General features: G+C 65.8%; 39 protein-coding genes (2 of these 39 only partly in view). 13 read left to right on the top strand and 26 right to left on the bottom strand.

Going from position 1 to position 57,671, the window contains the following annotated elements; all coding sequences use genetic code 11:
• The 7 genes from ESB00_RS10000 to ESB00_RS09970 all read left to right on the top strand — a co-directional run.
• Nucleotides 1-270: the 3' portion of a P-II family nitrogen regulator gene (locus ESB00_RS10000; protein WP_129047547.1), read on the top strand. Its footprint begins 69 nt before the window's first position; only the last 270 of its 339 coding nucleotides appear in the window; its start codon lies off the left edge, out of view; its stop codon occupies nt 268-270.
• Between the two features lie 119 nt (nt 271-389).
• The gene (locus tag ESB00_RS09995; RefSeq protein ID WP_246026459.1) at nt 390-1,823 is read left to right on the top strand and encodes an ammonium transporter; all 1,434 of its coding nucleotides are present in this window, start codon (nt 390-392) and stop codon (nt 1,821-1,823) included.
• 18 nt (nt 1,824-1,841) lie between these two features.
• On the top strand, nt 1,842-2,180 hold the full coding sequence (locus ESB00_RS09990) for a P-II family nitrogen regulator (RefSeq protein ID WP_129047546.1): 339 nt from the start codon (nt 1,842-1,844) through the stop codon (nt 2,178-2,180).
• 95 nt (nt 2,181-2,275) lie between these two features.
• Nucleotides 2,276-3,205 (top strand): proline racemase family protein, encoded by a 930-nt coding sequence (locus tag ESB00_RS09985; RefSeq protein ID WP_129047545.1) that lies wholly within the window; start codon nt 2,276-2,278, stop codon nt 3,203-3,205.
• 3 nt (nt 3,206-3,208) lie between these two features.
• The gene (locus ESB00_RS09980) at nt 3,209-4,474 is read left to right on the top strand and encodes an FAD-dependent oxidoreductase (RefSeq protein ID WP_129047544.1); all 1,266 of its coding nucleotides are present in this window, start codon (nt 3,209-3,211) and stop codon (nt 4,472-4,474) included.
• 18 nt (nt 4,475-4,492) lie between these two features.
• Entirely contained in the window at nt 4,493-6,082 is a 1,590-nt protein-coding gene (locus tag ESB00_RS09975; protein ID WP_129047543.1) for an aldehyde dehydrogenase (NADP(+)), read from the top strand.
• Nucleotides 6,083-6,166: 84 nt separating this feature from the next.
• Nucleotides 6,167-6,349, top strand: a complete 183-nt coding sequence (locus ESB00_RS09970) for a hypothetical protein (protein ID WP_129047542.1) — start codon at nt 6,167-6,169, stop codon at nt 6,347-6,349.
• Nucleotides 6,350-6,464: 115 nt separating this feature from the next.
• Here ESB00_RS09970 and ESB00_RS09965 read toward each other — a convergent pair whose 3' ends face one another.
• From ESB00_RS09965 to ESB00_RS09940, 6 genes are all read right to left on the bottom strand, one after another.
• Nucleotides 6,465-8,375: a tetratricopeptide repeat protein gene (locus ESB00_RS09965; protein WP_164976127.1), complete on the bottom strand. Its 1,911-nt coding sequence runs from the start codon at nt 8,373-8,375 to the stop codon at nt 6,465-6,467.
• Nucleotides 8,376-8,486: 111 nt separating this feature from the next.
• A complete protein-coding gene (locus ESB00_RS09960; RefSeq protein WP_129047540.1) occupies nt 8,487-12,086 on the bottom strand; it encodes a TonB-dependent receptor in 3,600 nt (1,199 codons plus the stop codon).
• A 214-nt stretch (nt 12,087-12,300) separates the two neighbouring features.
• Nucleotides 12,301-13,332: a LacI family DNA-binding transcriptional regulator gene (locus tag ESB00_RS09955; RefSeq protein ID WP_129047539.1), complete on the bottom strand. Its 1,032-nt coding sequence runs from the start codon at nt 13,330-13,332 to the stop codon at nt 12,301-12,303.
• Between the two features lie 153 nt (nt 13,333-13,485).
• On the bottom strand, nt 13,486-14,988 hold the full coding sequence (locus tag ESB00_RS09950) for a glycoside hydrolase family 28 protein (protein WP_129047538.1): 1,503 nt from the start codon (nt 14,986-14,988) through the stop codon (nt 13,486-13,488).
• A gap of 4 nt (nt 14,989-14,992) precedes the next feature.
• Nucleotides 14,993-16,558: a glycoside hydrolase family 43 protein gene (locus ESB00_RS09945; RefSeq protein ID WP_129047537.1), complete on the bottom strand. Its 1,566-nt coding sequence runs from the start codon at nt 16,556-16,558 to the stop codon at nt 14,993-14,995.
• Between the two features lie 40 nt (nt 16,559-16,598).
• Nucleotides 16,599-17,981 (bottom strand): MFS transporter, encoded by a 1,383-nt coding sequence (locus tag ESB00_RS09940; protein ID WP_129047536.1) that lies wholly within the window; start codon nt 17,979-17,981, stop codon nt 16,599-16,601.
• 254 nt (nt 17,982-18,235) lie between these two features.
• Between ESB00_RS09940 and ESB00_RS09935 the strand changes: the two genes are divergently transcribed.
• Nucleotides 18,236-20,170: a Gfo/Idh/MocA family oxidoreductase gene (locus tag ESB00_RS09935; protein ID WP_129047535.1), complete on the top strand. Its 1,935-nt coding sequence runs from the start codon at nt 18,236-18,238 to the stop codon at nt 20,168-20,170.
• 100 nt (nt 20,171-20,270) lie between these two features.
• Here the strand turns inward: ESB00_RS09935 and ESB00_RS09930 are convergent, their stop codons facing one another.
• From ESB00_RS09930 to thrS, 4 genes are all read right to left on the bottom strand, one after another.
• A complete protein-coding gene (locus tag ESB00_RS09930; RefSeq protein WP_246026458.1) occupies nt 20,271-20,768 on the bottom strand; it encodes a tetratricopeptide repeat protein in 498 nt (165 codons plus the stop codon).
• 100 nt (nt 20,769-20,868) lie between these two features.
• The gene (locus ESB00_RS09925; RefSeq protein WP_129047534.1) at nt 20,869-21,402 is read right to left on the bottom strand and encodes a GNAT family N-acetyltransferase; all 534 of its coding nucleotides are present in this window, start codon (nt 21,400-21,402) and stop codon (nt 20,869-20,871) included.
• 6 nt (nt 21,403-21,408) lie between these two features.
• A complete protein-coding gene (locus ESB00_RS09920) occupies nt 21,409-22,599 on the bottom strand; it encodes a tetratricopeptide repeat protein (protein ID WP_129047533.1) in 1,191 nt (396 codons plus the stop codon).
• 331 nt (nt 22,600-22,930) lie between these two features.
• The gene (gene thrS / locus ESB00_RS09915; protein WP_129047532.1) at nt 22,931-24,871 is read right to left on the bottom strand and encodes a threonine--tRNA ligase; all 1,941 of its coding nucleotides are present in this window, start codon (nt 24,869-24,871) and stop codon (nt 22,931-22,933) included.
• A gap of 187 nt (nt 24,872-25,058) precedes the next feature.
• Here thrS and ESB00_RS09910 point away from each other — a divergent pair, with 187 nt between their 5' ends.
• Nucleotides 25,059-25,619: a hypothetical protein gene (locus ESB00_RS09910; protein ID WP_129047531.1), complete on the top strand. Its 561-nt coding sequence runs from the start codon at nt 25,059-25,061 to the stop codon at nt 25,617-25,619.
• Nucleotides 25,620-25,693: 74 nt separating this feature from the next.
• On the opposite strand, the gene cysS is transcribed toward ESB00_RS09910, so the two are convergent.
• Both cysS and ESB00_RS09900 read right to left on the bottom strand, forming a co-directional pair.
• Nucleotides 25,694-27,064 (bottom strand): cysteine--tRNA ligase, encoded by a 1,371-nt coding sequence (gene cysS / locus ESB00_RS09905; RefSeq protein ID WP_129047530.1) that lies wholly within the window; start codon nt 27,062-27,064, stop codon nt 25,694-25,696.
• A gap of 215 nt (nt 27,065-27,279) precedes the next feature.
• On the bottom strand, nt 27,280-28,038 hold the full coding sequence (locus ESB00_RS09900; protein WP_164976126.1) for a DUF4097 family beta strand repeat-containing protein: 759 nt from the start codon (nt 28,036-28,038) through the stop codon (nt 27,280-27,282).
• Between the two features lie 229 nt (nt 28,039-28,267).
• On the opposite strand from ESB00_RS09900, the gene ESB00_RS09895 reads away from it, so the two are divergent.
• From ESB00_RS09895 to ESB00_RS09885, 3 genes are all read left to right on the top strand, one after another.
• Nucleotides 28,268-29,491, top strand: coding sequence for an MdtA/MuxA family multidrug efflux RND transporter periplasmic adaptor subunit (locus tag ESB00_RS09895; protein ID WP_129047528.1), 1,224 nt, complete (start codon nt 28,268-28,270; stop codon nt 29,489-29,491).
• A 66-nt stretch (nt 29,492-29,557) separates the two neighbouring features.
• Complete coding sequence (locus tag ESB00_RS09890; RefSeq protein ID WP_129047527.1) at nt 29,558-32,659, top strand: multidrug efflux RND transporter permease subunit; 3,102 nt, start codon at nt 29,558-29,560, stop codon at nt 32,657-32,659.
• A gap of 109 nt (nt 32,660-32,768) precedes the next feature.
• Entirely contained in the window at nt 32,769-35,876 is a 3,108-nt protein-coding gene (locus ESB00_RS09885) for an efflux RND transporter permease subunit (protein ID WP_129047526.1), read from the top strand.
• 39 nt (nt 35,877-35,915) lie between these two features.
• Here the strand turns inward: ESB00_RS09885 and ESB00_RS09880 are convergent, their stop codons facing one another.
• From ESB00_RS09880 to ESB00_RS09845, 8 genes are all read right to left on the bottom strand, one after another.
• Nucleotides 35,916-36,416, bottom strand: a complete 501-nt coding sequence (locus tag ESB00_RS09880) for an RDD family protein (RefSeq protein WP_129047525.1) — start codon at nt 36,414-36,416, stop codon at nt 35,916-35,918.
• Between the two features lie 188 nt (nt 36,417-36,604).
• Complete coding sequence (locus tag ESB00_RS09875) at nt 36,605-39,145, bottom strand: ABC transporter permease (RefSeq protein WP_129047524.1); 2,541 nt, start codon at nt 39,143-39,145, stop codon at nt 36,605-36,607.
• 197 nt (nt 39,146-39,342) lie between these two features.
• Nucleotides 39,343-40,608: a tetratricopeptide repeat protein gene (locus tag ESB00_RS09870; RefSeq protein ID WP_129047523.1), complete on the bottom strand. Its 1,266-nt coding sequence runs from the start codon at nt 40,606-40,608 to the stop codon at nt 39,343-39,345.
• A gap of 104 nt (nt 40,609-40,712) precedes the next feature.
• Entirely contained in the window at nt 40,713-43,121 is a 2,409-nt protein-coding gene (locus tag ESB00_RS09865; protein WP_129047522.1) for an ABC transporter permease, read from the bottom strand.
• 99 nt (nt 43,122-43,220) lie between these two features.
• A complete protein-coding gene (locus ESB00_RS09860; protein WP_129047521.1) occupies nt 43,221-43,934 on the bottom strand; it encodes an ABC transporter ATP-binding protein in 714 nt (237 codons plus the stop codon).
• Between the two features lie 247 nt (nt 43,935-44,181).
• Nucleotides 44,182-45,432: an efflux RND transporter periplasmic adaptor subunit gene (locus ESB00_RS09855; RefSeq protein ID WP_129047520.1), complete on the bottom strand. Its 1,251-nt coding sequence runs from the start codon at nt 45,430-45,432 to the stop codon at nt 44,182-44,184.
• Nucleotides 45,433-45,594: 162 nt separating this feature from the next.
• Nucleotides 45,595-46,920, bottom strand: a complete 1,326-nt coding sequence (locus ESB00_RS09850; protein WP_129047519.1) for an RsmB/NOP family class I SAM-dependent RNA methyltransferase — start codon at nt 46,918-46,920, stop codon at nt 45,595-45,597.
• 106 nt (nt 46,921-47,026) lie between these two features.
• Nucleotides 47,027-49,120: an LPS-assembly protein LptD gene (locus tag ESB00_RS09845; RefSeq protein WP_129047518.1), complete on the bottom strand. Its 2,094-nt coding sequence runs from the start codon at nt 49,118-49,120 to the stop codon at nt 47,027-47,029.
• A 272-nt stretch (nt 49,121-49,392) separates the two neighbouring features.
• Here ESB00_RS09845 and glgB point away from each other — a divergent pair, with 272 nt between their 5' ends.
• Nucleotides 49,393-51,615, top strand: coding sequence for a 1,4-alpha-glucan branching protein GlgB (glgB, locus tag ESB00_RS09840; RefSeq protein WP_218938724.1), 2,223 nt, complete (start codon nt 49,393-49,395; stop codon nt 51,613-51,615).
• A 306-nt stretch (nt 51,616-51,921) separates the two neighbouring features.
• Here glgB and ESB00_RS09835 read toward each other — a convergent pair whose 3' ends face one another.
• The 6 genes from ESB00_RS09835 to ESB00_RS09810 all read right to left on the bottom strand — a co-directional run.
• Nucleotides 51,922-52,374, bottom strand: a complete 453-nt coding sequence (locus ESB00_RS09835) for a hypothetical protein (RefSeq protein ID WP_129047517.1) — start codon at nt 52,372-52,374, stop codon at nt 51,922-51,924.
• Nucleotides 52,375-52,679: 305 nt separating this feature from the next.
• The gene (locus ESB00_RS09830) at nt 52,680-54,167 is read right to left on the bottom strand and encodes a TolC family protein (protein WP_129047516.1); all 1,488 of its coding nucleotides are present in this window, start codon (nt 54,165-54,167) and stop codon (nt 52,680-52,682) included.
• A gap of 249 nt (nt 54,168-54,416) precedes the next feature.
• Complete coding sequence (locus ESB00_RS09825) at nt 54,417-54,827, bottom strand: YciI family protein (RefSeq protein WP_129047515.1); 411 nt, start codon at nt 54,825-54,827, stop codon at nt 54,417-54,419.
• A gap of 192 nt (nt 54,828-55,019) precedes the next feature.
• On the bottom strand, nt 55,020-55,820 hold the full coding sequence (locus ESB00_RS09820) for a nuclear transport factor 2 family protein (RefSeq protein ID WP_129047514.1): 801 nt from the start codon (nt 55,818-55,820) through the stop codon (nt 55,020-55,022).
• Nucleotides 55,821-55,857: 37 nt separating this feature from the next.
• Nucleotides 55,858-56,520, bottom strand: coding sequence for an ABC transporter ATP-binding protein (locus ESB00_RS09815; RefSeq protein WP_129047513.1), 663 nt, complete (start codon nt 56,518-56,520; stop codon nt 55,858-55,860).
• Between the two features lie 233 nt (nt 56,521-56,753).
• Nucleotides 56,754-57,671 carry the 3' portion of a small ribosomal subunit Rsm22 family protein gene (locus ESB00_RS09810; protein WP_246026456.1) on the bottom strand. It continues 180 nt past the right edge of the window, so the window shows 918 of its 1,098 coding nt (coding positions 181-1,098); its start codon lies beyond the right edge, outside the window; the stop codon is at nt 56,754-56,756.

Here is a 57,671-nt window from a genome sequence, read left to right as displayed (position 1 = left end):
GGCGTCGAAGGCATGACTGTTACCGAGGTGAAGGGCTTCGGCCGCCAGAAAGGCCACACCGAGGTCTATCGCGGCAGCGAATATACCGTGGATTTCCTCCCGAAGATCAAAATCGAGGTCGTGGTGTCTGACGACATCAAGGACAAGGTCGTCACGGCCATCGTGAATGGCGCAAAGACGGGGAAAATCGGCGACGGCAAGGTGTTCATCTCGCCGGTGGACGACGTGATCCGCATTCGTACAGACGAACACGGCGACGCGGCGATTTAAGTAAGCATTTAGTATTCAGCATTTTTCTCCTGAAGGCGGGTCGCATGACCAGCCTTCATGCGTTTGTAGGACATAAATACGCGAATTCATGGCATGGGAGCTGCACATGCGATTCGTCCATGAATCCACTACACACCCTCAAACTCCCACGCTTCCTTGCCCTGGCCGGCGCGATGCTCGTCTCGGCCTGGGGCTTTTCCCTCCGCGCTGAAGAGGCGGCGGCTCCAGCTGAGCCGACCGTCGAGCAGCGCCTCGCCGATCTGGAGGCCTACGTTAACAACACGGCGCGCACGCCGGACGTGGCCTCGAAGATTGCCGGTCCCGGTCCCGGTCACAACGCCTGGCAGATGACGAGCACCGCGCTGGTGCTGTTCATGACGCTGCCCGGTCTGGCGCTCTTCTACGGCGGCCTCGTCCGCAAGAAGAACGTGCTCTCCGTGCTCGCCCAGTGCCTTGGCATCGCCGGCCTGGTGACGATCCTCTGGTGGGCCGTCGGCTACAGTCTCTCGTTCGGAGCGGGCAACGCCTTCATTGGTGACCTGGCCTACAAGTTCTTCGAGGGTGTGAACCCCGGCGCCGTCGGCGCGGGCTACTACTGGATCTCCGACTCGATGTGGGCGATGTTCCAGCTGACCTTCGCCATCATCACCCCCGCGCTGATCGTCGGCGCCATCGCCGAGCGAATGAAGTTCTCGGCCGTGATGCTCTTCGTGGGCGTGTGGATGTTCGTGGTCTATTTCCCCTTTGCCCACATGGTCTGGTCCACGACCGGTTTCATGTGCGGTCCGCTTAATCCCGAGGCCGGCATCAAGGCCATCGACTTTGCCGGCGGCACCGTGGTCCACATGACCTCGGGCTGGTCCGCCCTGGTGCTCTGCATCATCCTCGGCAAGCGCCACGGCTTCGGCAAGGAGCCGATGCCCCCGCACTCCATGGTGCTCTGTATGGTCGGCACCGGCATGCTCTGGGTGGGCTGGTATGGCTTCAACGCCGGCTCCGCGCTCGGCGCCGACGCCATCGCCTCCAACGCCTTCACCACCACGACCCTCGCCGCGGCCATCGCCGGCTTCGTGTGGGGTTGCATCGAGTGGGTGCTCCGCGGCAAGCCCTCCGTCCTCGGCTTCTGCTCCGGCATCGTGGCCGGCCTGGTTGTCATCACTCCTGCCGCCGGTTTCGTCACTGCGACCTCCGCAGTCATCATGGGCGTGCTCGCCGGTGCGGTTCCGTTCTTCGCCGTGGCCTACCTCAAGAAGTGGCTCGGCTATGATGACGCCCTCGACACCTTCGGCGTTCACGGCGTGGGCGGCACGATGGGTGCCATCCTCACCGGCGTCTTCGCCGACGAGAAGGTCAACTCCGTGGTCGGCCCCCTCAAGGAGGGCCTCCTGGCCAGCCAGCTCAAGGCCGTCGTCCTCACCATCGTCTGGAGCGTGGTGGCCACCGCGGTCATCGCCTTCATCGTCAAGGCCGTCATCGGTCTGCGCCCCAGCGCCGAAACCGAGTCCAACGGTCTGGATGTCGCCGAACACGGCGAAGAAGGCTACATCGGCTAACCCTCAATACTCACCCACATGAAACTCATCATCGCCATCATCAAGCCGTTCAAACTGGACGAGGTCAAAGAGGCCCTGTCCAAGGCCGGGGTCGAGGGCCTCACCGTCACCGAGGTCAAGGGCTTCGGCCGCCAGAAGGGCCACACCGAGATCTACCGGGGCAGCGAATACACCGTGGACTTCCTGCCCAAGGTGAAGATTGAGGTCGCCGTGACCGACGAGCTGCTCGCGCCCGCCATCGCGGCCATCACCGGCGCCGCGAAAACCGGCAAGATCGGCGACGGCAAGATCTTCGTCGTGCCGCTCGAGGATGTCATCCGCATCCGCACCGAGGAGCACGGCTCCGCCGCCGTCTAACCCGGGGTGATTCGGGATTCTTCAAGCCGGCCGTCTCCCGACGGCCGGCTTTTTGCTTTCATGGGACCGGCGAAGGTCTCATTTTCGATTCGCGCATGGCCGCCTTCACCCAAATCAAGGTCCTCGACACCCACACGGGCGGGGAACCGACGCGCCTCGTCCTCGACGGCGGCCCCGATCTCGGCTCTGGTCCGCTCGCGGAGCGGGCCAGGCGGTTGCAGGAGAAGCACCGGGCCTTCTGCCAGGCGGTCATCGGCGAACCGCGCGGTTCCGATGTCTTCGTGGGGGCGCTGCTCGTGGAGCCGCACGACCAGACCTGCCACTTCGGCGTGGTTTTCTTCAACGTCTCCGGTCCCCTCAGCATGTGCGGGCATGGCGTGATCGGCACCGTGGTGGCCCTGGCGCACGCCGGACTGGTCGAGCCGGGCCTCGTGCGCCTCGACACGCCCGCCGGTTACATCGCGGCGATTCTCGGCCCGAATGGCGAAGTGACCTTCGACAACGTGCCGGCCTACCGGAAGGAAAAGGACTTCACGCTCTACCTGCCCGGCGTCGGCGACGTGCAGGCTGATCTCGCGTGGGGCGGAAACTGGTTCTGCCTGATCGAAAAGCACGACCAGCGCCTCGAGACCGACAACCTGACGCAGCTGACCTCCTACTGCGCGCGCATCCGGCAGGCGGTGCGGGATACGGGATTCCCCGAGATCGACCACGTCGCACTTTTTGGCCCGGCGGTCCGGGCCGGGGCCAGCAGCCGGAATTTTGTGCTTTGCCCTAGCCAAGCCTACGATCGTTCGCCCTGCGGCACGGGCACCAGCGCCAAACTCGCCTGCCTCGCCGCCGACAACAAACTGGCGCCCGGCACCGAATGGGTGCAGGAAAGCATCGTGGGCAGCACGTTCCGGGCGAAATACCGCCGGCAGGGTGACAAGGTGGTGCCGACCATCACCGGCACGGCGCACGTGACGGCCGACGCCACACTGTTGCTCGATCCGGCCGATCCGTTTGCGTGGGGACTGCGCTGAGCGATGCGCACCGCAAAATCGGCCATCATCTGCGGCGGCGGCATCGTGGGCCTTTGCACCGCCTATTACTTGGCGCGGGAGGGGCTCGCCGTCACGGTGGTGGAACGGCAGTCCGGTCCGGGGCATGATCACTGCGCGCTGGGCAGCGCGGGTTACGTCTCGCCGAGCCACGTTATCCCGCTGGCCGCGCCGGGCATGGTCTGGAAGGGGCTGAAGTGGATGATGGATTCGCGCAGCCCGTTCTACATCCAGCCGCGACTCGACACGGAGCTGATGCGCTGGGGCTGGCTGTTCTGGCGCGCCAGCAACCGCCGGCATGTGGCCCGCGCCGCACCCCTCCTGCGCGACCTTTGCCTGCAAAGCCGCGCGCTCTACGAGGAACTCGACGACCTCACCGGCGACCGCTCGGGGTTCCGCAAGGACGGGCTGCTCAATCTCTGCCGCACCCAGGAGAGCCTCGACGACGAGGCGAACGGCCTCGCGCGCGTCGCCAATGAACTGGGCGTCGAGGCCCAGGTGCTGAACTCAACGCAGACCGCCGCACTCGGCCTCGGCGTGAAGCTCGACATCGCGGGCTCGGTCTATTTTCCGATCGACGCCCATCTCACACCGGCGAAGTTCTGCGCGGCACTCTCCGGTTTGCTCGCGGAGATGGGCGTGCGGTTCCGTTGGAACACGACGATCTTCGGCTGGCGCGTGGTGGGGCAGCGTGTCTCCGCCGCCCAGACCACCTCAGGCGACTTGATTGCCGACGAGTTTGTGCTGACGGGGGGTTCATGGTCCGGCGGCATGGCGGCCGGACTCGGTCTGCGCCTGCCGATGCAGGCAGGCAAGGGCTACAGCCTCACGCTGCCCGCTCCGCGTTTCCGTGTCACGAAGCCCTTCATCCTGAAGGAGCGGCGCGTGGCCGTCACGCCGATGGGCAACACGCTGCGCTTCGGCGGCACGATGGAAATCGCCGGACACAACGACCGCGTGCGCCCCGAGCGCGTGGAGCAGATCATTGCCGCGGTGAACGCCTACCTGCCGGAGTTCAGCGCCGCCGACTTTGCCGGTGTGCGGCCATGGTTCGGCTACCGCCCGGTATCGCCTGACGGGTTGCCTTATATCGGCAGGTTCGGACAATACCGCAACCTAGCCACCGCCTGCGGGCACGCCATGCTGGGCGTCACGCTCGCTCCCGGGGCAGGGCGCCTGCTCGCGGAGGTCATCTGTGAACGCAAACCGTCCGTGGATCTGACTTTGCTTAATCCGGATCGTTACGCATAACTCTGCGACTCTTACCCTATGAAACCAGACGGCGGCTCCCTCATCGGCTTCGGTTCCAGCGGCGCAGGCGGCGCCACCTTCAAGGCCTTCGATCCGGCGAAAAACACGCCGCTCGAACCCTCGTTCCTCTCGGCCACCGTGACTGACGTGAACCGGGCCGCCGAGCTGGCGGCCAGTGCGGCCCCGGGCCTGGCCCGCCTTTCCGGAGCGGATCGCGGCAAGTTTCTTCGTGCCATCGCGGCCAACCTTGAGGCCAAGGCCGACGATCTCGTGGCCCGCGCCATGTTGGAAACCGCCCTGCCCGAGATGCGCCTCAAGGGCGAAGTCGCCCGCACGGTTGGGCAACTCCGGCTTTACGCCCAGGCGGCCGAGACCGGCAGCTGGCTCGACGCGCGCATCGAGACGGCCCAGCCGGAGCGCAAGCCGCTGCCCAAGCCCGACCATCGCTCGCTGCTCCGCCCGCTCGGTCCGGTGGTGGTATTCGGTTCCAGCAATTTCCCCTTCGCCTACTCGGTCGCGGGCGGGGACACCGCCTCGGCCTTCGCCGCGGGTTGCCCCGTCATCGTCAAAGCGCATCCCGCGCACCCGGGCACCAGCGAACTCACCGGCCGGCTGATTCTTCACGCCGTGCGCGACTGCGGGCTGCCCGAGGGCACGTTCTCACTGCTGTTCGATGCGGGTTTCGAGGTTGGCCAGGCGCTGGTGAAACACCCGCTGGTCAAGGCGGTGGGCTTCACCGGTTCAGTCAAGGGCGGCCGGGCGCTCGCCGATCTGGGCGCGGCGCGGCCGGAGCCGATCCCGGTCTATGCGGAGATGGGCAGTGTTAACCCCGTGTTCATCTTGCCCGGTGCGATCGCGGAACGGGCCTCGGCGCTGGTGGACGGTCTGCACGCCTCGAGCACGCTCGGCGTCGGCCAGTTCTGCACCAACCCCGGCCTCATCGTGCTCCAGCGTTCGCCGCAGGCGGAGCAGTTCGTGAAGGATCTGGCCACAAAACTGTCCGGCACGCCCGGAGGCGTGATGCTGACCGCCGGCATCGCCAAAACTTATGCGACCAACACCGCGGCGCGGGCGAAGCAGCCCGGCGTGAAGGTCGTCGCGCAGGGCAAGGCCGTCGGCGGCTGCGGAGCCGCGCCCGTGTGGTTTGAAGCGGATGCGATGAGCTTCCTCGGCAACCACGCACTCGGGGAGGAAATCTTCGGGCCGAGCTCGCTAGTCGTCTGGTGCAAGGACGCCGCCGAGATGCGACGCGTGGCCGCCAGCGTCGAAGGCTCGCTCACGGCGACGGTCCACGCGGGTGCCGGCGAGGCGAAGGCCAATGGCGAGTTGATCGAGATTCTTGCCACCAAGGCCGGCCGCCTCGTGCTCAACGGCTACCCCACGGGCGTCGAGGTCAGCCACGCCATCGTGCACGGCGGTCCGTATCCCTCGACGAGCGACGGCGGCCGCACGACCTCGGTCGGCACCCGGGCCATCGGACGCTGGGCCCGTCCGGTCTGCTACCAGGGCTTCTCTGACGATCTGCTGCCCGTGGAGCTGCAAAACGCCAACCCCCTCGGCGTCTGGCGCCTTGTGAACGGCGAATTGACCAAAACGCCAGTAGCGTAAGCGAATTGCGCCCAGCGGCCGGTTCACGCGGATTTCATCGTGAGTTCATCAAGGTTTCATGCCTTGGGCTCACACTGGGTTCCTATGAACAAGAATCTGGTCGTTGCCTCGGGAATCGTGGTGTTGGGCGTGGCGCTGGCGGCCGCGGGGATTTACATCGGGGACACCGACGATGCGCCAGGCGCCGCGTTGCTCGGCATCGGGCTGATGCTCGGGTTGGTGGCGCTCGCTGTGAAGGTTGCACGGCGGAAGCGACCTGCGGCGTAGGCAGGACGCTTCAGGGCAGATGAACCGTAGGGGCACGGCTTGTCCGCGCCCGACGGGTGCCCAATTGCATTCGCCGGCGAACGAGGCGTGCCCTGCAAGGCGTGAGAAATTCGGCTCAGCGCGACTGCAGACGATAGAGCTGCTCGAGTCCGGCGCGGGCGCCGGGGTGGGCGGGATTCAGCTCCAGCGCGGTTTCAAATTGCTCGGCAGCTTCAGCCGGGCGACGGAGATCGAGCAGAATGACGCCGAGGATGTGGCGCATATCGGCGTTGTCCGGCTGTAGCTCCACGGCCCGGCGTACATGCGGGAGGGCTTCGGCCAGGCGCCGGGTCAGGACGTATGTCAGACCGGTCTTCAGCTCGGCATCGGCGAAATCAGGCTGCTGGCGCCGCGCGATTGCGAACTGCTCAAGCGCGGCATCGGTGCGACCGTTGTTGGCCAGGGCCCAGCCGAGATTCACGCGGGCGGGTGTCAGCCCCGGGTTGTTCGCCAGCGCCTGCTCGAAGGCGGCAATTCCGGCGTCGCTCTGCCCGAGGGCCATGAGCGTGACGCCAAGGGCGTTGTGCGCGGTGGCGAAGCGCGGCTGGAGTTGCAGGGCTTTCTCCAGCAGCGGACGCGCTTCGGCGGGCCGGCCGAGTTGGTTGAGCACGTTGCCGAGGCTGTTGAGCGTTTCTGGGAAGTTCGGCTTCAGCTCCAGCGCGCGTTGCAGGTGGGGCAGGGCTTCTTCGGGCCGGCCGGCATCGTCCAAGGCGGTGCCGAGGTTGAGGTGCGCCACCCAGCTGTCAGGGTTGCGCGCGAGCGTGGCTTCGTAGAGCGCGAACACGTCGCGGTAGTGGGCGCTTTGCCGCCAGGTGAGGCCGCCGAGCAGCAGCAACAGGCCAACGGCGACGACCGGGCCGCTCCAGCTTGGAACGCGCAGCAGCGCGAAGCCGCGGACCGAGACGGCGGTGAGAAACGCGATCATCCCCAGGCTCGCCAGATACTGGAAGTGGTCCGCCACAAAGGAGAAAACGAAGGGATAGACGTTCACGAATCCGAGGACGGGGAACAGAGTGCCGCCGTAGAGGAGCGCGGCGGCCAGCGGTCCGCGGTCGCGCCGGCTCCACCACACGGCGGCGGCCAGCGCACCGAGGGCGGAGAGCGGGAACAGCCATTGCCACCAGGCTCCGGTATCGATGGTCCAGCGCGGGTAGAAGAAGGCGAGCCCGGCCGGCCAGACCAGTTTTCCAAGGTAGAACCAGACGACACGGCCGGCGAGCAGTCCGCGTTCGACGCCACTCAGGGCAAAGTCATCTCCCTGAGCGCCGATATGGTTCGCCTCGAACCATACGGTTCCAAGTCCTGCGGCCACCCCGAGCGCGAGCCACGGCAGGAGCGGCAACACGTCGCCGCGCCAGGAGAGGCGTCCGCGACGCCACCAAGCGAGCACGAGGAGGGCGGCGGGCAGGGTGGCGGTGACCGTTTTTGTCAGCAGCGCGGCCGAAAACCAGAGCGTGGTGACGGCGTAGCGTGCCGGTTTTCGGTCGTCCTCAAAGCGCAGCCAGGCCAGAGCCGCCGCGAGGTAGAAAACGGTGGAGAGCGTGTTCTTCTGCTCGGAAATCCAGGCGACGGACTCGACGCAGACCGGGTGTAATGCGAAGACCAGCCCGGCCAGCGTCGCGCCGGGCACTGAAACCCGCCGAAGGAGCACGATCAACAGGCAAGCGGACAGCGAATGCCAGAGCACGTTGACCAGATGATAGCCGGCCGGGGCTTCGCCCCAAATCTGGTATTCCAGCCAGAATGCCGAATGCAGCAGCGGATAATACTGCTGCGTGGCCCCGGGCTCGAACCAGATGCGGAACAGGCCGCCCAGCGAACTCAGCTCCGGGTGGGTGACATGGCCGGTGTCGTCCCAGAGGAAATCACCGCGCAGCGCCGGTCCGTAGGCGACAAGGACGGCGAGCAGGATCACCCCGAACCAAACCGCGACCGGTAATCCGACCGAGGCAGCAGGGGATGATGGCGGCTGAACGGGGCGGGGCATGGTTTCAGGCATTACGGGATGACCTGGCCCGGACGGCAAGAACGGGAAGTCCGGGCATAAAAAAGTCCCGGCCGCACAGAGCTCGGCCGGGACTCTTGTGTTACCCCTGACTTAGAAATCAAACGTCGCGCTCAGGATGAACTGACGCGGATCGACGATGCGGTAGGTTTGGGTCTTGCCGTCGAAGAACGCGCCGGTCGGCTGGAGGTTGCCACCACTTTCCTGCAGGTTCTTCACGTTGAGCTGGAACTTGGCGCGCACCTTGTCGTTGAAGAGCTTCGTGTTGTAAGTCACGAAGAGGTCAACGTAGTACTCCTCGGGCGAGTAGATCGGGCGGTTGGTATCGAGCTCGAGGATGCGGTTCGCAGCCTGCGTGAGGTCCATGCCGTCGGTGTAGCCCTTACCATAGAAACCGATGGATCCCTCGCTGGCGTAGCGGACGGAACCGCCCACGCTCATGGCCTTGAGGACCTTGTTCTCGCTAATGCCAGCCAGATTATACTTCGTGCTGAACTTGGCCGAGTATTCGCGAATCTGGGGCCGGGGGCGGCCGATCAGCGCGCGGAAGACGGCCATCGGGGCGTTGACGTTGCCCGCGAAGTTCGTGGCCGCGGAGTTGGTGTTGTTGTAGCCAGCCCCCGCGGGCCCGGTGCCGAACTGCGCGCCCAGGATGTTCCACCAGAGCAGATGACCGGTGGCGCCGGTGGGAATCGTGTGCGCGGCCAGCGGAACGGTCACGCCATTGATGGTCGCGGTGGTCGCGGTGTAACGCGGATCCTCCAGGGAGGTCCAAACCGGCATGCGCGCGGCGATATAATCGTCCACGGCGGCGCCCGCCGCGGTATTGATCGACTGGGTCTTGGTAACCGAGGCGCTGACCGTCCAGTGCCGGGTGGGGTTGTAGTTGATCTCCAGTTCATGGCCCTTGGACTGTGCGTCGTTGACCGCGGCATAAGTGCCGTTGGCGCCGATCTTGACCAGCCCTTCGTATTGCTCGAGGGGCATCTTGATGGCCGCGGCGATTTCGGCGTTCGTGGCGACGCCGTTGGCGTTGACGCCGCGCAACCAGTTGGCGGCCTGGGTCCGCAGGTTCCAGGCATCGTTCGCGACAAAGCCCTCATAGCGCAGGATACGCTGGGCCATGGTGGAGATGTCGCCGTTGCGCAGGTTGAGCTGCTTGGTGTCGAACTTGGTGTAGCGGACGGAGAGCTTGCCATCCAGCAGGGTCAGCCAGAAACCGATGTCCTTGCTCGTGCCGGTCTGGTTGGGCAGCTGGTTGAGGAAGAGATCGTAGGCCGGCCCCTGGGCGATGAAGTTGTCCGACTTGTTGTAGGTGAGGCTGAGACCGCTGACCGCCTCGGCGAGGAACCGGCTGAGGCCGCTGCCGCCGTCAACCTCGGACTTGAGGAAGCGGAGGTCCCGGAAGGGGCGGGCCACGACTGACATGCTCTTCGTCTTGCCTTCGGCCATGCGCCAGGTCGGATTCCAGGCGGCTGAAGCGGCGAAGTCGTATTCCCGCAGGTCGGAGGTCAGCGTCGCAAACGGGGCGTTGCGGTCGAGCACCTGGTCATTGCGGAGGCCGAAGGTGCCCACCAGCTTGCCATCAAACAGAGTGCTCTGGAGCAGGCCACCCGTGGTCTTGACGCGGGTGTTGGTGTTGTGAAGGCCGCCACCGGGGGCCGGGCTCCAGCCGACCACCGACACGTCCTTGATCATCGAGGTGGCGTTGGGGCCCCACACGTAGGGAAGACTGATGCCCTCCGGGAAGTAGCTCGGGGCGTATTCGATGCCGCCGCCGGGCGTGCTGCCGACGTAATATTGCTCGTTGAGGCGGGCGTAGTTGCCGGGGATGCCAGTGCCGTTGATCAGATAGATCGGGTTGATGTTCGACGAGGTTTGAGTGCCCAGCAGCGTGGTGGCGTATTTTTGCTGCCATGCCTTGTCCGTGCCCCGCGCGGTGTGCCGATACTGATACTGCCGGTTTTCCCGATTCTTGTATTCATAGTAGCCGACGATCTGCTGGGTGCCGAGCCATTTGCTCAGACCCTCGTTCCGGCTGAAATCGAGACGATAAACCGCCTGCCCGCGGGTGGTGTCCCAAAGCTGGGGCCGGTCGCGCAGGTAGGGCTCGCTGCTGCGCAGATAAGGCCGGCCGAAATAGGGATTCACCGTGCCGTCCAGATAATGGGTGTTCACGTCAACCTGGAGCTGGCCGACGTTGCTGTTCACACTGGCGGGGCCCATGGGCTGGTTTTCCAACCGCTTCACATCCTCGCGCATCCAGGTGACTTGAGCCGCCAAGGTCTGCCGCTCGTTGCTGATGAAAACCTGGTCGAGTTGGACGAGGTAGGTGTTAACGTCGTCCCATGCCTTGCTGTTGCCGGCGAGGTTGATTTCCTCCCAGTCGTAGAGCGACTTGTCGGCGATGGGCCGGGCCACGGAGTTGTAGAGAGGCTGTTGCGTGGCCGAGTAGGTGTCCGAAGAATTGGTGGCGAGCAGGCCGATGCCCGTCGCGGTGGCGCCAAACGGGTCGGACGTGGCCAGGGTTCCGCTGGTATAGCGGGCCATGGTCCAATAGGGAGCATCCCCCGCGCCGCCGATCTGGAAGGGCGAACGCGATTCCGTGCCCCAGCTGGGCAGGAACAGGTTGGCGTTGGGTGCGGGTGTGCCCGAATAGGGCGTGGTGGAGCCGAGGACGTTGCCGTTGCCGTAAACATTTCCGTTGGCGAGGGTGATCAGGCGGGTCACGGGATTCCAGCCGGGGCGCCCGGCGTCGACCCAATCCGTGTAGTGGTCGCGCGGAGTGGTGAAGTTCGGCCGCACGGACGAGTTCCTGTAGCCATACCACGAAGCCGCGAGGGTGGTGTTCTTGAAGGGCTGGTACTTGAGCTGGAGGCTCAGGCGGCGGGCGTTCTCGCCGGAGGGTTTGCGCACGAAGGCGGTATGCTGGTAGGCATAGCTCGCGCGCACGGCCAGCTTGTCCTCGATGACCTGGCGGTTCACGTCCACGGAGCCGCGCCAGCCGCCGTAACTGTCAGCTCGAAGCTCGGCCTTGGTGAAATCGCGGGTCACATTCGCCGTGGCGGGCACCTGGTTGACGGTGCCGGAAGCGTTGCCGAGGCCGAAGATGTTGGCGTTCGGTCCGCGGCTCAGTTCGAGGGAGTCCATCCAGAGCGGATCAACCGGCACGCGGCCTGTCATCTCGATGTTGTTGAAGGCGATGTTCGCGTTGCCGATGCCGCGCACGCGGTTGGCGGTGTTCGGGCTGAGGCTCACATTGTCCACCACGGCGCCGGTGCGGTCGGTGACGAACTCGGAATAGGAGCCCGTACCCTCGGTGCTCGCCATGTGGTCGAACACGTCGTTGATGTCGAGCATCGCAAAGTCGAGCATCTGCTCCTTCGTCATCACGGTGATCGACTGGCCGAGGTCCTCGATCTTCGAGTTGAGGCGCGTGCCGGACATCGTGTTGCCCTGATAGTAACCGTTGTTCTCAGCGGTGACTTGGAAAGGGGAGAGCTCCAAAACCTTGTCCTCGGCCGGGGGCGTGGCGGGTTTGGCCTCGACGGGGACGGGTTTCGCGTCGGCGGCCTTGTCAGGGCCCGCGGGCTGCGTGGTCTGCGCGATGGCGAGGGAGGTGCCGAGCAGCAGGCAGAGCGGGGCCAGCAAGCGGTGGCGCCGCGACATATCAGGGGTGGTGGGTCGTTTCATGGATTGCTAGCGGTTGGTGTTTGCGGAAAGACAGGGCTCAGCCCGGCAAATCAGGAGATGTGTGCGCACTCCGGCGGACAAATCATGGGGTGGGGTGGGTGTGGGGTGCATGGCGCGGGGAAGCGCCATGTTGCCAATCTGGATGCTCCGCGCCGGGTCGCCAGCCGGGCTATGCGCTCATCGTTGACTAAAAAGCCCGCCTGGGCGTCACCATTCAGCGCCGCTGGGGCAGCGTGCGGCCCTCGCACCACTCGCCGGTGAGCAGCACCTCGTGCTGGTTGGCGCTCGGCACTCCGGTCTCGTTGCGGTGCAGCAAACCAATCAGCATTTCGACCGCCAACGCCCCGATCTGCGCGGGATCGTAGCGCACGCCGGAGCAGTCGCCCTCGGGCAGGCCTTCCAGGTGGATCAAGCCCACGTCGCTGGGCACCCTCACCCCCATGTTTTTCAGCCAACCCAATACCGGCCGGGCATGGGTGGCGAAAATGGCGTCGGGACGGTGACGCTCAAACCATCGGGCAAAGTCCGCCTCCCCGGCGGGGATGGCAGGGCAGATCGGCAGTCGGTCCTTCACCGGAAAGGCGAGCTGCTGACGGAGGAACGCCCCCAGCCAGCGGTCGCCCACGCGTGGACTGTCATTGGCTTCCGAAAACACAAAGCCGACCCGGCGGTAGCCGCGGTCCAGGCAACGCTGCATCGCCTGCCAGACCGTTTCATAATGGTTTTCGGTCACATGGTGCAGCACGGGCGAGCGCAGCGTCATGCCGAGCGCCACGCACGAAAAGCGCGGCCAGTCCAGCTGCAGCGAGTGCTGGCCGGGCGGCAGGCGGCCGATGATGAGGCCGTGGATGTTGCGCGCGGCGAGAATGTCGCAGAAGCGCGCCGGGGTCATGCCCGGCTCGGCGAGCCAGAAGTCCTCAAGATTGTAGCCGAGCTCGCGCGCCCGGGCCACGGCTCCGGGGAAGAAGTCCGGGCGGTCGTGATGCAGCGGCTTCCAGCCGTAACGCGTCGGGTAGTTGGTCACATACGCGAGCGTCATGTGCTTCACCGGTTTTCCGAGTCGGCGCGACTGCATCAGGGCCGCGACGAGGGGATTGATTTGGTAGCCGAGGCGGGCGGCGACGGCCTTCACCTTGGCCCGCGTTGCCTGCGGGATGCGCGGATGGTCCCGCAACGCCAGCGAGACCGTCGTGCGATGCACGCCCGACTCGTTGGCGACATCCTGCAGGGTGGCTTTCGGGGGCATGGTCTCACCTTCGTCAACGCCACCCACCAGTCAAGGACGCGGAATGGGCATCGTTCTCTGTGGTGGAACCGGCACCCCGCGCCGGCTTGTTTTGGTTGTGCCTGCGCCAGCCCGCGCGGAGCGCGGGCTCCGCCGCGAAACAGTCGAGGCTGTTCAGGGGACGAGGTCGAGGCGGGAGCCGGTCATGGCCGTCGCCCGGACCGGCGGGCCCTGCTGCGGGCGAATGCTCACGCGCTCGAAGACGATGTGTTCGCCGTAGCCGAGATCGGCGCCGGTAGTGGCGGAGAGCGCGACGTCGCGGAAGGTGATGTCGCGGAGCGGCATCTCGGGCAGGCCCCGCAGGGTGAAGGCGGCTTTCGATCCGCGCGAGACAATGTCCTCGAAGAGGATGTTGCGGAAGACCGGGGTCTCTTCCGTGACCGGCGGAACCGGCGCGCCGGCCTGGCCTTCGCTGAAATAGAAGAAATTGAAGTCGATCGCACTGCCCTCGATGCCTGTCATCCGGATGCCCTGGACGTGAATGTTCTCCACGACGCCGCCGCGGCCGCGGGCGGTCTTGAAGCGCAGGCCGAGTGCGGTGCCGATGAAGGTGCAGTTGCGCACGAGCACATTGCGCACGCCGCCGGACATCTCGCTGCCGATGGTGAAACCGCCGTGGCCCTCGTAAACGGTGCAGTCCTCGATGAGCACGTCCTCGGTAGGCACGCCGATGCGTCGGCCGACGCCATCCTTGCCGGACTTGAGGCAGAGACCGTCGTCGCCCGTGTCCACGATGCAGCCGGTCACATGCACGCGGCGGCAGGACTCGAGGTCGAGGGCATCGCTGTTCTGCGCCCAGCGGTCGTTGAAGATCTTCACGTCGCGCAGGGTGACATCCTCGCAGAGCCAGGGATGGAGGGTCCAGTTGGGTGCATTGCGGAAGGTGACGCCCTCGATCAGCACGCGCCGGCATTCGAGCAGGCGGAGCAGGCGCGGACGCAGGAAAACGCGGTAAGGCTCGTAATCGGCCGGGTTGAGTGAACCAACGGCTTCCAGTTTCTGCACGGCCGCGGCGCCGTCGAGCGCAGCCCGGTTTGGCCACCATTCGTCGCCGCGGGCGTTGAGCACACCGCCGGAGGCCACGAGCGCTTTCCAAAAAGGCTCGGTGGTTTTGGCGCGTTTCACGAGCCGCCAAGCGTCGCCCCCGCCGTCAATCACCCCGGCGCCCGTGATGGCGATGTCTTCCAGCTGGTCGCCCGAGAGCGGCGAGGTGGTATCGACCTGCTTTTCGCCGCGAGGGTCGAAGACGCGCATCGGGTAGAGGCCGTGGTCGCGCGAGAACTGGATGATGGCGCCGGCCTCGAGGTGCAGGTTGACGCGACTGCGCAACCGGATCGGTCCGGTGTGCCAGACTCCGGACGGGACCACGAGCGTGCCGCCGCCGCGCTCGGCGAGAGCGGCCAACGCGCGTTCGAAGGCCGCGGTATTGAGCGTCTCCCCGTCAGCCACCGCACTAAAATCGGCCAGGCTTACCTTGGTTGCGGGAATAACCGGCCGGGCGGGCGGAGTTGGCACGACCGGCTGCGTGAGCGCGGCCTCTGATCGGGAAACGAAGGCGAGCAGCAGGGCGCAGCCCATGAGCAGCGCGAACAGACCGGGGTGACGTGTCGGGCTCATGCGCTTAGGCTTGCAGAGGCTGCACGCGGAACCAGTCAAAATCGGCGTGCCCGGTGGCGGCGGCAGCGGCCGGGGCGGCGGCAAACAGCCCGATCTTGGCACCCACCCAATGGCCTTCCGTGGCGGTGAACTCCCGGCCGGTGTCGGTGAACGTCGTGCCGTCGGTGCTGAAGGCGAACTGGCAGCGCGCACCCGGATGGACGAGCACGCTGAGCCACACCGGGCTCTGCAGACGCTCGATCAGCAGATGCTCCTCCTGCGGTGCTCCCTTGGCGGCTTCCGGGCGAGTGGCCCAGACCAGGGCAAGGCCGTTGTCCCGGGCGCGCAGGCCTATCCAGCTGTAGGCGTAACCGAAAACGATCAGGCCGGTGGATTCGCCCACGGTTTGCGGGGCGAACTCGACGCGCGCCGTCACGCGGAAAGAAAGGGCGGGAAACTTTTGCAGTAGCAACGCCGGGGACTGGTAAAGGTTGCCTGGTTGCGGCTCGGGCTGGGCCGCGAGCCGGAGCCAGCCCGGCCGGGCGCTCAGCGAATGCCAGTTCTCGCCCGGATTCGCCTGCCATTGCCACTGCCGTCCGAGCGACGGTGAATCGAATTCGTCGCCCGAGGCCGGCACGGCCAAGGGCGCGGCCGGCACCCGCGGCTTCGGGTGCACCAGCACCGGATCGCCGGTGCCGTCACCGTCTTCGTCATTGCCCATCACGGGCCAGTCGTCGCGCCAGACGACAGGCTGAAGATGCACGATGCGGCCGTAGGCCTTCAGGTCCTGGAAATGCAGGAACCACGACTCGCCCGCGGGCGTGTCCACCAAGGCACCTTGGTGCGGGCCGTTGATGGCGGTCTTGCCCTGGGCGAGCACGATACGGTGTTCGTAGGGCCCCCGGATGTCGCGGGCCCGGAACACCGACTGCCAGCCCGTGGCGACGCCGCCCGCCGGACCGAACACATAGTACCAGCCGTTGCGCTTGTAGAGTTTCGGACCCTCAAGCGTGTCGAAGCCCGGCACCGGTACTTTGGCCCCATCAATGATCACGCCCAAATCTTCGGCCACCCCGAGGCCGTCGGCGCTGAGACGAAGCAGCGTGATGCGGTTCTTGATCCCGGCGCGGCTTCGGGCCCAGGCGTGCACGAGCCACACCCGGCCGTCCTCGTCCCACAGCGGGCAGGGGTCGATCAGTCCCTTGCCCCCCTTGACCAGCACGGGGTCGCTCCAGCGCCCGGCCGGATCCTCGGCGGTGATCACATAGATGCCAAAATCCGGGTCGGGATAATAGATCCAAAATTTTCCGGCATGATGCCGGATCGAGGGTGCCCACACGCCCTGTCCATGCCGGGGCACGGAAAAATGATCCGCCGGCACCAGCCGCGGCAGCGCATGGTTGATGATCCGCCAGTTGACCAGGTCGCGGGAGTGCAGCACCGGCAGCGCGGGAGCGGAGTTGAAGCTCGAGGAAACGAGATAGAAATCATCGCCCACACGCACGGCGTCCGGGTCGGAGTAATCCGCGTGGAGAATGGGATTGCGGTAGTTACCGTCGCCGCAATCGGGTTGCCAGGCTGGGGAGGACATGGGGGAGGAATACAAGGGCGGTGAAATTAGGCGGCGGCGGTCACGCCGGTTGGGCGGCTGGGCGTCCGATTCTGGGGACGAGCACCTGGATCAGCAGCAGCGAGAGCAGATACATGCCGGAAAAATAGAGAAACACGGGGACGTAGCTGCCGGTTTTTTGGAGAATCTGGCCAGTGATGCCGTTGACGAAGCCGCCGGTGAAGTAGGCCATGAAGCCGCCGAGGCCGACGACGGAACTGATGGCGTGGCGCGGCATGGTGTCGGACACGACGCTGAAGAGATTGGCGGACCAGCCCTGGTGGGCGGAGCCCGCCAGGCCGACGATGATCACCGCGAGCAGCGGGCTGCCGGCAAAGGGCGCGAGACACACCGGCACGACGGCGAGCGCGCAGGCCAGCAGAGCGGTTTTGCGGGCAGAGTTCACGCTCCAGCCGCGCGCAAGCAATTTGCCGGCGAACCAGCCGCCGGTCACGCCGCCGGCCGCGGCGAGAAAGAAAAACACGCTGGTCCAGACCGCGGTACCGCTAAGATTCAGCTGGAAGGCCTTCTTCAGGAAATCCGGGAGAAAGAACTGGTAGAAACCCCAGGCGGGGCCGGCAAAAATGCTGGCGAGCACGTAGGCCCACACGGCGCGATGGCGCAACAGCGTCAGCCAGGGCACGCTGACCTTGGGTTCCTCCTGCGCGGGCTGATCCTCGCGGATGGCCGCAAGTTCCGCCGGCGAGAGGCGCGGGTGGCGGGCGGGACTTTCGTAGAGCCACAGCCACACGGCCACCCAGACGAAGCCGAGCAGGCCCGTGACGTAGAAGGTCGTCTGCCAGCCCCAGCGGCCATACATCCATTGGACAACCAGCGGGCAGATCACCGCGCCGACGTTGGAGCCGGTGTTGAACCAGCCCGTGGCGAGTGCGCGTTCGCGAACCGGAAACCACTCCGCCACCGTCTTGATCGCGCCCGGGAAATTTCCGCCCTGCGTGAGCCCGAGCGCGATGCGCGCCCCGATGAAGCCCAGCACCGTGAGCGGCGCGGCAAAGGTGCCCCAGACCAGCCCACCCTGGGTCAGGGAAAACCAGGGATAGCGGAATTCGATCTGCTGCGCGGGATCGAGCAGACCGCACAGGCCGTGGGCCGTGGCGGCGAGGCTCCAGAGAAAGACGAAGATCGGCAGTCCGCGCTTCACGCCCCAGCGGTCGAGCATCCGCCCGCCGAGCAGATAGCCAAAAGCATAGGCGAAGGAAAAGGCGGCCGCGATGTTGCCGTAGTCGGACTCGCTCCAGCCGAGACTCTGGCTCAACGGGTCCTTGAGGATGCCGATGGTCAGCCGATGGATATAGTTTACGGCGACGGAGAAGAAAAGCAGGCCGCAAATGCTCCAGCGCAAATGACCGGCAGCGGAGGGAGCGTTGGCAGGGGAGGAAGACATGCGGGACGGAGGCGGGCCGCTTGCGGATGGGGTGGGGTGAAGCCCGGCGGTTTCACGTCGGGCTTTCGCATGCTGCCGCGCCACTCCCTGCTGGCAAAGGGCCCATTGGGCTCATCGTTGACTTAAACCGGCCTCCGCGGATCGAGCGCAGCCGATGGGCAGCATGAACCGCACTCTGGTCGGGGCTGCAAATCCGGTGGAAACTCGCTGGCGTCCGGCGCGCCGTCCACCCAGCATGGTCACGCACCCACCCCATGTTACCCGCCCCTTCTTTCGTCACCGCCAACTTTGTCGCGCGTCCGCTGGGCTATCGCATGGCCAAGGGTTGGGCGCAGGGCGATCAGGCCACCAACGACTGGTTTGCACCGCTGGAAACCTTCGAGGCGCGCTTCGACGCGCTTCTGGCCGAGATCAAGGCGCTGGGCTTCGCTTCGATCGATCTTTGGTGCGCCCACCTGCACTGGCGCTGGGCCACGGTCCATCACCTGGAAACGGCAAAGCAGCTGCTCGCCAAGCACGGCCTGGTCGTCCGCAGCTATCCCGCGTGGGTGATGGGCGGAGCCGCCGACCTGCGGGCGGCGTGCCGGCTCTGCGCGGAGTTGGACATCCCGTATTTCGTCGGCCACTGCCAGCTGTTCGCTGAAAACCGCGCCGCCGCGATCGCGATTCTGCGGGAGTTCGGGGTCGGCTACGCGATCGAGAACCATCCGGAAAAATCCTCGGCCGAAATGCTGGCCCGCTTGGGCGACGGCGACGAGGAAGTCGTCGGCCTCGCCCTCGACACCGGCTGGTGCGGGACCGCGCAATGGGACGCCTTCGCCGCCGTGCGGGAACTGGCGCCGCGGATGTTTGCCATCCATCTCAAGGATGTGAAACCGCGCCGGGTCTCACGCACCGGCCTGGAATTTGTGGACATGGGTCACGAGACCTGCCGCCTCGGCGACGGCATCGTGCCGATCCGCGCGATTGTCGGTTATCTGAAGACCTTCGGCTTTCGCGGCTCGATCGGCATCGAGCACGAGCCAGAAACCTACAATCCAAGCAACGAGATCCTGGAAAGCCGGGAGCGGGTGGAGCAGTGGTGGTCCGACATGCAGATCCGGGAAACGGTCCCGCCGCTGCGCGTGGCGGTGGTCGGCTGCGGCAACATCGCGGGCCAGTATGGCGAGGCGTTGAAGCGCTCGCCGGAGATCAAGATTCTCGGGGCGCAGGACCTCGACCCGGCCCGGGCGCAGGGTTGGACGGACAAGTTCGGCGGCCATGCCTACACGTCGATCGACGAAGTGCTGGCTGATCCGCAGGTCGAGGCCGTCATCAATCTCACGATTCAGCAGGCCCACGTCGAGGTCGTCACACGCTGCCTCGAGGCGGGCAAACACGTGCATTCCGAAAAGCCGCTGGCCCCGACCTACGCCGACGCGAAGAAGCTCGTGGACCTGGCCACCGCGCGTGGACTGCGCCTGAGCTGCGCGCCGGTCACCTGGCTGGGCGAAGCGCAGCAGACGGCGTGGAAACTGATCCGGGATTACCGGATCGGCACGCCGCGTGTGGCCTATGTTGCGGTGGACTGGGGGCGCATCGAGAACTGGCATCCCAATCCCAAACCCTTCTACGCCGTGGGTCCGGTGTTCGATGTGGCCGTTTACCCCATCTCGCTCCTCACCGCCTGGTTTGGACCGGTGCGCAAAGTCACGGCCGGCGGCGCGCTGCTGCTCCCGGAACGCTGGGGCATGGACGGACGGCCATTTTCCATCACCACCGAGGACTGGACCGCCGCAATCCTGCAGTTTGCCAACGGCCTCCAGGTGCGGCTGACCGCCAATTTCTACGTGCTGAATGCCACGCAATGGCAGGCCACGCTGGATCTGCACGGCGACGACGGGTCGCTCAGCACCGAATGGTTTACGGCCACGGCTCCGGTGCGGCTTTGCCGCAACGGCGGCGCCTACCGGCGCATGCCGCTTCTGCGCCAACCGGCCGGCACGGGACGCTGGTTTGTGGACTGGGCCGCGGGGGTGGTCGGGCTGTGGGAGGGACTGCGCAGCAAGACGCCGCATCCGACCACCGGTGCGCACGCGGCGCATGTCGTCGAAGTCATGGAGTCCGTGCACCGCTCACTCCGCGAAGGGCGGACCATCCACCTCACCAGCGATTTTCATCCGCCCAGCCCGCTGCCGTGGGCGAAGTGACCCCGGGCAACTGCGGTTCGTCTCGGTGGGGGGTGGGCGGCGCGCTTGCGCGTGCCGGGAAAAAGCGCCCGCGAACGGGCTACCCGCCGGAGCCCCAGACTCAGAGCCGGGATGCGGCGTGCCGCAGAGCGCGCTGGTAGGCGCGGATGCCGGGGTCCTCGCTCGTGTCGCAAAGAGCTTCGAGCGCCAGACGGAGGGCTTCGCCGGATTTGCCCTCGGCGTGGAGCGTGAGCGCGAGAAAGACATCAAACTCCCGGTTCTCCGGAAATTGGAGCTGAGCCGACCGCAACACGGAGGCGGAGCGCTCGAATTGGGCAAGGTGACGCAGCGTCGAGCCCAGACCCAGCAGTGCGCCGGCAAGTACGTTCCTGGGCAAACCGAGGGCAACGGCCTTTTCATAGTAGGGCAGGGCGGCGGCCTCGCGCCCGAGCACGTCACAGGTCCACGCAAGCTGGTAGTTGATCTCGGCGACGTTGGGATGGCGGGCGTCGAGCTGCTGCAGGCGCGGCAGAATCGCCGCGGCCTGCCCGTGCGCACGGGCGCCGACAATGGCGTCGAGTTCTTCCTTCCAAGGCGGCAGTTCGGTCGGTGCATCCATGCCGTGACGCTTTGCCGCGTCCGTCCATACCGCAACGGCGAAAGCCGACCAGTCGGGAGGATCGGAGTGGAGCCGGGGTGCCTCGCCCCGGGGGATGAACTCAGCGCGTGCCGAGATCCTTGTAGTAATACGTGGTCGGGCAGTAACCGCCGGCCGGATAAAGCGCGTAGCGGGGGATCTCGCCCACGCGCACCCAGCCACCACGCTCGTAGAGGCGCGCGCCATCGGCCCCTGAAACGGCGTCGAGCACCAGCAGGGTGCGATTGGCGGCGCGGGCGGCCTCCTCGGCAGCGGCGAGCAGGGCGGCGCCGAGGCCCTGTTTCCGTGCCCGTTGATGCACCAGCATTTTGCAGAGATCGGCGCGATGCGGCTGGTTTTCCGGCAGGTCGAGCACCAGCTGCACGGTGCCACAGATGCCGGCGGAGTCCTCCGCCACGATCAGGATGCGCGCGCCCCGGGCGACATCGTCGGCCACGCGCTGCCAGAAGGCGGCGACCCGTTCACGGGAGAGCGGCAGCATGAAGCTGACCGAGGCGCCGCCCTCGACGCAACGGGTGAGGACCTCGGCCAACTGGTTCAACTCGGAAGGGCTGACCGCGGTCAGCCGGCGGATCGCCCAGGGTGCGGCTTTCATCGGCGATCAGTCGGATTTCGCCGCGGGCGCTTCAGTCGCCTCGGCCTTTGCCTTCCGGGCCTCGGCCCAGGCCTTGTATTCGTCGGTCTGGCGAAAATCTGCGAAGGCCTCGTCGCCATGCACGATCTGCGCGTCCACGTCCACCGTGGGGAAGCGTTCGCCGAACTCGTCGAGCACGGCGAGCGTTTCCTTCGGGTTCTTGCTCCGCAGTCCGATGGACATGAGCGTGTCGTAGGCGCCGTAAAGGGTCGGTTCGTCGGCCAGAACCTGCCGGGCGTTCTTGCGTGCAGTCTCATAATCGCCGCTTTCGATGCAGACGTTGGCGGACAGCAGCAGGAGGTAGGGATCACCGCCGACCCGCTGGTTCACGGCCGCGATGCGGCGGAGGCAGCCGGCGTAGTTTTTGCGGAGCAATTCGCTGTCGATGGAAATCAGGTCGAGGCTCTGGTCGCCGGGATAGGTTTTCTCCCACTCCTCCATGACCCGCAGGTACTTGGCTTCGTCAATCCCCTGCGCGATGCGCAGCCGGAGCATGATCACGGTGCGATCAAGTTTCACGGCCTCGGGCAGCGGCTCCAGCGTGTGCCAGGCCTGGATCAGCTGGCCGCCCTGCATCTGCAGCGACGCCTTGTGCACCATCGGAAACGCCTGGGCATACTCGGCCTCCTTCGGCTTGAGAAAACCGAGCGCACCCTTGCGCATCTGGCTCACCAGCGGAAGCACCGTCCGGCGCGAGGTTTCGCCCATGGTTTCGCCCGCGAGAAAGATGAAACAGTCCTGCCACACCAGCTCTCCTTTCTTCGACTTGCCGGCGATGAAGCCGAAATAGTTGACCGCCCCGTCGTCGGACAGCACGCGGATCAGGATGCGTTTGCCCCGGTCGGAATCCTGCAAACGCAGAAACCGGCCGGCGGTGAAGTTGCCGAACTGCTTCTCGATCGTCGTGGCCAGCCCTTTCAGCGCCCCTTCGCGAAATCCCACCAGCTCCGCCGCCGAGAGGCCGAGGCCATCGACAATCAGGTCGAGGTAGGCGTTCTGGTCCATCCGGGCGACCAGGGTGCCCATGTCACCCTCGTTGAAGCAGTCGGCCAGAAACTGCCCGAACTCTTCGCGCTCAGCATCGGTGATGGGAGTCTGGGCCCGGAGCGAAGGCAGAACAAGACCGGCGATAAGCAGCAGCGTGTAGAAATAGCGCATGGGGTGGGGCTGATGACCGCCGGATGCTGAGTTGGAAAGCCCACCAGGGCAAGGCTGGGACCCGATTAGGACGCGGTGTGGCATCTCTGGGAAAGGGCGCGACGAAACGCTCCGGGCATTTTTCGGCGTGGCTTGGGGCGGACCGTCGCCAAGCGCGAGGTAAGGACTCAGAATCCCATGCGAAATAGCGCCGCAGCCTAGTGTCCGACACTACTCCCCCGCCTCGAGCCTCCGCGGGAGTTCGCGCAATGTATGAGGTTGTGAACCACCGAGGCACGAAGACACAGGGACAGGGCAGGCGACCCTGGTGTCCCCGTGTCTTCGTGATGAGTCAGTTTGCCTTGGGGGCCGGGGTCGCGGCCACGACCTTCTTCTCGGGCAGGGCGCGGGTGGCGACCTCGGTTTTGAAGCGGGCGATGATGTCGGCGACCTTGTGCACGCCTTCGTCGCCCTTGGCGCGGGAGCGAACCGAGGCGCTGAGGGCCTCGGCCTCCTTCTGGCCGAGCACGAGGGTGTAGGGCACCTTGTCGATCTCGGCGCGGCGGATCTTGGCACCGAGCTTGTCGGAGTGGGTGTCGAGGGTAACGCGCAGGTCGGCGGCGAGAAACTCGTTCAGCGTGGCCTTGGCGTAGTCCATGACCTTGTCGGAGATGGGCACGAGGCGCACCTGCTCGGGCGCGAGCCAGAGCGGGAAGTCGCCGGCGAAGTGCTCGATGAGCACGCCGCAGAAACGCTCCATCGAGCCGAAGGGCGCGCGGTGGATCATGACGGGCGTGTGCGCGGTGTTGTCGGCGCCGATGTAGCTCAGGCCGAAGCGCACGGGCAGCACGTAGTCCACCTGAACGGTGCCGAGCTGCCACTCGCGGCCGATGACGTCCTTGATGACGAAGTCGATCTTCGGGCCGTAGAAGGCGGCCTCGCCGGGCTCCTCGGTGAAGGGCACGCCGAGGGTCTTCGCGGCCTCGCGGCACGCGGCTTCGGCGAGGTCCCACTTCTCGGGGTCGCCGGCGAACTTTTTGCCGTCGGGATCGCGCAGGCCGACGCGGACACGATAGTCCTGCATGCCCAGCGTGGTGAGCACGGTCTTCACGAGCGAGAGGCAGCCGAGCACTTCCTGCGCGACCTGGTCGGGCGTGCAGAAGAGGTGCGCGTCGTCCTGGGTGAAGCCGCGGACGCGGGTCATGCCGTTGAGTTCGCCGGACTGTTCCCAGCGATAGACGGTGCCGAACTCCGCGAGACGCACGGGCAGGTCGCGGTAGCTGTGCGGCTGAGAGGCGAAGATCTTGATGTGGTGCGGGCAGTTCATCGGCTTCAGCAGGAAGCCGTCGATGAGCTGGTCGTCGGGGAGGATGCGGTCCTTGGTGACCGTTTCCTTGCCGGTGCGGGCGTTGACGTCGTCGGCGAACTTCTGGGAGACGGCCTCGATGCGGTTGGCCATCTCGGCGCAGGAGCAGCCGGAATTCACGAGTTGGTCGAGGAAGTCGCGCTCCACGATGGGCGGGAACTGCGACTCCTTGTAATAAGGAAAGTGGCCCGAGGTCTTGTAGAGCGAGAGGCGGCCGATGTGCGGCGTGAAGACCTGTGAGTAGCCCTGCTTGCGGAGCTCGTTGGCGATGAAGGTCTGGAGCTCCTGGCGGATGATGGAGCCGGCCTGCGTCCAGAGGATGAGGCCCTGGCCGACGTCCTCGTCGATGTGGAACAGCTTGAGATCCTTGCCGAGCTTGCGGTGGTCGCGCAGCTTGGCCTGCTCCATTTGGGTGAGGTAGGCGGCGAGTTCCTCCTTCGTGGCGAAGGCGGTGCCGTAAATGCGCTGGAGCTGCTTGTTGGTCTCATCACCGCGGTGGTAGGCGCCCGCGATGGAGAGCAGCTTGAAGGCCTTCAGCTTGGATGTGTAACGGACGTGCGTGCCGGCGCACAGGTCCATGAACTCACCGTTCTGGTAGAACGAAATGGCTTCGCCCTCGGGGATGTCGGCGAGGCGTCCGAGCTTGTAGCGCTCCTGCCCGCGGGACTTGATGATCTGTTCGGCCTCGGCGCGGGGGACTTCCTTGCGGAGGAACGGCTGGTTCTCGTCCGCAATCTTCTTCATCTCGACTTCGAGCTTGGCGAGATCCTCGGTGGTCAGCTTGTGATCGAGGTCGATGTCGTAGTAAAAACCGGTGTCCGTGGGCGGACCGATGTCGAGTTTGGCGTCCGGAAACAGACGGAGGACAGCGGTGGCCAGAACGTGGGAGCACGAGTGGCGCAGTTCTTCGAGCGGAGACATCGACATGGTGTATGTTGGTTGTGGTCCCCCTTACGATTGGAGGGCCGAAAGGTCAGGTTGGCGCGGCCGCGCGGCGGGTGTCAATGCGGAGGTTGGGGCGGTGGCGGGAGGGGCCGCGTGCGCCCTCCGGGCGTTTTCCGGCTTTCGCCGGGACGAGATTTCTGCGATCAACCCGGGCAACCCCCGCCCCACGATGAATCTTCTGCTCTCTCTGTGGTTGCCGATCCTGCTCAGTGCAGTGGTCGTGTTCGTTATCAGTTCCCTCGTGCACATGGTCCTCAAATGGCACGCGTCCGATTACAACCGCCTGCCCAACGAGGACGCCGTTCGCGCCGCACTCAACGCGGGCAATCCCGCACCCGGCCGGTATGTCGTGCCGCATTGCACGGACATGAAGGAGATGGCCGGCGAGGCGATGCAGCGGAAATACCAGGAAGGCCCGGTCGGGCATATCACGCTCGGGTCGCCCGGGCAGCCGAGCATGGGCAAGCCTCTCGGGTTGTGGTTCCTGATGACCCTTGTGGTATCAACAGTCGCGGCCTACGTGGCCGTGAAGTTTGTGCGGCTGGACCCGTCGCAGGCCCTCCGGGCGGCCAAACTTGTGGGCACGATCAGCTTTGTCAGTTATGGTTTCGGTGCGGTGCCCGAGTCGATCTGGATGCTGCGTCCGTGGTCTTCCACCGCGAAGTATCTGATCGATTCCGCGCTCTACGCCCTCGGCACCGCCGCGGTATTTTGGTGGCTGTGGGGGTGAGGCGGAGGCTGGAGGGCTCGCATCCCGGCGAGCCGATTTCCTCACCCGGCCCGGAGGGACGCGGGCCTGCCCGATCATTTCTTCAGCGGCTCCAGCGTGTAGCCGTCCTTGGCGTCCTTCATGTTCCAGCCGGCGGCGGTGATTTCCTTGCGGAGGGCGTCGGCGGCGGCCCAGTCCTTGGCGGTCTTGGCGGCCCAGCGCTTGTCGGCGAGGGCGGTGATGGCCGCGGGCACGTCGGTCTTAATGGCTTCGACGGGCTTCAGATCGAGCCCGAGGGCGAACATCACACGGTCGAATGACTCAAGGTCCACTTCGCCGGACTTGCGATTGATGATCGTGAAGATGGCCCCGAATGCGCCGGGCGTATTCAGGTCGTTGTGCAACTCACTCAGCACATGCCCGAAGGTTTTGTGGGCAGCGCCGGCGTGGGGCAGGGAGGCGCGAAACTCACGCAGGGTCTTCAGCGCACTCTCCGCTGCATGCAGGCCGTCGAGGGTGAAGTTGAGCTGCTTCCGCGGGTGTCCCGCGAGCAGGGCATAGCGCAGCGCCATCGGGCTGAAGCCCTTCGCCTTGAGGTCATCGAGTGTGTAGAGGTTGCCGAGGCTCTTGCTCATCTTCGCGCCGTCCACGAGCAGGTGCTTGCTGTGATACCAGTGGTGGGCGAATAGCGCGCCGTTGCAGCATTCGCTCTGGGCGATCTCGTTTTCGTGGTGGGGGAAGAGCAGATCCTCGCCGCCGGTATGGAGGTCGATGGTGTCGCCAAGGTGCTTCTTGCTCATCGCGCTGCACTCGATGTGCCAGCCGGGCCGGCCGGGACCCCAGGGGCTGTCCCAGGAGTTGGCGCCGTCCTCGGCCTTGTGCGCCTTCCAGAGGGCGAAGTCGGTGGCGTCCTCTTTCTCGTCGGCATCGACGGCCTGCGACTTGTGGGACAGGGCGGAACCGACCTGGAGTTCGCGCTCCTTCACGCGGGACAGACGGCCGTAGCCGTCGAAGGACGAGACCTTGAAATACACGGACCCATCGGCGGCGCGGTAGGCGTTGCCCTTTTTCATGAGCACGTCGATCATATCCACCTGCTCTTTGATGTGGCCGGTGGCGGTGGGTTCGACGTGGGGGCGCAGGCAGTTCAGGGCGTCGCAGTCGGCATGAAATTTGTCGGTCCACTGCTGCGTGACCTCGGCAAGCGAACGCCCTTCGTCGCGGGCGCGCTTGATGGTCTTGTCGTCCACGTCGGTGAGGTTGCGCACGTGCTTCACCTTGCCGGGAAATTCCAGCTCCAGCAGGCGGCGCAGGACGTCGTTGACGACGAAGGTGCGGAAGTTGCCGATGTGCGCCGGGGCATAGACGGTCGGCCCGCAGTTATAGAACCGATAGACGCCATCCGGATGGCTGGGGGCGAGGGGCTTCAGCTTTCGCTCGAGCGAGTCGTAGAGTTGGATGGGCATGGGCGCGGCTAAGGATTCCCAACAGGCGCAAAAAGCCGCAGGTTTTCAATCACGGAGTGGCGCGGTGAAGCCGGGACGGCCTCGGCCGGTTGGCAGATGATGTTGGAGCCGGCCCGCTCTCGGGCCGGACTTACCAACTCCGGGGCGAGGGCCGGCCTTCGCTAGGCCTGCGGAACGCAGGCGCCCTTGGTTCCATTTTTCCAGGCGCAGAAACTTTATTTCGCGCTGCTCACGGTCAGGCCACCGTTGACGGACTCGAGGTTGACGCGCGCGCCGCCACCGTTCACGGGGCCGCGCAGTTCGCGCTTGCCGGAATTTTGGAGGGTGATCGGGAAATCACAGGTGATGCGTCCGTTGACGGTGTCGGCGTCGAGGTCGAACGCGGCGTCCTTGGGCAGCGTGAGTTTGCAGGAGCCGTTGACCGTATCGAGCGAGAGCTTGCCGGCGGCGGGCAGCGTGGAGTAGGCGACGCGGATGGAGCCGTTGACGGTCTCAAATTCGCCGTCGCCGCTCAGCCCCTCGGCCTCGATGCCGCCGTTGACGGCCCCGAGTGCGACGGAGCCCTTCACGCCCGTGACCGTGATGTTGGCGTTCACAACCTCGATCCTGTCGAGCGATGCACCGGCCGGGACCATGAGCTTGTAGTGGACTTGGGCGTTCATGTTGTCCCAAAACTTCCACTTTTTCTCCAACTCGGTTTTCACCGTGAGACGACGGTTGTTGGAGTCGATGCGCAGCTGAATGCGGGCGAGGCCTTCGTCCGTGCGGGCCGATTTTTCGGCCTCAAGGGCAACCTCGTTCTTGTCCCAGGCTACGATCTCGACCGAGCCATTGACGTTTTCGAGGTGGATGGAGCCGGTGGCGTCGAGCGGGTAGGTCTGGGAAAACTTTTCGGTGACCTTGGCGGAGGCATCGGTGGCGCCGAGCAGCAACGCGAGGGCCAGACTGGCAGGACGGAGCAGGGTGGTGTTCATGAGCATGGAGATAGAACCCTGCGGAAGGGATAAAGTTACAAACTTTATGTGCGATCCTGCGCCCAGCCGTCGGATCTTCGCCGCAGAAATTTAACATCAAACGACAGGTCCGATTTGACAGGGCGACCGGGCTGAACCCTCTAGGTTTCAGCCCGGGGTTGAGACGATAAAAGTCGTTGCTGATGAAACGGTCGCGATGGCTCCGGCGTCTCTCCCTCGCACACCCATCATGTCCGATAAACACCCGTCATCCCGGCGCCGCTGGGTCCTCTACGTCGTCATTGCTTTGGTCATCGCTGCCGGCGTCTGGCATTTCAGCTCCCGCGAAAAACCGACCGGGAACCGTTGGGGCCCGAACCCGGCGTGGGCCGGCACGTCCAATTCCCCGGCCATGCCCGTGCGGGTCGTCAAGGCCGAGCGCCGCAACCTCGGCATTCACCTCAAGGCCATCGGCACGGTCACGCCCTTCAACACCGTCACCGTCCGCAGCCGCGTGGACGGCCAGTTGCTGAAGGTCGCGTTCGACGAAGGCCAACAGGTCGAGGCCGGACAATTGCTGGCCGAGATCGACCCGGAGCCCTACCGCATCGCGCTGGCGCAGGTCGAGGGCCGCCAGCAGCAGAACATCGCCCAGCTCGAAACCGCCCGCGCCGACCTTGAGCGCTTCCGCCAGCTCTACGAAAAAAGCCTCGTCACCAGCCAGCAGATGGAGGCGCAGCAAGCCCTGGTCCGCCAGCGCGAGGGCGCTCTCGCCGCCGACAAGGCTGCGGCGGACGACGCACGACTCGAGCTGACCTACACCCGCATCGAGGCACCCATCTCCGGCCGGCTTGGCCTGCGCCGGGTGGACGCCGGCAATCTCGTCCGTGCCAACGACACCAACGGCCTCGTCGTCATCACGCAGACCAAACCGATCTCCGTCATGTTCACCGTGCCCGAGGTGGATCTCGCCAAGGTGCTCGAGCCGATGCGCGCAGGCGAGAAGCTCGTCGCCGAGGCGTGGGACCGCAGCGAACAGAACCTCCTCGCCACCGGCGTGCTCACCACCGTGGACAACCAGATTGACCTCGCGACCGGCACCGTCCGCCTGAAGGCCGAGTTCGCCAACGCCGACGAGCGACTTTTTCCGAACCAGTTCGTCAACGTCCGCCTGCGCGTGCGCACGCTGGCCGACGCGGTGGTGATCCCCGCGGCCGCCGTGCAGTTCGGCTCCCGCGGCACCTACGTGTTTGTCGTGAACGACAAAAACCAGTCCACCGTGCGGGAGATCACGCTCGGGCCCGCCGAGGGCCAGGAACAGGTCGTGCTGAGCGGCCTGACGCCGGGCGAGCCGGTCGTGCTCGAGGGCATCGACCGGCTGCGCGAGGGCCGCAACGTGGTGATCGTCGAGGACGGCGTGGCCGTCACGCCGCCCCCGGGCCCGCCGCCCGCCGGAAAGAAAAGGAAGGAGTAACGCTTCCGGGATGATTGCTCCCATGTCCGCTCATCGAAATTCGTTCTCCGGCCGGACCCGTAGCACATGAACCTCGCGCGCCCCTTTATCCTGCGTCCGGTCGCCACGAGCCTGCTCATGGCGGCGCTGCTGCTGAGCGGCATCATGGCCTACCGCCTTCTGCCGGTAGCGGCGCTGCCGCAGGTGGATTTTCCGACCATCCAGGTCTTCACTTTCCAGCCCGGCGCGAGCCCGGCCGTCACGGCCAGCGCGATCACTGCGCCGCTGGAGCGCCGCTTCGGCCAGATTCCCGGCCTCAACCAGATGTCGTCGGCCAGTTCGGCCGGAGCGTCGGTCATCACCCTCCAGTTCTCCCTCGATCTGCCGATGGCCGTGGCCGAGCAGGAAGTCCAGGCCGCCATCAACGCCGCCGACAACCTCCTGCCCAACGATCTCCCGGCGCCGCCCGTCTATCGCAAGGTCAACCCCGCCGACACGCCGATCGTCACGCTCGCGGTCACTTCGGCCACGCTGCCGCTGCCCGAGGTGCACGACCTCGTGGACACGCGCATCGCCCAGAAGATCGCGCAGCTGCCCGGCGTCGGACTGGTGAGCCTCGCCGGCGGCCAGCGCCCGGCCATCCGCGTGCAGGTGAACCCCGGGGAGCTGGCCGCGCGCGGGCTCAACTTTGCCGACATCCGTTCCGCGATCAACGCCGCCAGCGTCAACGCGCCGAAGGGCAGCTTCGACGGCCCGGTGCGCACGATCCTCATGGACGCCAACGACCAGCTCCGTTCGGTCGAGGAGTTCCGCAATCTGATCATCACCTGGCGCGACGGTGCGCCGCTGCGCCTGGGCGACATCGCGCGCATCGAGCAGGCCACCGAGGATCGCCGGCTCGCGGCCTGGGCCGACCGCCTGCCGGCCGTGCTGGTCAACGTCCAGCGCCAGCCGGGCGCCAACGTCATCGAGGTCGTGGACCGCGTGCAGGAACTTCTGCCGCAGCTCCGCGCCAGCTTGCCCGCCGCCGTCGAACTCGCCGTGCTCACCGACCGCACGCAGAGCATCCGCGCCTCCGTGCGCGCCGTGGAGCACGAGCTGGTGTTCGCCATCGCGCTGGTCGTGCTCGTGACGTTCATGTTTCTCCGCAAGCCCGCCGCCACGATCATCCCGAGCATCGCCGTGCCGCTCTCGCTCATCGGCACCTTCGGCGTAATGTACCTCGCCGGCTACTCGATCAACATCCTCACGCTGATGGCGCTGACCATCGCCACGGGCTTCGTGGTGGATGACGCCATCGTGATGCTGGAAAACATCGCGCGCTTCCGCGAGGAGGGCCTTTCCCCGATGGAGGCGGCGATCAAGGGCGCCGGGCAGATCGGTTTCACGCTGGTATCGCTGACGGTCTCGCTCGTGGCCGTGCTCATCCCGCTGCTCTTCATGGGCGGGGTGGTGGGGCGGCTGTTCCACGAGTTCGCCATCACGCTGGCCGTCTCGATCCTGATCTCGCTCGTCGTCTCGCTCACGCTCACGCCGATGATGTGCGCCCGCATGCTGCCGTCGCTCGATCCGCACGGACAGGGCGGGTTTCTCGACCGGGTCATCGACCGCTATGGCGTGTGGCTCGACTGGGTGCTGGAACGCCAGCGGCCCATGCTCTGGGTGATGGTCGGAACCGTCGCGCTCACCGCGCTGCTCTATCTCGTCGTGCCGAAGGGCTTTTTCCCGTTGCAGGACACCGGCGCGATCCAGGCGGTGACCGAGGCGCCGCAATCCGTGTCGTTCAGCACGATGGCCGAGCGCCAGCAGGCGCTGGCCGGGGTGATCCTGGCCGACCCGGCGGTCCACAGTCTCTCGTCGTTCATCGGCGTGGACGGCACCAACTCCACGCTCAACAGCGGACGCATGCTCATCAACCTGAAGTCCCACGGCGAACGCGATGCCTCGGCGCTGGAGATCGTGGACCGTCTGCGCACCGCCGCGCGCGCGGTGCCGGGCATCACGCTCTATCTGCAGCCCGTGCAGGAGCTGACCATCGAGGACCGGGTGAGCCGCACGCAGTTCCAGTTCACGCTGACCTCGCCCGCCGCCGACCTGCTCGAGGAGTGGGCGCCGAAGTTTGTCGCCCACCTGCAGGAGCGGCCCGAACTGGCCGACGTCGCCAGCGATCTCCAGAACCGCGGCCTCCAGGCCTTCCTCGAAATCGACCGCGACACCGCCAGCCGCCTCGGCGTAACCGTGTCGGAGATCGACGACGCCCTCTACAGCGCCTTCGGGCAACGGCAGATTTCCACGCTGTTCACGCAGTCCAGCCAGTATCGCGTGGTGCTGGAGATGGACCCGCGGCTCGCCACCGGTCCGCAGGCCCTCGAGGGCCTCTACGTGCGCGGCAACGGCAACGCCGCCGTGCCACTGGCCAGCGTGGCCCGGGTGAGCGAGCGCTCCGCCACGCTCCTCATCAACCAGATCGGCCAGTTCCCGGCCGTGACGATCTCCTTCAACCTCGGGCCCGATGCCTCGCTCGGCGCGGCGGTCGAGGCCATCGAGGCGGCGGCGGCCGAGTTGGAGCTGCCCGCGGCGATCGAGCTGCGGTTCCAGGGCGCGGCGCACGCCTTCCGTGATTCGCTCTCGAGCACGCTCTTCCTCATCCTCGCGGCGATCGTGACCATGTATCTCGTGCTGGGCGTGCTCTACGAGAGCGCCATCCACCCGATCACCATCCTGTCGACGCTGCCCTCGGCGGCGGTCGGCGCGCTGCTGGCACTGTGGATCACCGGCCGGCCCCTGGACATGATCGCGATCATCGGAATCATCCTGCTCATCGGCCTCGTGAAGAAAAACGGCATCATGATGGTGGACTTCGCCCTCGAGGCCGAGCGCGGGGAGGGTCTCTCGCCGCGCGAGGCGATCCGGCAGGCGGCGCTGCTGCGGTTCCGGCCGATTCTCATGACCACGCTCGCCGCGCTGTTCGGGGCGTTGCCGCTCATGTTCTCGACCGGCTCGGGCGCCGAGCTTCGCCAGCCGCTCGGCCTCGTCATGGTGGGCGGCCTGCTGGTCAGCCAGGTGCTCACGCTCTTCACGACGCCGGTGGTGTATCTGTTCTTCGACCGCCTGGCCCGCCGTTCGCAGGGCAAGGGCACGCAGGCGCCATTCCCGGTGGCGGCGGAATTGGAGAAGGTGTCGTTATGAGGAACAGACGACTGCGATCCCTTCCTGTAGGGTCGGCCCTTGGGCCGACCTCGGCCGCAAGGTCGTCGCAAGCGACGACCCCACAAGGGAGCTGCGCGGAGGAATTTTCATGAACCTCGCGCGCCCCTTCGTTCGCCGCCCGGTGGCCAGCGGCATGTTCGCCATCGCGCTCGTGCTGATGGGCGCCCTGGCCTACGGGCTCCTGCCGGTGGCACCGCTGCCGGAAGTGGATTTCCCCGTGATCCGCGTCGGCGCGTCGCTGCCCGGGGCCAGTCCCGAGACGGTGGCCACGAGTGTCGCCACGCCGCTGGAGCGTGCGCTCGGCAGCATCGCGGGCGTGACCGCCATCACCTCCGACAGCCGGCAGGGCAGCGTGGGCATCATGCTCGAGTTCGACATGGACCGGGACATCGACGACGCGGCGCGCGACGTGCAGGCGGCGATCAACGCCGCGCGCGGCCAGCTGCCTTCGGGCATGCCGGGCAACCCGTCCTACCGGAAGATCAACCCCTCGGCGGCGCCCATCATGGCGCTTGCGCTGAGTTCGCCCAACCTCTCGCCGGCCCAGCTCTACGATTTTGCCTCCACCATCCTCGCGCAGAAGATCTCCCAGATGAACGGCGTGGGCGAGGTGACCGTCGGCGGCAGCTCGCTGCCCGCGATCCGCGTGCAGCTCAACCCGCACCAGCTGGCGCACCACGGCATCGCGCTCGACGAGGTGCGCGCCGCCATCGGCGCGACCAACTCGCTCCAGCCGCGCGGCGTCATCGAGGGCGGCGGCCGGCAATGGCAGGTCCAGGCCAGCGACCAGCTCCGGCGCGCCGAGGACTACCTGCCCATCATCCTCCGCTACCGCGACGGCGCGCCCGTGCGGCTGGGCGACGTGGCGAAGGTCAGCGACTCCGTCGAAAACCGCCACAGCAGCGGCTTCCACAACGACCGGCCGGCCGTGCTGGTCATGGTGAGCCGCCAGCCGGGCGCCAACATCATCGCGACCATCGACGCCATCAACGCCCAGCTGCCCGCCCTGCGCGCGCTGCTGCCGGCCGACGCCGACCTGAAGGTCGTGATGGACCGCTCACCCTCGATCCGCGGCACACTGCAGGAGTCGCAGCGCACGCTGTTTCTGGCGGCCGCGCTCGTGATGTTGGTCGTGTTCCTCTTCCTCGGCAGCCCGCGCGCCGCGCTGATCCCGACGCTCGCCATCCCGGTGTCCATCATCGGGACCTTCGGCGTGATGTACCTCTACGGCTTCTCGCTGAACAACCTCTCGCTCATGGCGCTCATCGTGGCCGCCGGGCTGGTGGTGGACGACGCCATCGTGGTGCTGGAAAACATCTCGCGCCACATCGAGCAGGGCGTCGCGCCGCTCGACGCCGCCGTGCGCGGGGCGGGGGAGGTCGGTTTCACGCTGCTGGCGATGAACCTATCGCTCATCGTGGTGTTCGTCTCCATCCTTTTCATGGGCGGGCTGGTGGAGCGGCTGTTCCGCGAGTTTTCCATCACGCTCGCCGCCGCCATGCTCGTGTCGCTGGTCGTCTCGCTCACCTTGACGCCGTCACTCTGCGCCCGCTGGCTGCAGCCGAAGCACGCCAGCGCTCCCGGCCGCCTGCGGCAGGCGGGCTCGCGTTTTTTTGATTCCGTCAAAACCGGCTACGCCCGCTCGCTCGGCTGGGTGCTCGGGCACACGGGGCTCACGCTGTTCATCCTCGCGGGCATCATCGCGCTGAACATCTCGCTCTACTACAGCGCGCCGAAGGGCTTCCTGCCCGAGCAGGACAGCGGCCAGCTCGACGGCTTCGTGCGCGGGGACGACGGGTTCTCGTTCCAGGTCATGCAGCCGAAGATCGAGGCCTACCGCAAACTGGTGATGGCCGATCCGGCGGTGGAGGACGTGATGGGCTTCAGCGGCGGCTGGGCCGGCATCAGCAACGGCCGGCTGATGATCCGCCTGAAACCCCGCAGCGAGCGCGACGCCAGCGCCCGCGAGGTCATCAACCGCCTGCGCCTCCAGTCTCCGCCCGTGCCGGGCGGCATGCTCTGGCTCAACGTCTCGCAGGACATCCAGCCCCCGCGCACCTCGGACGCCGGCTCCTACGAACTCGCGCTGCTGACCGACGACGTGGCGCTCCTGCGCGAGTGGCAGCCCAAGATCGCGCGCGCGATGCAGGAGATCCCCGAGATCACCGACGTGGACACGCCCAACGACGGCGGCACCAAGCAGGTCATGCTCACCATCGACCGCGAGGCCGCGCGCCGGCTCGGCGTGGACATGCGCATGATCACGCAGGTGCTGAACAACTCCTTCAGCCAGCGCCAGGTCGCGACGCTCTACGACCGCCTCAACCAATACCGCGTCATCATGGAACTGGAGCCGCAATACACGGAGGACCCCGTGGTGCTGGACCAGGTGGAGGTGATCGCCCGCGACGGCTCGCGCGTGCCGCTCTCGGCCTTCACGCGCTACGAGTATTCGCTGATCGAGGACCGGGTGCGCCACCGCGAGCAGTTCGTGGCGGAGAACGTCGGTTTTTCGCTCGCCCCCGGCGTGTCGCTGCAGGAGGCGCTGGCCGCCATCGACCGGGCCATGGCGAAGATCATGCTCCCGACGGAGGTGCAGGCGCGGCTCGCGGGCTCGGCGCACAATTTCCAGAGCGCGCTGGAAAACCAGCACTGGCTGCTGCTCGGCGTGCTCGTGGCGGTCTATCTCGTGCTCGGCATCCTCTACGAGAGCCTGGTGCACCCGCTGACGATCCTGTCCACGCTGCCCTCGGCCGGACTCGGCGCGCTGCTCGCGCTGCGGTTCACTGGCACGGAGTTCTCGCTCATCGCGCTGCTCGGCCTGTTCCTGCTCATCGGCATCGTGATGAAGAACGCCATCCTCATGATCGACGTGGCGCTCGTCCGTGAGCGGCAAGACCAGCTCTCGCCGCGCCAGGCCATCTTCGAGGCCGCGCAGCTGCGGCTGCGCCCGATCCTCATGACCAACCTCGCCGCGCTGCTTGGCGCGCTCCCCTTGGTGCTGTCCACCGGCGAAGGTGTCGAGATGCGCCGTCCGCTCGGCCTCGCCATCGTCGGCGGCCTCGTCGTGAGCCAGCTCCTGACGCTCTACACTGTGCCGGTTGTCTATCTCTGGCTCGACCGGATGCGCCTGCGCGTGCTGACCCGCTTGGGCCGCCTCAACCCGGTGGAAGCGGCGAAGGCGGTCGAAGCCTGAGGGCGAGATGGCCGGTGATCCGCAGGTTTTTGCGGTCCTTCAAGTTTCCCGAACCACGACAGTCCCTCCAATGAGATCGTGCAGTGATCTCCGCTTGGTGGTAAAAATGGCTGTCCCGGCATCACAAATAATCCAGCCATAAGAAAGAGCATTTATCGCATCGTATATCGCGCCCAGCGTTGTGGAATGAACATACGGCCCCGGGAAGACACTTACGGCTTCGATGATGAGAAGTATTGCATTGATCGTGATCCAGGGGGACTCGCGCCACATCGACTGCCGATAGGATATACGATTTTCATCATCGGCTCTGACTACCCGAACTTTCATCAACCGCTTGCCGAGCGTCTGCCCATCGCGTCCGTGGAGAATTACAAAGTAGGCTGTGCTCACACCAAACATCGCAATCCCATACAGCCACAGCAGAAGCTCGGACTTCCCGACCAGAAACCACGTCCATATGAAGGGTAGGAACACGAGTGAATCGATCACACTGGCTACGAAGCGCGCGCCAATAGTCTGATATCGGTAGTCTCTCATGATCGACAGGGACAGCAGCGAACAGAGGTTGCACAGAAAGCCTGCGCTGGCTTTGCCCGCCGAGGGACAGGAAGGAGATCGGAGTGTTTGCTTTCAACCTCCGATCGGCGGTGTGGAGCACGGGATCGCTTATCCCGCCATGATCCAAGCGGGGTTCGGTGACCCCGCCCTACAGTTTAGAGACAAGCCTACTCCGCGCGCAGGGCGTCGAGCGGGTTGACGCGGGTGGCGCGGCGGGCGGGGAGCCAAGAGGCGATGGCGGCGGCGAGAAAGAATGCGGCCGCGGCCACCAAGAGCACGACGGGGTCGAAGGCCTTGGCACCGACAAGCACGGAGCTGAGCAGGCGGTTGACGCCCACGCCGAGCAGGAGCCCGGCGGCGATGCCGAGCGCGGCGGTGGCCAGGCCCTCCCGCAGGATCAGCGCCTGCACGGAGCCGGGCAGGGCGCCGAGGGCCATGCGGATGCCGATCTCGCGGGTGCGGCGGGCGACCTGGTAGGACTTTACCGAGTAGATGCCGACCACGGCGACGAACATGGCGAAGCCGGAGAAGGTGATGAGCAGCGCGGAGCTGAGCTGGACGGCCCACACCTCCATCGAGGTCTCGGCGTGTTGCTTGAAGGTGCGGACCTTGAAAACCGGCACGCCGCTGGCGGCGTCGCGGAGGGTCTCGCGCACCACCGGCACAAGCGCGAGGGCCGCGGCCTCGGTGTCCACGGCGGGACGGACATGAAAATGGACGTTGGAAACGTAACCTTGGGCGAAGGGCACATAGACGGCGCCGCCCACGTCGTCCGAGAAATAGTCAACCTGGGTCGTGCCGGCGATGCCGACGACCTGCATGGCGCCCACCTGCGCGTGCCGTTCCCCGGTGAAGCGCACGAACTTGCCGACGGCGTCCTCGTCCGGCCAGAGCTGGCGCGCGAGCACCTCGTCGAGAATCACGACCCGCGGCGCCCCGGGCTGCGTGGCCTCGGTCACGCTGAAGGCGCGGCCGCGTTTCAGGGGCAGGTTCATCGCAGTGAAGTAATCCGCCCCGACAGCGTTCCAGCTGCCCGAGAAGGCGCGGCCCTCGGCGGCGGTGACGGGTTTGGCGTCGTCGGGCAGGGCCGGGCCGTCGCGCCGGACCATCCGGCCGTTGCTGACGAACCCGTAGGGCACGATGGCGCCAATCGCGACGGCTTGCACGCCGGGCAGCGCGGCCAAGCGCTCCTGGGCAACGCGGAACAGATCGAGGCTGCGCGCCTCGTCGAGTCCACCCAGACCCGAGTCCACCTCGGCTACAACGGTGTTGTCGGCGTCGAAACCATGGTCGGCGTTGGATGTGTCGGCGGCCGTGCGCAAGAACAGGCCGGCGACGATCAGCAGGCACAACGAAAGCGCGACCTGCGTCACCACCAGCAGGTGACGCGGACGCCACCACGCGCGGCGGGGTTCGGCGGCGGACTCGCCGGCCTGCTGCTTGAGGTCGGTGAGCACATCGCCGCGGGAAAGCCGCAGGGCCGGTCCGAAGGAAAACGCCAGCGTAGCGCCGAGGCAGATCACCGCTGTGGCCGCCAGCACCGGACCCGAACCGGCAGAGATGCTGAACAGACCCACGGGCAGGCGCGACTCGAGGGACGCCGCGATCAGGTCGAGGCTCGCCTGCGCCGCCAGCAGGCCGAGGCCGCCGCCGACCAGGGCGAGCAACAGGCCCTCCAGGCACAGCTGTCGGATGAGCTGGCTCCGGCTCCCGCCCAAGGCGAGGCGGATGGCGAACTCCTTGCGCCGGGTCTGCCCGCGCGCGAGCAGCAGACCGGCGAGATTCAGGCACACGATCAGCAGCACCGAGCCCGCCAGCCCCATCAGCACGAGGCAGAACACGGTGACCGCGCTTTCCGCCTGCGGCGCGGAACTCGTGCCGAGCCGCGGCAGCGGCGCGACGGTGACGGTCTGGTCCTTGAACTCCACCGGGAAGGCCCGTTCGAGATTGGTGCCGAGGGCATCCAGCGCCGACTGCGCGGAGGCGATCTCGACGCCGGGCGCAAGTCGCGCCACGAGAAACAACTTGTAGGTATCGGGCTGGCTGAGCTGCCGGCGCTCCTCGCCGACGGTGAAGTTTTCCAGCGTCTCAAAGACCCCGAGCGGAAAGTAGAACTCCGGCCCGAAGACCATCGTCGTGCCGCTGAACCCCTCGGGCGTGACGCCCACGATGGTGTAGGTGCGCTCGTTGATGCGGAGCGTGCGGCCGAGGATGTCGGCGGCGAAGCCGGTTTTCCGCCAATGGGTGTGGCTGACAATCACCACGGGCAGGGCCGCGCCCGGACGCTCCTCCTCGGCCGTGAAGCTGCGTCCGCGCGCCAGCGGGACCCCGAGGGTGGTGAAGTAGTTGGCGCTGATGATCGACGCAAAGGCCCGGCGGGTGTCCGTGCCCTCCTGGTGGCCGACGAGCGTATGGTTGAAGGCCAGCACGTCGCTGAACAGGTCGCGGCGGGCGGTGAGTTCGCGCCAGAGCGGGTGGGAGAACAGACGGTATTCCTCCGGGTTCTTCCGGTTCTGCGTATAGACCTGGACGATGCGGTCGGGCTCGGCCAGCGGGCGCGGGCTGAACGCAAGGTTGTAAATGAAGGTGAACATCCCCGTGTTCAGCCCGATGCCCAAGGCCAGCACGCCGATAGTGGCGACCGTGAAGCCGGGGGCTTTGGCGAGGAGACGGAGGGAGAATTTCAGGTCCGACAGGAGGGTGTGCATGCAGCGCGCGGTTCCCTCCAAAACACGGGCAAAGGGCGGCAGTTGCAGGAAAAACCGACTAAGCCTGTGACTCTGTCTAGGTGGAGCGCGTTGCTCCACAACGCGCTGAGGATGTCCGCAACGGACAAATCGCCCTGAGGTGCAGGTCGCTCCACCTTGAGGCGCAGCATTCAGGAGCAGGCTCCTGCCGAGGGGAGCTACTCGACGGCCGTGGACAGGATCGTGACCGTGCGGGCGGCGGGCGGGGTGGTGGGCGGCGGGTCGAAGAGCGCCCAGCCACTGTTGCCGACGAAGTGGAAGCGACCGTTGAAGACCTGGCCGAGGGCGAGGTCGGTCATGGCGGGGCGGCCCTGGGCGACGGCGCGGACGAGCGGTTTTTTTCCAGAGGGAAGATCGATCCGGAGCACTCGCTGGGGGTTCACGCCGTTCTGGACGGCCAGGATGCCGCCAGGAACAGCGTAGAGTCCGTCGATGCCGAAGAACGTGGCGTTGGCCGGGGCGGTCAGCAGCGTGGGCGTCTTGGTATCGGTGGCGATCCGCCAGATGCCGTTGGCGTAGTCGGCGACACAGAGGTGCTGACCGGCCGAGTCCAAAGCGATGCCCTGCAGGCTCAGGAACTCGTCGCTTTCTAGCCAGGGTTCAAGCGCGGTGCCCCCGGCGGGGAGCCGCCAGATGACGGAGGACACGGAGTCGGTGGCGTAGAGCGAGCCATCGGCAGCGATCACAAAGTCGCCCAGCAGATGATTGCGGCCGTCGGCGGGCACGGGATAGCGGGCGCGCACGCGGCCGGTGGCGAAATCAATGGCGACGAGGGCCGTGCGCTTGCCGTCCTCGGCGTCGGACCCGGTCATTACGCCGACGGTGGCCGTGGCGGCCCAGAGGGTTTTGCGGTCGGCAGAGAGCGCGATCTTGAACACGCCGTCGAGGGCATCGTCGTCGTGGGTGAATTTCCTTAATTGGGCGGTGCCGGAACTGACGTCGCGCACCCAGATGCAGCGGTTGCGCACGTCACCGAAATACCAGACGAGCGTCTCCGGGTCCACGAGGCAGCTTTCGATGATGCCGGTGACGTCGGTGAGTGCAAAGGAGGCTTCGTCGGACGCGGCTGTCGCGTCGGGTCCAACCGCAAGCTGTTGGGCGAGAGTCTGGAACCGGGGCAGCTCCTTTAACGCGGCGAGGCCGGGATCGGCGGCGACGTTCATCTGCAGGCCCATGTCGGCGAGGCGCTGCAGGGCGGCGAGGGCGGCGTCCGGGCGTTGCTGAGCAGCGTAAAGACGGGCGAGATTGATCTGCACCCGCGGGTAGTCGGGCCGCAACTGCGCGGCTTCCTCCATTTTCGCGAGAGCCGTGGCGTTGTCACCCGCCTTGGCGGCGGCGCCCGCCTCGCGGAGCAAGGTCGCATGCTTGGGCGCGGCGGAGAGGGCAGTGGCGCCGATCAGGAATAGCGTGAGCAGGCGGTGCATTTGAGTTAAGTAACAAGTATCAAGTGGCAGGTAACAAGATGCAGGGGGTATTGGGTTTTGCTCTTGTTACTTGATCCTTGAAACTTGTTACTTCGCCATGCGCCTCATTCAGCGCGCAACGCCTCGAGCGGATCCACCTTGGTGGCGCGGCGGGCGGGGAGCCAGCAGGCGAGGGCGGCAACGGCGAAGAGGAGGGCGGCGGTGCCGGAGAGGGCGACCGGGTCGGTGGCGATCATGCGGGGCATGAAGGATCCGAGAAACAGGCCGAGGCCGTAGGCGCCAGCCAGGCCCAGGCCCAGGCCGATTGCGGTGAGCAACAGCCCGCGCCCGAGCACGAGCTTCAGCACATCGGAAGGCTTCGCACCGAGCGCGAGCCGGATGCCGAATTCGCCGGTGCGCTGGGCGACAATGTTGGAAATCACGCCGTAGAGGCCGACGGCGGCCAGCACGAGGCCGAGGCCGGCAAAACCCGTGAGCAGCTGGGCGACAATGACCAGATTGTGCTGCTGACGTTGCACGAACTGGTCCACCGTCATCAGTTGATCGGCGGGGAGATCGGGGTCCACCTCCGCGACCGCGCGGCGCACGCTCTCGATCTGGGCGGCGGGATTTTCGCTCCGCACGGCAAAACGGATCCAAGTCCAGGGCTCGTGCGCGACGGAGCGATAAACCTGGAAGCTGGTCGGCGGATTGGTGAAGGCGACGGCTGACTGCGCGCTGCGCACCACGCCGATAACCTCGACCCACTTGGTCTGGCCGTTGTTCACGAGGCCGAGGCGTTGGCCGAGGGGGCTGACGGAGGGCCAGAATTGCTTGGCGAGGGCGTCGTTGATCACGACCTGCTCCGCATCGGCGGATTTCACATCGGGCGGAAAGATGCGTCCCTCGACCAGCTTGATGCCAAGGGTGTCAAAGTAGCCGGAGGTCACCATCACCTGGCTGGCCCGGGGCAGGGTGGCCGGATCGGCCCCGCTGAGCGCTTCGCTGGTGATCTGACGGACGTTGCCGTAGTGCCAGAGCGGAAGCGAGGTGGACAGCGCCACACCCTGAACGCCCGGCAGGCTGCCAACGCGGTTCTCGATGCTGCGGAAGAATTCGAGGCGCTTCTCGGACGACTCGTAACGCTTTTCCGGCATGGGCAGGACGCCAGTGAGGACATGCTTGGTGTCCCAGCCGGTTTCGAGCGCCAGAATCCGGGCGAAGCCGCGTTGCATCATGCCGGCGCCGCCGAGCAGCACGAGGGCGAGAGTGACCTCGGCGACCACGAGGATGTGACGCATCCGGTGGTGGCTGCGGCCCGAGGTGGTGCCGCGGCCCTGGGATTTCAACGTGCCGACGACATCGGTGCGCGAGGCGATCCAGGCCGGCACGATCCCGAAAATCACGCCCGTGAGCACGGAGGCGGCGATGGTGGCGAGCAACACGCTGCCGTCGATGGGCAGCTTGAGCCCGCCGGCCTTTTCGCCGATGCGGACATTGGCCTCGAGGAGGCTGTTGACCCAGAGCGCAATCAACAGACCCAGGCCGCCGCCGACCACCGCCAGCAACAGGCTTTCCGTGAGCTGCTGCCCGATGAGACGGGCACGCGAGGCCCCCAGCGCGGCGCGGATGGCGAACTCGCGCACGGAAACGGTGGCCCGCGCCAGCTGCAGGTTGGCGAGATTGGCGCAGGCGATCAGCAGGACGAAGCCGGAGAGGCTGAGCAGCATCCAGGAGATCTTGCGGCTCTCACCGTCCATGAGCGCCTCGTGGAGCAGCGGCGCGGCGAAACGCATGCCGGAGTAGTCCTGGGGAAACTCCTTCTGCCACGCGGAAGCGAGGGGCCCGAGTTCGGCGGCGGCCTGTTCAGGTGTCCGCCCGGTCTGGAGGCGTCCGATCAACGAAAAGATGCGGATGCCACGATTGCTGGATTGCTGGGGAGTGTAAGCGAGAGGGCGCCAAAAGGAGGATTCGCCCCAGAGAAAACGGTATTCGAAGTCCGCCGGCATCACGCCGATGATCGTGTGGGGATCGCCGTCAATGCGCAGCATGCGACCAATGACAGACGGGTCGCCGCCGTAACGTTGCTGCCAGTTGCTGTAGGACAGCAGCACGACCTGGTCCTTGCCGGGCTGGCATTCCTCCATCGTGAAGGGCCGGCCGATCTGCGGTTGCACGCCCAGCGTGGTGAAGATGCCGGCATCGGCGAAGATGCCGTTGAGCCGCTCCGCCGGTTGGCCGGCATCGGCCACGGCGGAGAAGTCGCGCGTGAAGACGAACTTGTCCTGGAAGGAGGTGCTCTTTTCCTGAATGTCGCGCAGTTCGGTGGCGGAGAACTCGTTGTCCTGATCCTGCGGCGTGATGCGCTGGAGCATCACCAGGCGGGCCGGTTCGGGAAACGGAGCGGCCTTGAACAGCAGGGCGTCGATCAGGCTGAACATCGAGGTGTTCACGCCGATGCCGAGGGCCAGAGTCAGCAGCGCGATAATCGTAAACCCCGGGCTCTTCAGCAATGACCTGAGCGCGAATTTCATGGGAAGGAGAAGTGCCAAGGATCAAGTAACAAGGATCAAGAGGAGGCCCGAAGGCGTCATTCCTGATACTTGATCCTTGTTACTTGATACTTCCCGGGCTTACGCCCGGGTCGGATCGGACTCCATCTGCTCCTCGACGACGCGGCCGTCGAAGACGTGGATGGTGCGGTCGGCGTTGCGGGCGAAGCGGGCGTCGTGGGTGACCATGACGATCGTGGAGCCGCTCTTGTGGAGATTGCGGAGGAGCTCCATGACGGCGTCGCCGTTCTTGGAATCGAGGTTGCCGGTGGGCTCGTCCGCAAGGAGGACGGCGGGCGAGCCGGCCAGGGCGCGGGCCACGGCGACGCGCTGCTGTTGACCGCCGGAGAGCTGGGAGGGCAGGTGCTTGGCGCGGTGGCCCATGCCGACCTTCTCGAGGGCCTCGGTCACGCGGGTCTTGCGCTCGCTGGCGGGCATGCCGCGGTAGGTGAGCGGGAGCTCGACGTTTTCATAGACCGTGAGGTCGCCGATGAGATTGAAGGACTGGAAAATGAAACCGATCTCGCGGTTGCGGATGCGGGCGCGCTCCGGGAGCGTGAGGCCCTGCACGGGGCGGCCATTGAGGATGTAGGTGCCGTCGGTCGGCGTGTCGAGGAGGCCGAGAATCGAGAGGAGCGTGGACTTGCCGCAACCCGAGGGGCCGGCGATGGAGACGTACTCGCCCTTGCGGATGTCCATGTGGATGCCGGAGAGGGCGTGGGTTTCGACCTCGTCGGTGAGGAAGACCTTGGTGACGCCTTCGAGTTTGATGAGGGAGGGAGAGTCGGTGCTCATGGGGAGATTTTGATTTTGGTTTCTCGATTTTCGATTGTGGTGGGCGGGAGTGGGGGGATAACACGGCCGGCAGGCCGGGGGTTACGAAATTTTCGATTTTTGATTCACGATTGTGGATTTAAGCCCGGCGGAGGCGGGCCTCAGGCCTGATCGTCGGTGGCGACCAGAAGAGTGAGGAGCGAGAGAACGAGGACGGGAATAAACATGGCGGGACAGGGAGTCGAAAATCGAGAATCCAAAACGAAAATTAGTTGAGCTTCACGCGCTGGGCGGAGTCGTGCTGGGACATGTCGGAGAGGATCACGCGATCCCCGGGCACGAGGCCGGCAATAACCTCGATGGTGTTGACGGAGCTGCGGCCGAGCTGGACCTGCGTGCGGGTGGCGATGTCGTCCTCGCCGAGCTTGAAGATCGAGATGGTGCTGCGCTCCTGACCGAAGGCCGGGCGGTCCACATAGACCACGTCGTCGAGGCGCTCGAGCTCGATGGTGCCATCCACGGAGAGGTCGGGGCGGGCGCCCTTGGGCAGCTGATCGGAAATCGTGACATCCACGGTGACGGTGCCGTTCTGCACGGCGGGGTCGATGCGCGAGACACGACCGGCGACGATGCCGTTGCGGGTGTCGATGCTGGCGAGCTGGCCGTGGGTGATGTCCTTGGCCTGGGTCTCGGCGATGCGCACCTCGGCTTTGAGCTTGGTCGGGTCGGCGACGCGGGCGATGTTCTGGCCGGGCTGGACCTGGGCGCCAACCTCCACAGGGAGGGCGGAAAGCACGCCGACCATCGTGGCGCGGACCTGCAGGGCCTCGAGTTCCTCGTTGCGCAGGCGGGAGAGCGAAGCAAGGCGCTCGACCTCGGCTTCCTGCACGGCGAGCTGGGGCTTGATGGACTCCTTGGCGAAGGCGAATCGCTTTTGCTCGATGTCGTTGCGGGTGCGGGCGGTCTCGGCGGCGACCTGGGAAAGCTTGTGCTGCACGGGCGAGACGAGGCCGTCCTTGAGGAGTTCGTCGTCCACCTCGGCCTGGAGCTTGGCGCGTTCGAAGGTATCGCGGGCCAGGGCGGCGGCGGCCTCGGCGGCGAGCAGCTGGGATTCGAGCTGCACGCGCTGGTTGGCGAGCTGGGCCTCGGCGGCGAGCAGCTGGGACTTGGCGTTGGCGGCGTTGGAGACGACGTCGGGGTTGCTCAGTTCGAGGATGAGGGTGCCGGGTTCGACGGGCGCGCCGGGGCGGATGATGATCTTGTCCACGCGCCCCTGGGTGCGGGCGGCGATCCAGCGGATCTCCTCAGGCACGAGCGTGCCGAGGCCGCGGACCTGGCGGAGCATCGGGCCGCGCTTGACGGTGCCGACCCAGACAAGATTGCGCTCCATCGTGGGCGCGGCGGGTTTGAGGGTGAACAGGAAGATGGAGATGCCAAGAACTACGACGCCAGCGATGGTGGCGTAGATGATGCGTTTGCGGCGTTTTTCCTTGGCGGCGTTGGGGCGGGCGATGTCCATGCAGGGCTTGTTTGTCCCGCTAATTGCACCGCGCGTGCCAAGTGCAGAGGAGAGGTTTAAGCTGTTAGCTGTTAGCCATAAGCAAAATTCAGAAAAGAGCCCTGACTTTGCCAGCAGAGCGAAGCCGGGAAGCAGGTGTCCCGAAAGTGGGATGAACCACAGTCAGGCCGAGGCACGCAAAGTTGCCACGTAGAAGCCGTCGGTGTTGCGTGTGCCGGGGAGCAAGGTGGTGCCGAGGCCGTCGAAGGTGCCGCCATGGGTATCGGCGGCGGGAACGGCTTTGAACTGCGGGTGGGCCTGCAGAAACGCGGCGACGACGTCGTGGTTTTCGTGATGGCTCAGCGAACAGGTGGCGTAGATCAGGACGCCGCCGGGTTTCACACGTGGGGCGTGGGCGGTGAGGATGGCCAGCTGGGTCTTCGCAAACGAAGAGATCGTCTCGGGCTTCACATACCACTTGAGGTGTGGCTGGCGGCGCCAGGTGCCCGAGCCGGAGCACGGAGCGTCCACGAGGATGCCGTCGTAGGCGGCCTCGGGAATGTTCGTAATACGAACATTGGTCAGGCGGGCGCGCTGGGCGCGGTCGCGGAGCTCCTCGAGGATCTCGGGACGGATGTCGGTGGCGTCAACGTGGCCGACGTCACTGAGCAGGCGGGCGAGTTGGAGGGTCTTGCCGCCAGCGCCCGCGCAGGCATCGAGCCAGCGCCCGCCGGGCGGGATGGGCGCGGTGGCGAGCACGAGCTGCGAGCCGAGGTCCTGGATCTCGACGAAGCCGCGGCGGTAGGCGTCGGTATTGGCCACCTCGGCATTGGGCGGCAGGCAGAGCGCGTCAGGAAAATCAGCGGCGGTTTCCCAGGTCCACTGCTTGGCGCGGAACTCATCGAGAACGATGTTCCGGTCGTTGCACTGGAGGCGCACCCAGACGTTGGCGCGCGAGTTGATGGCGTCGAGGTGGGGCGGCTGGAAGGCGGCAGGGCAGTGCTCGGCGAACCAGGCGGGGAGAAGATCGGAAACCTGAATCCTGAGACCTGAAACCTGAGAAGAGGGATCTGGCTGGAACCCGGCCTCCAGACGGGTTGGCTCTGCCCTGGGGACGGCAAAAGGCGCGTCCGCAGGCTGCGCTCCAGCTACCCGTGCCGTCAGCATCGCGGCCTTTTCGGCCAGCGAAGCCGGCGCGACCGGCCAGTCGGCGCAGAGGGCGGCGCGGTAGTGCGACGTGGCTTTCAGCTCGGGGGCGAGCCAGGCGATGACCTTGCCGGCCAATGCAGGATCTTGGTCGAGCAGCGGGTCCGTCCACGGCAGGAAGCGCAGCCAGGTGTAGATCAGTTCGCGGTAAAGCTTGCGGTCGCGGGAGCCGATGGCGCGCTGGCGGGCGAGGAGTTCCTTGATGCGCCGCGGCAGCGCACTGTCCCGCCGCACGTGCGGCCGCAGCTCGGCCACAAAGGCGAGGAAGAGGCGCTGCTGGTTGGCGGCGATGGAAGGATTCATGAGGGAGAAACCTGAAACTTGAGACCTGAAACCTGAAAAATGGACTGCGGACGCCGAGGCCCGATTCCTATCCTCAGGTTTCAGGTCTCAAGTTTCAGGTTTCGTTTTAGAACTTCAGCAGGTCGACCTCGATGTTGAGCGAGAAGTCGCTTTCGCGGCGGGGGCCGTCGAAAAAGGAGATTTCGTATTTCATGGCCCAGGTCTGGCCAAGGCGCTGCCACACGGCGTAGCTCTGCTCGTTCATGCGACTGTTGCGGGCGTCGTAGCGCCAGAGGGCGGCGACGTCGAAGGACTCGTTAAGGCGGCGGCGGTATTCGAGGAGGTATTCGTCGTATTGGCCGCGCAGGAAGTGCGTCGAGAGGCGAAGCGACCACCACTCCTGGTCAATGAGCGTCACGCCGGTGTTGATCTCCTGCAGCCGCGGCGCGTGCAGGTCGTGGCGGTGAAACACGTCGAACCGCAGCCACGGCGCGGGCGTGAGCGAGAGCTCGGTGTAGAAATCACCCAGGTTTTTCAGACCGGGCGCGGGATCAAAGGCGTAGTCGGCGGCGATAGTCAGGGCGGCGAGTTTGCGTGAACCGTATCTGGCGTCGCGGGTCTGGAGCGTGTTGACGAGCGAGAGGCGCGCGGTGTTGAGGGCGGACAGGTCGTCGATGAACCGCGAGTCGCCGATGGAGAGCGGCTGGAGATAGGTGGAGAAGGCACGGCGGTCGATCGGCGGGATGTAGGTTTTTCCGCGGTCGGCCTTCGGCGCGTAGCGGTAGGAGAGCTTTGGCTCGACGAGGTGGCGCAGGCCGTCGATCTCCCAGATCTCGTTCCTGTAGTCGAAGGTTCCGCTCGCGAGCAGGCGGGCATCGAACCCGACCTCGCCGATCGTGCGCGTGTAGTCGTTTTTGCCGCCGAGGGCGTCGGTGTAGTGTGTGACACGTCCGCCCGCGACCGGTGTGAACGTGAACCACGGCGTCGGCGCCCACGGACGGGCGAGGCCGTAGTAGGCGTCGAAGCGGTTGGTGCGCAGGCGCGGGTCGGGGCCGAAGGCGTCGCTCTGGAGCACGGCGGCGCTCGCGTTGAATCGCTCGTAGATACCGAGGGGCAGGGCGACCGGCAGCAGGTCGAAGCGGATCTCCGGCAGGCGTTCCTGCACGCGGTGATACCGGTTGGGGTGGAAGCGCGCGAAGGCGCTCAGCACGTAGTTGTCCTGCGTGTAGGCGGCCTCGAGGAACGAGTCGGGCTGCTGCACGCGGTTGAACTCCTTGTTGCGGAAGTCGCGGTAAACCTCGGAGTCGCTCCAGTAGCTGAAGGTGCCGTCGAGCGTGAAGGGTTCGCCGTGGGTCTGGCGGTGCTCCCAGGTGAAGAGCGAGCGGTCGCGCGGCACGGGCCGGCCGAAAATGTCGGTGCGGCGGTCGCCGCTGTCATTGATGTAGCCCGAGAAGAACGAGCCGTCGATGCGCCCGTCGTCGCCGCTGCGGTGGTAGCTGCCGGAGGGCCCGACCATCACGCCGCGCGAGGAGTAGAGGCCGAGGTTGGCGCCGAGTTTCACGCCGGGCGCAACGGGCAGGTGGAAACCAAACTCGCCGAACACACCGAGGCGGCCGCGGTAGCCGCCGTGCGCGCTGATGTAGGAGATGAAATCCGTGTCGAGCGCATGCTCGAACTTCGGCAGGCGCAGGAAATGGCCGCCGTGCAGGCCGAGGCCGAGACCGTCGGCACTGACGATGCGGTCCTTCGCGTAAACGAGCTTCGCGGCGGTCACCGACGGCGTGTAGGCGGCGTCTTCGCGGAAGAAGACGGTGGCGTTGGTGAAGACCAGTTCGTCGAAGGTGCCCTCGACCGTCTCGCCGGAGACATAGACCGGGAACTGGCCGACGCGGAGGTTGCGCGCGGTGATGCGCCCGGTGGCGGTGGAGTAGGAGCCCTCGTCGGCCACGAGGCGGCGCGCGCCGGAGGTGATCACGAGGTTGCCGCGGGCCGAGGCGGTGCGGGCGGTGGCATTGTAGCGGATCTCGTCGGCGGTCAGCACGAGCGGGCCGGCCACGAGGCGGGCATCGCCGGTGACGACCGCCTCCTTGGTCACCATGTCGGCGGTCATGTTCTTCCCCGTGAGATCGGGTTGGGCCGTCTGCGCCTGAGCGGCGAGGACGGACAGGAGCAAGGCGGCCCCGAGGGCGGCAAGCGAACGGACGGCACGGACGGGAAGCATGGGAGTGAAGTGGCGGGCGACGCCGGACGGCGCAACGAGATTTGCGGGAAGCGAGGAGGGGATCGGAACCACGGATGGCACGGATAGACACGGATGAAGACGACGGGTGCCAGTTCTCGCAGCGTGTCATTCTGAGCGCAGCTCCCGCTGAGCCGTGCCGTCATCGCGCGCTGCGGCCCAGCTGGAGCTGGGCCCTCAATTTTGTTTCGGCGGGTCCGCTCCTTTCGGCTAGACGCGTGCCCCGGGCGGGACAGAGTAGAGGCCTTCCCCCCGTGATCATCCCGGAATCAGAGCTCAAGGCCTTCCTTCACAACCATCAGGCCAACCCGCACGGGTGGCTCGGCATGCACCCGGCGAAGGTGAAGCGCAAATCCGGTGTCGTCGTCCGCGCCTTCCGCCGCGATGCCGCCAAGTGCTCGGTGGTCGAACTCGACGCGCCCGGCCAGCCCGCGTGGCCGATGGAGAAGCTCGCCGACGAGGGCTTCTTCGAGGTGTTCATCCCGGGCAAGAAGATCTTCCACCACCAGCTTCGCTTCGAGACGTCGTGGGGCGATATCCACCAGGTCTATAACGCCTACTCGTTCCTGCCGACGCTGTCGGAGCAGGACCTTTATCTTTTCAACGAGGGCAACGAACACCGCATCTACGACAAGCTCGGGGCGCACCCGCGCAAGCTCGGCGACGTGCCCGGCACGGCCTTCGCCGTCTGGGCGCCGGCCGCGTCGCGCGTGTCGCTCGTCGGCAATTTCAACGGCTGGGACGCCCGCTACCACCCGATGCGCCCGCTCGGCGGCTCCGGCGTGTGGGAACTCTTCGTGCCCGACGTGGGCGAGGGTGAGCTCTACAAGTTCGCCGTCTGGGACGCCCACGGCCACATGCGGCTGAAGACCGATCCCTACGGCACGCGCTTCGAGGGACCGCCCAACAACGCCGCCATCGTCCACAGCCCACGGCACCACACCTGGGGCGACGGCGAATGGATGGCGCGCCGCGCCGCGCAGGCCGGCAACCCCGACCGGCCGATGTCGGTTTACGAGGTCCATATCGGCTCCTGGAAACGCAACCTCGCCGAGGCCGGCCGCTGCTTCACCTACCGCGAGTTGGCGCCGATGCTCGCCGACTACGTCACCGACATGGGCTTCACCCACATCGAGGTGATGCCGGTGGCGGAATTTCCGTTTCCCGGCTCGTGGGGTTACCAGGTCACGGGTTACTTTGCGCCCACGCACCGCTGGGGCACGCCGGAGGATTTCCAGTTCTTCGTGGACCATCTGCACCAGCGCGGCATCGGCATCATCGTGGACTGGGTGCCCGCGCATTTCCCGCGCGACGCGTTCGCGCTGGCGGAGTTCGACGGCACGCACCTCTACGAGCACGCCGACCCGCGCCTCGGCGCGCACCAGGACTGGGGCACGCTGATCTTCAACTACGGCCGGCACGAGGTGCGCTGCTTTCTCGTGGCCAGCGCGCTATCGTGGCTCGACCGCTACCACATCGACGGCCTGCGCGTGGACGCCGTCGCCTCGATGCTCTACCTCGACTACTCGCGCAAGGAGGGCGAGTGGATCCCCAACCGCTATGGCGGCCGCGAGAACATCGAGGCCATCGCCTTCCTGCGGCAGGTGAACGATCTCGTGCACCACTATTACCCCGGCGTGCTCACCATCGCCGAGGAATCCACGGCCTTCGCCAAGGTCAGCCACCCGACGTCCGAGGGCGGCCTCGGCTTCGACTACAAGTGGAACATGGGCATGATGCACGACACGCTGCTCTATTTCCAGAAGGACCCCGTCCACCGCAAGTGGTCGCACGACAAGCTGACCTTCGGGATGGTTTACCAGTATTCCGAGAAGTTCATCATGGTGTATTCGCACGACGAGGTCGTGCACCTGAAGGGCTCGATGCTCGCGAAGATGGGCGCCGGCACGCTCGCCGACAAGGCGGCCAACCTGCGCGCGCTCTACGGCTTCGTGTGGACCTACCCGGGCAAGAAGCTGCTCTTCATGGGCAGCGAGTTCGGCCAGCGCACCGAGTGGAACTACGACATCGGCCTCGAGTGGCAGCTGCTCCAGCACCCCGAGCACGAGGGCCTGCGCCTGCTCGTGCGCGACCTCAACCGGCTTTACCTCAGCGAGCCCGCGCTCAGCACGACCGATTTCCGGCCCGAGAGCTTCCGCTGGGTCAACGGCAACGACGGCGACCACAGCACGATCAGTTTCCTGCGCTTCGACGCCGAGGGCCGCACCGCCTGGCTCGTCGTGGGCAACTTCACGCCCGTCACGCGCACGCGTTTTCACGTCGGCGTGCCGCACAAGGGCTACTGGCGCGAGGTGCTGAACACGAATTCCAGCTACTACGGCGGTGCCGGCTTCGGCAATCATGGCGGCCGCCCCGCCTCGACGATCCCGTCCGACGGCTTCGAACAATCCCTCAGCCTCACGCTGCCGGGCCTGTCTGTGCTGGTCTTCAAGTGGTCGGCGGATGCGCCGGTTTGAGGCGGCGACGGCGCGCGGCCGGCGCCGCAGTTGAAGTGGGAAGTTTAAGTTGAAGTCTGCCCGACGTGGGCCGGGCGAGCGTTGCCTCGTAGCCGCGTTGGAGCGGAGCGACAAGGTGGTGTCTTTCTGACGGTGTTTCCTTCCTCCATGGCGGATATCAAGCGTGGTAAGCCCTCCTCAACTCTTTGTAGCATATAGCGGCCTGCACCCGTTGGGGCATGGCATGCGCGTTTTCGGCTAACGCTCAGTGATGAGCCAATGGCGGGGCGCAGCCCCGCCATTGGCTCTGGCCGCTTGATGAACATTTCATGCTTCTACGTAAGTAATAAGTGAACCGATCAACTCATCCCTCAGGACTGAAGCTGAAAGAACCGCGTCGCCTCCGTGCTTTTCGATCGCCTTTGCGAGTGGCTTTTTCAGGCCAGCAGATGAACGAGAACAAAGCTGATCGAACTCTCGTAAGGTAATTTTCCTCTCAGTGGCGGCGCAATAATGTATGCGGGTAAAATTCACGATTCGCTTTAGCAGTCGGGGAGTGAACGGTCCCCTCTTGACCTCCTTCAACTCAACGAAGGACGCATCATTCTTAAGGATCCATCGCAGGACTCTTCTGTCTGCTCGCCACGGCTCTGTCATTGAAAACCCGTCAGGGCCACAATCACTCAAGGTGAATCCCCATGCGCGGAGGAAAGGTTCATCGGCCAGCAATACTTTACGATCCCAGCAAAGGATAGCGATGTCTGGCAGGGCTCTGTTCATTTCAGGGTTTCGTCCAACAGTATGATTCAGATTCAGGAGATAACTTGAGTATTTACAGGCCCGCTGAGGGAGAAATGCAGAAAAGCGGTTGGCCATCAACGATGGAGTCGGAGTGGGTGAGCCGTTGTCCTCAGAACAGCGCACTGGGGTCAGTGCGCTCCACCTGGGAACGATAGCGGGCAATTCAAGGCGGGGTTGCTTCGCCATCTCTGCCAAGCCTACGTCGGAGACCCCGCCCTACAACAAACCACCCTTGGATCCTTCGCCGCGTTGCGGCTCAGGATGACCACCCGACGAGCGGGTGGTCACTTGGGCGGCTCGACGGTGACGTTCAGCTTCTCGAGCGTCAGGCCGAGCTGGCGGTCGTATTCGGCGAGGGCTTTGTGGTAGTCGGACATCGCAGCGGCTTCACGGACTTCGGCGATGGAGAGGAGTTCCTGCTGCTGGGCGACGAAGAACGTGCTGCTCTGGCCGACGCGCAGGCGCTTCACCTCGGCGTCGAGCGTGGCCTGGGCGTGCTCGCGGGCGCGACGGTTGGCCTGGATGCGCTTCTGCGCGGTCTCGATCTGGCCGGCGGCGTTGCCGACGGAGACGACGATGGCCTGCTCGACCTGCTCCAGCTGCGTGGCGGACTGGCGCTGCGCGAGCTTGGCGGCGCGGTAACGGCCGCGCTCGGTGGTGAAGGTGAGCGGCACGGACATCACCACGCCCCAGCTGTAGCTGCGGTAATCCTTGTCCTGCACCTGGCGGCGGCTGGCGCCGCGGTCCTCGTCGAGGCCGTTGTGGCCGTAGCTGCCGACGAGGTCGAGGCGCGGCAGGAGCTGGTTGCGCTGGAGGCGGGCGTTGAGGTCGCTGCGCTGGAGCGCGAGCTTCGCCTGCTGGTAGTCGGGGCGCTTCTCCAGTGCGGTGCGGAAGTCGGTGGCGGGATCGACCAGCACGATCGGAGCGGGCGGCGGCGGATCGATGGCAAGGCGCCGGTCGAGCAGGGCGGGGGTCTTGTCGTCGGTGATGAGCTGCTTGAGGAAGTTCTCGGCGTCGCGCACCTGTCGCTCGGCGGAGAGCACGTTTTCCTCGCGGCTGGCGACGCGGGCCTTGGCGGAGGTGACGTCGTATTCGGACATCGAGCCGACCTTGAAGCGCTTTTCGTTTTCGTCGAGCAGGCCGGCGGCGAGGTCGCGGGAGCGCGTGGCGCTGCGCAGGTAGGCGTGGGCGAAGTTGAGGTCGTGGTAGGCGAAGGTCACTCGCGTGATGGTGTCGATCACCGCCTGCTTAAACTGCCAGTCGCTGATGGCGCGGTTGGTGCGGGCGATGCGGATGGAGGCCATGGTTGGTCCGAAACCGAAATCCCGCAGCAGCGGTTGGGTGCCGGAGACACCGGCGAAGGAGTCAAAGTTGTCGGTGTAGGCGTTGAAGGTGCCGCGGGCGTTGGTGGTGCTGGCGCCGAGACGGTAGGTCATACCCCAGGGGAGCAGGCCGCCCACGCCCACGTCGTAACTGTCGGACTCGTCGCTGGTCGTGTTGCGCAGGCCGGTGGTGGTGTCGAAGGTGAGCAGCGGGTTGCGGTTCGCGGCGTTGGTGTAGCTGCCGCTGAGCACCGGATCGAACTTCCCGAGCGACTCGGTCACACGGGCGGCGGCGATGGCGGCATCGTAGCCCTCGACCTTGATCGCGAAGTTCTTCGCCAGGGCCTGCTCAATGGCCTGGCTGAGCGAGAGCGGCTCGCCAGTGGGGTCCGCCGCGAACGCGGCAGGGGCGAAAACGAGGACGGAAAGGAGACTCCGGAGTTTGGACATCGGGGATGAGATACCCACACTTTGCAACCGCCATGCCAGTGTTCGGGCGAAATGCAGAAGCTTACGGAACAAGCATTTGCGCAATACTGAACTCACGCAGGCGACGGCGTGTTCTTCGGCGTCGGGATTAAGGAATCCCGGGAATGGGAAAGTAGGCGTTGTTGGTTGCCTGAGTAGCAGCTGGAGCGAAGCGACTGCGTGGGGCCACGCTTTCGTCTACGACTCAAGCGCAGCTACGGAATCGGCTGCCTACATCTTCTTCATCAGCACCAGCGCGAAAGGACGCACCTCGACGGTCATGATGCCGCCGACGACGGCCGGATCACTCTCGGCAAATTTTTTCGCCTGCTCTGCGTTGTCGGCCTCGAAGATCACGAGGCCGAAGGTCTTGTCCCCAGGTTCGAGCGTGCGGCCGACGACGATGGCGTGGCCGGCCTCGGTGGCGGCCTTGAGGTGGCGGAAGTGGCGGCCGATAGTCTCCTCGTCATCCTTGGTCCAGCCGGCGTCGGTGTGCAGGCGCTCGACGAGCTTCAGCAGGTAGATGAAGCGGGGCTTTTGTTCTGCCGCGGGTTCATCCGCGTCAGCGGCGCGGGCGGACAGGGTGGCGAGACCGAGCAAAAGCAGAACCAGAAAAGCCAGGCGGGGCAGGGTGAGGGGCATGGGCCGAGCCAAGCCCGCGAGCGTGCGCAGCTCAATCGCAATTCTGCGGCGGTTGGCCGGGTGTCTGCGCAAGGAACGCCCTGCAGCCGCTGCAACAACGGTGTAGCAGCGCTTGAGCCGGAGGCGAAAGCGTGGTCAGGGGGCGACCACGTTGTCGCTGCGCTCCAACGCGTATCGGTTCAATTCACCGCTCTATCGAGCGGACGCCGCCGGATCCTTCGCCGAAGGAAAATACCACACACGCTGGATGAGGCCGTCGCGAATCTCGTAGATGCCGAGGGCCTGCTGGGAGAGGCGTTTGCCCTCCTGGTTGTCCCACGAGGCGCGCTCGCGAACGGTGAGGAACGGGCCGGCTTGCTCGATGCTGAGAAACTCGGAGCGCGCGGAAGGCAGTTTCTTGTAGTAGCCCACAAGCCACTCATGCAGCGCGGCGCGGCCCTGGACTTCGGGGATGAGTTTGTCGCCCTCGACGTTGAGCCAGACGAAGTTTTCCGCGCACAAAGCGGCGACCGCAGTGGCGTCGAGCCGGTTGCCGGCGTCGAGATAGCTGCGCAGCACGACGGCCTCGGGCGTGGTGAGCCAGGCAGTGGTGCCATGAGCGAAGGGCATGAACACGTCCGTCTGCACCTTGAAAACGCCGCCCGCGATGGCGGGGTCGGGAGCGAGCTGGGCCGACACGGCGGACTCGTCGGGCAGCCGCAACACCAGCAGGCCGAGTTCGCCGAAGCGCGCGCCGAGCACGAGCAGGCCGTCGCGGCGCATCCGTGCGATGTTGGCCGAGTGTTCGCGCATGCCGGTTTGCTCGTTGGGTGACTTCGCTTCGTCCCAGGCCGGCCCCTTGCTGAGGCGCACGGCGAACATCTTCGGCGGAGGCGGGGCGGTTTGGGCGATAGCCGAGGAGATGAGGCCCAATGAGAGAACCGCCAACAGCAGTCGAGAGGCATGGGTAACCACGAAACACACGGAATACACGAAAGGTTTGTAGGCGTTCATTTTCGTGTGTTCCGTGTGTTTCGTGGTTAATTCAGCGCTACACCACCATCATGCCGTCGGCGAGGCGGATGACGCGGGAGCCATAGGTGGCGTTTTCGGCGGAGTGCGTGACCTGGATGATGGTCGTGCCCTCGCTGTTGAGTTTCTTGAAAAGCTGCATGATTTCGCGGCCCTGGTCGGAGTGCAGGTTGCCGGTGGGTTCGTCGGCGAGGATGAGCGAGGGCTTGGCCACGAGCGCGCGAGCCACGCCCACGAGCTGCTGCTGGCCGCCGGAGAGCTGGTTGGGGTAGAGGTCCTTCTTGCCGACGATGGCGAAACGGTCGAGCACGTCGCACACGACGGACTCGCGCTCTTTCTTGGGCATGTCGCGGTAGGAGAGCGGAATCTCGAGGTTCTCATAGACGGTGAGGTCGTCGAGCAGATGGTAGCTCTGGAAGACGAAACCGATGTGCTTTTTCTGCAGCTCGAAGCGCTTCTTCTTGTCGAGCTTGTGGACCGGCTGGCCAAGGAGGTCGAATTCGCCGTTCCACGCGCTGTCGTGCAGGCCGAGGATGTGGAGCAGGGTGGACTTGCCCGAGCCCGACGGCCCCATGATGGAGACGAACTCGCCCTCCTTGATCGTGAGGTTGATGTTGCGGAGGGCGTAGAACACGCCGCCCTTGAGCGGATAGACTTTTTCGACGTTGCGGAGAGTGATCATGGGATTCGGGAGGAAGGACCAGAGACTAAGGACCAAGGGCTAGGGACTGGAGGGAGTGAAACCACCAGGGCAGTTTAAATTGAAGTGTAGCCGCTTTGGAGCGCAGCGACAAAGTGGTTGTCTCCTGACCACGCTTTCGCCTGCGGCTTAAGCGCGGCTACACGATTTAAGAATGTGCTGTAATGGTCACTCATGAACACTAATCGGGTGGCTGTGGTTTAAGATATTTGGGTCTATTCCGGTTCGGTGGTGGTTGGCTGCTCAATCCGGGTTATCCGGCCGTTTTCGTGGGTCCAGCGGTGGAGCGACGGCGCCTCGCCCTGCTTGAGTTGCTTGAACAGGACGGGCGCGTCCCGCTTTTGGAGCATGAGGTCGTGCACGCCGGTTTCGTCGCAGGCGAAGACCTTGGCGTAGCCCTTGAAGACCTTCGCGTCGCCGACGAGACGGGAGAGTTGTAGCGACGGTCTAGAGTCTCCTTCCCTTGTAGGGTCGTCGCTTGCGACGACCTTGGCTGGGGGGAGCAAGGTCGGCGCAAGCGCCGACCCTACAGGCCGGGTGTCCAGCACCAGATACGAATACGGCAGCGAACGCAGGTCGATGCCGGCGCGCTGGCCGAACTTCACCCAGCCGGAATCGGCATAGACGCCCATCGGTGGCGGGGCGAAGAAGTGGCACCAGTGCCGCTCGTTGCCGGCGGCGAGCACGCCGCAGGCGGCCTGGTGCGGACAAGGCGCGAGGATGCGGAAGCGCGATTTCAACTGCTCGCGCCAGCCGCCGAGCAGCCGGCTGGCTTCGTGCGTGCCGGGTTCGACCCAGAGAATGGCTTCGGCGCGCGTGCAGAGTTCGGCGAGCTCGGCGCGGGCGATGTCGTTGAGTTCGTTCACGACATGGCTGACCACGAGCAGGCCGATCGGGTCGCTGCCGCGCAAATCGCGGGTGGTCGCGCGCTCGACGGTGAGGCCAGGGAAGGCCTTGCGCCCGTGATGCTCCGTGTAGTCCAGCGCCAGTTGGGAGTGGTCGTGCAGCAACAAGCGGGAGAAATGGCCCGCGCCAAAGGCTTCAACCACCCGCCGCCCCGCGATGCCGCTGCCGCAGCCCCAGTCGAGGACGGTGGCGCCCGCCGGAGGAGTCCAGCCGCTGGCCTTCAGCTC

This window comes from Oleiharenicola lentus (assembly GCF_004118375.1).
Taxonomy (GTDB): Bacteria; Verrucomicrobiota; Verrucomicrobiia; order Opitutales; family Opitutaceae; genus Lacunisphaera; species Lacunisphaera lenta.
Note: the sequence above shows the minus strand (reverse complement) of the source record. Positions and strands in the feature narration are given on the sequence as shown.

What these genes read in the sequence shown, in the direction of transcription:
- ESB00_RS09960 (WP_129047540.1), bottom strand. Translation starts at nt 12,086, where the DNA reads ATGAAACGACCCACCACCCCTGATATGTCGCGGCGCCACCGCTTGCTG.
- ESB00_RS09880 (WP_129047525.1), bottom strand. Translation starts at nt 36,416, where the DNA reads ATGAGAGACTACCGATATCAGACTATTGGCGCGCGCTTCGTAGCCAGT.
- ESB00_RS09975 (WP_129047543.1), top strand. Translation starts at nt 4,493, where the DNA reads ATGAAACCAGACGGCGGCTCCCTCATCGGCTTCGGTTCCAGCGGCGCA.
- ESB00_RS09830 (WP_129047516.1), bottom strand. Translation starts at nt 54,167, where the DNA reads ATGTCCAAACTCCGGAGTCTCCTTTCCGTCCTCGTTTTCGCCCCTGCC.
- ESB00_RS09865 (WP_129047522.1), bottom strand. Translation starts at nt 43,121, where the DNA reads ATGAAATTCGCGCTCAGGTCATTGCTGAAGAGCCCGGGGTTTACGATT.
- ESB00_RS09855 (WP_129047520.1), bottom strand. Translation starts at nt 45,432, where the DNA reads ATGGACATCGCCCGCCCCAACGCCGCCAAGGAAAAACGCCGCAAACGC.
- ESB00_RS09985 (WP_129047545.1), top strand. Translation starts at nt 2,276, where the DNA reads ATGGCCGCCTTCACCCAAATCAAGGTCCTCGACACCCACACGGGCGGG.
- ESB00_RS09950 (WP_129047538.1), bottom strand. Translation starts at nt 14,988, where the DNA reads ATGAGCCCGACACGTCACCCCGGTCTGTTCGCGCTGCTCATGGGCTGC.
- ESB00_RS09895 (WP_129047528.1), top strand. Translation starts at nt 28,268, where the DNA reads ATGTCCGATAAACACCCGTCATCCCGGCGCCGCTGGGTCCTCTACGTC.
- ESB00_RS09925 (WP_129047534.1), bottom strand. Translation starts at nt 21,402, where the DNA reads ATGAAAGCCGCACCCTGGGCGATCCGCCGGCTGACCGCGGTCAGCCCT.
- ESB00_RS09870 (WP_129047523.1), bottom strand. Translation starts at nt 40,608, where the DNA reads ATGCACCGCCTGCTCACGCTATTCCTGATCGGCGCCACTGCCCTCTCC.
- ESB00_RS09930 (WP_246026458.1), bottom strand. Translation starts at nt 20,768, where the DNA reads ATGGATGCACCGACCGAACTGCCGCCTTGGAAGGAAGAACTCGACGCC.
- ESB00_RS09910 (WP_129047531.1), top strand. Translation starts at nt 25,059, where the DNA reads ATGAATCTTCTGCTCTCTCTGTGGTTGCCGATCCTGCTCAGTGCAGTG.
- ESB00_RS09940 (WP_129047536.1), bottom strand. Translation starts at nt 17,981, where the DNA reads ATGTCTTCCTCCCCTGCCAACGCTCCCTCCGCTGCCGGTCATTTGCGC.
- ESB00_RS09860 (WP_129047521.1), bottom strand. Translation starts at nt 43,934, where the DNA reads ATGAGCACCGACTCTCCCTCCCTCATCAAACTCGAAGGCGTCACCAAG.
- ESB00_RS09920 (WP_129047533.1), bottom strand. Translation starts at nt 22,599, where the DNA reads ATGCGCTATTTCTACACGCTGCTGCTTATCGCCGGTCTTGTTCTGCCT.
- ESB00_RS09890 (WP_129047527.1), top strand. Translation starts at nt 29,558, where the DNA reads ATGAACCTCGCGCGCCCCTTTATCCTGCGTCCGGTCGCCACGAGCCTG.
- ESB00_RS09970 (WP_129047542.1), top strand. Translation starts at nt 6,167, where the DNA reads ATGAACAAGAATCTGGTCGTTGCCTCGGGAATCGTGGTGTTGGGCGTG.
- ESB00_RS09965 (WP_164976127.1), bottom strand. Translation starts at nt 8,375, where the DNA reads ATGCCCCGCCCCGTTCAGCCGCCATCATCCCCTGCTGCCTCGGTCGGA.
- ESB00_RS09815 (WP_129047513.1), bottom strand. Translation starts at nt 56,520, where the DNA reads ATGATCACTCTCCGCAACGTCGAAAAAGTCTATCCGCTCAAGGGCGGC.
- ESB00_RS09820 (WP_129047514.1), bottom strand. Translation starts at nt 55,820, where the DNA reads ATGAACGCCTACAAACCTTTCGTGTATTCCGTGTGTTTCGTGGTTACC.
- ESB00_RS09875 (WP_129047524.1), bottom strand. Translation starts at nt 39,145, where the DNA reads ATGCACACCCTCCTGTCGGACCTGAAATTCTCCCTCCGTCTCCTCGCC.
- ESB00_RS09845 (WP_129047518.1), bottom strand. Translation starts at nt 49,120, where the DNA reads ATGCTTCCCGTCCGTGCCGTCCGTTCGCTTGCCGCCCTCGGGGCCGCC.
- ESB00_RS09900 (WP_164976126.1), bottom strand. Translation starts at nt 28,038, where the DNA reads ATGAACACCACCCTGCTCCGTCCTGCCAGTCTGGCCCTCGCGTTGCTG.
- ESB00_RS09885 (WP_129047526.1), top strand. Translation starts at nt 32,769, where the DNA reads ATGAACCTCGCGCGCCCCTTCGTTCGCCGCCCGGTGGCCAGCGGCATG.
- ESB00_RS09980 (WP_129047544.1), top strand. Translation starts at nt 3,209, where the DNA reads ATGCGCACCGCAAAATCGGCCATCATCTGCGGCGGCGGCATCGTGGGC.
- ESB00_RS09995 (WP_246026459.1), top strand. Translation starts at nt 390, where the DNA reads ATGAATCCACTACACACCCTCAAACTCCCACGCTTCCTTGCCCTGGCC.
- ESB00_RS09955 (WP_129047539.1), bottom strand. Translation starts at nt 13,332, where the DNA reads ATGCCCCCGAAAGCCACCCTGCAGGATGTCGCCAACGAGTCGGGCGTG.
- ESB00_RS09945 (WP_129047537.1), bottom strand. Translation starts at nt 16,558, where the DNA reads ATGTCCTCCCCAGCCTGGCAACCCGATTGCGGCGACGGTAACTACCGC.
- ESB00_RS09990 (WP_129047546.1), top strand. Translation starts at nt 1,842, where the DNA reads ATGAAACTCATCATCGCCATCATCAAGCCGTTCAAACTGGACGAGGTC.
- cysS (WP_129047530.1), bottom strand. Translation starts at nt 27,064, where the DNA reads ATGCCCATCCAACTCTACGACTCGCTCGAGCGAAAGCTGAAGCCCCTC.
- thrS (WP_129047532.1), bottom strand. Translation starts at nt 24,871, where the DNA reads ATGTCGATGTCTCCGCTCGAAGAACTGCGCCACTCGTGCTCCCACGTT.
- ESB00_RS09825 (WP_129047515.1), bottom strand. Translation starts at nt 54,827, where the DNA reads ATGCCCCTCACCCTGCCCCGCCTGGCTTTTCTGGTTCTGCTTTTGCTC.
- ESB00_RS09850 (WP_129047519.1), bottom strand. Translation starts at nt 46,920, where the DNA reads ATGAATCCTTCCATCGCCGCCAACCAGCAGCGCCTCTTCCTCGCCTTT.
- ESB00_RS09835 (WP_129047517.1), bottom strand. Translation starts at nt 52,374, where the DNA reads ATGAACAGAGCCCTGCCAGACATCGCTATCCTTTGCTGGGATCGTAAA.
- ESB00_RS09935 (WP_129047535.1), top strand. Translation starts at nt 18,236, where the DNA reads ATGTTACCCGCCCCTTCTTTCGTCACCGCCAACTTTGTCGCGCGTCCG.